At 72.7% G+C, this 56,561-nt stretch carries 50 protein-coding genes and 2 tRNA genes (2 of these 52 only partly in view); 16 read left to right on the top strand and 36 right to left on the bottom strand.

Annotated features, from left to right (window positions below; translation table 11 throughout):
* The 3 genes in view from ASD90_RS20540 to nirD are tightly spaced (at most 18 nt apart) and all read left to right on the top strand, a layout consistent with a single transcriptional unit that may run on beyond the window.
* A protein-coding gene (locus tag ASD90_RS20540; protein ID WP_056760581.1) for an FAD-dependent oxidoreductase crosses the window boundary here: on the top strand, positions 1–1,539 show its 3' portion. The gene continues 69 nt to the left of window position 1, outside the view; only the last 1,539 of its 1,608 coding nucleotides appear in the window; its start codon lies beyond the left edge, outside the window; the stop codon is at positions 1,537–1,539.
* On the top strand, positions 1,539–4,094 hold the full coding sequence (gene nirB, locus ASD90_RS20535) for a nitrite reductase large subunit NirB (RefSeq protein WP_056760578.1): 2,556 nt from the start codon (positions 1,539–1,541) through the stop codon (positions 4,092–4,094). Before ASD90_RS20540 ends, nirB begins: the two co-directional genes overlap by 1 nt.
* 18 nt (positions 4,095–4,112) lie before the next feature.
* Positions 4,113–4,547 carry a nitrite reductase small subunit NirD gene (gene nirD / locus ASD90_RS20530; protein ID WP_082588920.1) on the top strand — a complete coding sequence of 145 codons (435 nt, stop codon included), beginning with the start codon at positions 4,113–4,115 and terminating at the stop codon, positions 4,545–4,547.
* A 59-nt stretch (positions 4,548–4,606) separates the two neighbouring features.
* Here the strand turns inward: nirD and ASD90_RS20525 are convergent, their stop codons facing one another.
* Positions 4,607–5,485, bottom strand: coding sequence for an SDR family oxidoreductase (locus ASD90_RS20525; RefSeq protein WP_056760575.1), 879 nt, complete (start codon positions 5,483–5,485; stop codon positions 4,607–4,609).
* A 96-nt stretch (positions 5,486–5,581) separates the two neighbouring features.
* On the opposite strand from ASD90_RS20525, the gene ASD90_RS20520 reads away from it, so the two are divergent.
* The gene (locus tag ASD90_RS20520; protein ID WP_056760573.1) at positions 5,582–5,971 is read left to right on the top strand and encodes a helix-turn-helix domain-containing protein; all 390 of its coding nucleotides are present in this window, start codon (positions 5,582–5,584) and stop codon (positions 5,969–5,971) included.
* On the opposite strand, the gene ASD90_RS20515 is transcribed toward ASD90_RS20520, so the two are convergent.
* Positions 5,961–7,094, bottom strand: a complete 1,134-nt coding sequence (locus ASD90_RS20515) for a uroporphyrinogen-III synthase (RefSeq protein ID WP_056761133.1) — start codon at positions 7,092–7,094, stop codon at positions 5,961–5,963. The genes ASD90_RS20520 and ASD90_RS20515 overlap by 11 nt on opposite strands.
* Before the next feature lie 158 nt (positions 7,095–7,252).
* Positions 7,253–8,323: a uroporphyrinogen-III C-methyltransferase gene (gene cobA / locus ASD90_RS20510; RefSeq protein ID WP_056760571.1), complete on the bottom strand. Its 1,071-nt coding sequence runs from the start codon at positions 8,321–8,323 to the stop codon at positions 7,253–7,255.
* Positions 8,324–8,479: 156 nt separating this feature from the next.
* Between cobA and ASD90_RS20505 the strand changes: the two genes are divergently transcribed.
* On the top strand, positions 8,480–9,169 hold the full coding sequence (locus ASD90_RS20505; protein WP_056760568.1) for a sirohydrochlorin chelatase: 690 nt from the start codon (positions 8,480–8,482) through the stop codon (positions 9,167–9,169).
* Here the strand turns inward: ASD90_RS20505 and ASD90_RS20500 are convergent.
* From ASD90_RS20500 to ASD90_RS23660, 3 genes are all read right to left on the bottom strand, one after another.
* Positions 9,162–9,527: a CrcB family protein gene (locus ASD90_RS20500; protein ID WP_056760566.1), complete on the bottom strand. Its 366-nt coding sequence runs from the start codon at positions 9,525–9,527 to the stop codon at positions 9,162–9,164. The genes ASD90_RS20505 and ASD90_RS20500 overlap by 8 nt on opposite strands.
* Positions 9,524–9,889, bottom strand: a complete 366-nt coding sequence (locus tag ASD90_RS20495; protein ID WP_056760562.1) for a CrcB family protein — start codon at positions 9,887–9,889, stop codon at positions 9,524–9,526. Before ASD90_RS20495 ends, ASD90_RS20500 begins: the two co-directional genes overlap by 4 nt.
* An 84-nt stretch (positions 9,890–9,973) precedes the next feature.
* On the bottom strand, positions 9,974–10,492 hold the full coding sequence (locus ASD90_RS23660; RefSeq protein ID WP_056760559.1) for a WXG100 family type VII secretion target: 519 nt from the start codon (positions 10,490–10,492) through the stop codon (positions 9,974–9,976).
* 124 nt (positions 10,493–10,616) lie between these two features.
* On the opposite strand from ASD90_RS23660, the gene ASD90_RS20485 reads away from it, so the two are divergent.
* Positions 10,617–11,270, top strand: a complete 654-nt coding sequence (locus ASD90_RS20485) for a YigZ family protein (protein ID WP_056760556.1) — start codon at positions 10,617–10,619, stop codon at positions 11,268–11,270.
* A 31-nt stretch (positions 11,271–11,301) separates the two neighbouring features.
* Positions 11,302–11,874 (top strand): HhH-GPD-type base excision DNA repair protein, encoded by a 573-nt coding sequence (locus tag ASD90_RS20480; protein WP_056760553.1) that lies wholly within the window; start codon positions 11,302–11,304, stop codon positions 11,872–11,874.
* 93 nt (positions 11,875–11,967) lie between these two features.
* On the opposite strand, the gene ASD90_RS20475 is transcribed toward ASD90_RS20480, so the two are convergent.
* Positions 11,968–13,338 carry a cystathionine beta-synthase gene (locus ASD90_RS20475; RefSeq protein WP_056760551.1) on the bottom strand — a complete coding sequence of 457 codons (1,371 nt, stop codon included), beginning with the start codon at positions 13,336–13,338 and terminating at the stop codon, positions 11,968–11,970.
* Positions 13,339–13,484: 146 nt separating this feature from the next.
* On the opposite strand from ASD90_RS20475, the gene ASD90_RS20470 reads away from it, so the two are divergent.
* Entirely contained in the window at positions 13,485–14,669 is a 1,185-nt protein-coding gene (locus tag ASD90_RS20470; RefSeq protein WP_056760549.1) for an SGNH/GDSL hydrolase family protein, read from the top strand.
* An 83-nt stretch (positions 14,670–14,752) separates the two neighbouring features.
* Here the strand turns inward: ASD90_RS20470 and ASD90_RS20465 are convergent, their stop codons facing one another.
* The gene (locus tag ASD90_RS20465) at positions 14,753–15,514 is read right to left on the bottom strand and encodes a hypothetical protein (RefSeq protein WP_056760546.1); all 762 of its coding nucleotides are present in this window, start codon (positions 15,512–15,514) and stop codon (positions 14,753–14,755) included.
* Positions 15,515–15,738: 224 nt separating this feature from the next.
* On the opposite strand from ASD90_RS20465, the gene ASD90_RS20460 reads away from it, so the two are divergent.
* Positions 15,739–16,962 carry an acetyl-CoA C-acetyltransferase gene (locus tag ASD90_RS20460; protein WP_056760544.1) on the top strand — a complete coding sequence of 408 codons (1,224 nt, stop codon included), beginning with the start codon at positions 15,739–15,741 and terminating at the stop codon, positions 16,960–16,962.
* Positions 16,963–17,053: 91 nt separating this feature from the next.
* On the opposite strand, the gene ASD90_RS20455 is transcribed toward ASD90_RS20460, so the two are convergent.
* Both ASD90_RS20455 and ASD90_RS20450 read right to left on the bottom strand, forming a co-directional pair.
* Positions 17,054–17,338, bottom strand: a complete 285-nt coding sequence (locus ASD90_RS20455) for a hypothetical protein (RefSeq protein ID WP_056760541.1) — start codon at positions 17,336–17,338, stop codon at positions 17,054–17,056.
* Positions 17,339–17,344: 6 nt separating this feature from the next.
* Positions 17,345–18,229 (bottom strand): Bax inhibitor-1/YccA family protein, encoded by an 885-nt coding sequence (locus ASD90_RS20450; protein ID WP_056760540.1) that lies wholly within the window; start codon positions 18,227–18,229, stop codon positions 17,345–17,347.
* Positions 18,230–18,414: 185 nt separating this feature from the next.
* Here ASD90_RS20450 and ASD90_RS20445 point away from each other — a divergent pair.
* Positions 18,415–18,489: transfer RNA gene (locus ASD90_RS20445), tRNA-Leu, on the top strand.
* 196 nt (positions 18,490–18,685) lie between these two features.
* Complete coding sequence (gene mptB / locus ASD90_RS20440; protein WP_056760538.1) at positions 18,686–20,269, top strand: polyprenol phosphomannose-dependent alpha 1,6 mannosyltransferase MptB; 1,584 nt, start codon at positions 18,686–18,688, stop codon at positions 20,267–20,269.
* Positions 20,270–20,276: 7 nt separating this feature from the next.
* On the opposite strand, the gene ASD90_RS20435 is transcribed toward mptB, so the two are convergent.
* From ASD90_RS20435 to eno, 4 genes are all read right to left on the bottom strand, one after another.
* Positions 20,277–21,251 carry an exopolyphosphatase gene (locus ASD90_RS20435; RefSeq protein WP_056760536.1) on the bottom strand — a complete coding sequence of 325 codons (975 nt, stop codon included), beginning with the start codon at positions 21,249–21,251 and terminating at the stop codon, positions 20,277–20,279.
* A complete protein-coding gene (locus ASD90_RS20430) occupies positions 21,244–21,819 on the bottom strand; it encodes a DUF501 domain-containing protein (protein WP_056760533.1) in 576 nt (191 codons plus the stop codon). The genes ASD90_RS20435 and ASD90_RS20430 overlap by 8 nt, the downstream gene beginning before the upstream one ends.
* A gap of 38 nt (positions 21,820–21,857) precedes the next feature.
* Complete coding sequence (locus tag ASD90_RS20425; protein ID WP_235506833.1) at positions 21,858–22,538, bottom strand: septum formation initiator family protein; 681 nt, start codon at positions 22,536–22,538, stop codon at positions 21,858–21,860.
* Positions 22,539–22,662: 124 nt separating this feature from the next.
* Positions 22,663–23,964, bottom strand: a complete 1,302-nt coding sequence (eno, locus tag ASD90_RS20420) for a phosphopyruvate hydratase (protein ID WP_056760527.1) — start codon at positions 23,962–23,964, stop codon at positions 22,663–22,665.
* A 387-nt stretch (positions 23,965–24,351) separates the two neighbouring features.
* Here eno and ASD90_RS20415 point away from each other — a divergent pair, with 387 nt between their 5' ends.
* Positions 24,352–25,803, top strand: coding sequence for a sugar transferase (locus ASD90_RS20415; protein ID WP_235506832.1), 1,452 nt, complete (start codon positions 24,352–24,354; stop codon positions 25,801–25,803).
* 106 nt (positions 25,804–25,909) lie between these two features.
* Here the strand turns inward: ASD90_RS20415 and ASD90_RS20410 are convergent, their stop codons facing one another.
* The 7 genes from ASD90_RS20410 to ASD90_RS20380 form a co-directional block, all read right to left on the bottom strand.
* Positions 25,910–26,920, bottom strand: a complete 1,011-nt coding sequence (locus ASD90_RS20410) for a MazG family protein (RefSeq protein ID WP_056760520.1) — start codon at positions 26,918–26,920, stop codon at positions 25,910–25,912.
* Between the two features lie 19 nt (positions 26,921–26,939).
* Positions 26,940–27,503, bottom strand: coding sequence for a hypothetical protein (locus tag ASD90_RS20405; RefSeq protein ID WP_235506831.1), 564 nt, complete (start codon positions 27,501–27,503; stop codon positions 26,940–26,942).
* Positions 27,504–27,536: 33 nt separating this feature from the next.
* Positions 27,537–31,217 carry a transcription-repair coupling factor gene (mfd, locus tag ASD90_RS20400; RefSeq protein WP_056760514.1) on the bottom strand — a complete coding sequence of 1,227 codons (3,681 nt, stop codon included), beginning with the start codon at positions 31,215–31,217 and terminating at the stop codon, positions 27,537–27,539.
* Positions 31,218–31,316: 99 nt separating this feature from the next.
* Positions 31,317–31,910: an aminoacyl-tRNA hydrolase gene (gene pth, locus ASD90_RS20395; protein ID WP_056760510.1), complete on the bottom strand. Its 594-nt coding sequence runs from the start codon at positions 31,908–31,910 to the stop codon at positions 31,317–31,319.
* A 139-nt stretch (positions 31,911–32,049) separates the two neighbouring features.
* Positions 32,050–32,724, bottom strand: a complete 675-nt coding sequence (locus ASD90_RS20390; RefSeq protein ID WP_056760507.1) for a 50S ribosomal protein L25/general stress protein Ctc — start codon at positions 32,722–32,724, stop codon at positions 32,050–32,052.
* A gap of 325 nt (positions 32,725–33,049) precedes the next feature.
* Positions 33,050–34,177, bottom strand: a complete 1,128-nt coding sequence (locus ASD90_RS20385) for a metallophosphoesterase (RefSeq protein WP_235506830.1) — start codon at positions 34,175–34,177, stop codon at positions 33,050–33,052.
* A 10-nt stretch (positions 34,178–34,187) separates the two neighbouring features.
* Positions 34,188–35,315, bottom strand: coding sequence for a DMT family transporter (locus ASD90_RS20380; RefSeq protein WP_235506829.1), 1,128 nt, complete (start codon positions 35,313–35,315; stop codon positions 34,188–34,190).
* Between the two features lie 114 nt (positions 35,316–35,429).
* Here ASD90_RS20380 and ASD90_RS20375 point away from each other — a divergent pair, with 114 nt between their 5' ends.
* On the top strand, positions 35,430–35,990 hold the full coding sequence (locus ASD90_RS20375) for an ABATE domain-containing protein (RefSeq protein ID WP_056760501.1): 561 nt from the start codon (positions 35,430–35,432) through the stop codon (positions 35,988–35,990).
* Between the two features lie 76 nt (positions 35,991–36,066).
* Here ASD90_RS20375 and ASD90_RS20370 read toward each other — a convergent pair whose 3' ends face one another.
* The 4 genes from ASD90_RS20370 to ASD90_RS20355 form a co-directional block, all read right to left on the bottom strand.
* Positions 36,067–37,047 (bottom strand): ribose-phosphate diphosphokinase, encoded by a 981-nt coding sequence (locus tag ASD90_RS20370; protein WP_056760498.1) that lies wholly within the window; start codon positions 37,045–37,047, stop codon positions 36,067–36,069.
* A complete protein-coding gene (gene glmU, locus ASD90_RS20365) occupies positions 37,044–38,552 on the bottom strand; it encodes a bifunctional UDP-N-acetylglucosamine diphosphorylase/glucosamine-1-phosphate N-acetyltransferase GlmU (protein WP_056760493.1) in 1,509 nt (502 codons plus the stop codon). The genes ASD90_RS20370 and glmU overlap by 4 nt, the downstream gene beginning before the upstream one ends.
* A 393-nt stretch (positions 38,553–38,945) precedes the next feature.
* Positions 38,946–39,024 (bottom strand) — tRNA-Gln (locus ASD90_RS20360).
* Positions 39,025–39,077: 53 nt separating this feature from the next.
* Entirely contained in the window at positions 39,078–41,210 is a 2,133-nt protein-coding gene (locus tag ASD90_RS20355) for a sigma-70 family RNA polymerase sigma factor (RefSeq protein WP_056760488.1), read from the bottom strand.
* Positions 41,211–41,607: 397 nt separating this feature from the next.
* Between ASD90_RS20355 and ASD90_RS20350 the strand changes: the two genes are divergently transcribed.
* Positions 41,608–42,213, top strand: a complete 606-nt coding sequence (locus tag ASD90_RS20350) for a TetR/AcrR family transcriptional regulator (RefSeq protein ID WP_056761130.1) — start codon at positions 41,608–41,610, stop codon at positions 42,211–42,213.
* A 71-nt stretch (positions 42,214–42,284) separates the two neighbouring features.
* Here ASD90_RS20350 and ASD90_RS20345 read toward each other — a convergent pair whose 3' ends face one another.
* Both ASD90_RS20345 and ASD90_RS20340 read right to left on the bottom strand, forming a co-directional pair.
* Positions 42,285–44,051: a sigma-70 family RNA polymerase sigma factor gene (locus tag ASD90_RS20345; protein WP_056760486.1), complete on the bottom strand. Its 1,767-nt coding sequence runs from the start codon at positions 44,049–44,051 to the stop codon at positions 42,285–42,287.
* 516 nt (positions 44,052–44,567) lie between these two features.
* On the bottom strand, positions 44,568–45,470 hold the full coding sequence (locus ASD90_RS20340; protein WP_082588914.1) for a methyltransferase domain-containing protein: 903 nt from the start codon (positions 45,468–45,470) through the stop codon (positions 44,568–44,570).
* Positions 45,471–45,526: 56 nt separating this feature from the next.
* On the opposite strand from ASD90_RS20340, the gene ASD90_RS20335 reads away from it, so the two are divergent.
* Positions 45,527–46,063 (top strand): MarR family winged helix-turn-helix transcriptional regulator, encoded by a 537-nt coding sequence (locus ASD90_RS20335; RefSeq protein WP_056760482.1) that lies wholly within the window; start codon positions 45,527–45,529, stop codon positions 46,061–46,063.
* 13 nt (positions 46,064–46,076) lie between these two features.
* Here the strand turns inward: ASD90_RS20335 and ASD90_RS20330 are convergent, their stop codons facing one another.
* From ASD90_RS20330 to metG, 7 genes are all read right to left on the bottom strand, one after another.
* Positions 46,077–46,439: a VOC family protein gene (locus ASD90_RS20330; protein WP_056760477.1), complete on the bottom strand. Its 363-nt coding sequence runs from the start codon at positions 46,437–46,439 to the stop codon at positions 46,077–46,079.
* A gap of 60 nt (positions 46,440–46,499) precedes the next feature.
* Positions 46,500–48,371, bottom strand: coding sequence for an ABC-F family ATP-binding cassette domain-containing protein (locus ASD90_RS20325; protein WP_056760473.1), 1,872 nt, complete (start codon positions 48,369–48,371; stop codon positions 46,500–46,502).
* Positions 48,372–48,513: 142 nt separating this feature from the next.
* Positions 48,514–49,458 carry a 4-(cytidine 5'-diphospho)-2-C-methyl-D-erythritol kinase gene (locus ASD90_RS20320; RefSeq protein ID WP_056760469.1) on the bottom strand — a complete coding sequence of 315 codons (945 nt, stop codon included), beginning with the start codon at positions 49,456–49,458 and terminating at the stop codon, positions 48,514–48,516.
* Between the two features lie 30 nt (positions 49,459–49,488).
* Positions 49,489–50,412: a 16S rRNA (adenine(1518)-N(6)/adenine(1519)-N(6))-dimethyltransferase RsmA gene (gene rsmA, locus ASD90_RS20315; RefSeq protein WP_056760466.1), complete on the bottom strand. Its 924-nt coding sequence runs from the start codon at positions 50,410–50,412 to the stop codon at positions 49,489–49,491.
* A 197-nt stretch (positions 50,413–50,609) separates the two neighbouring features.
* Positions 50,610–51,755: a resuscitation-promoting factor gene (locus ASD90_RS24640; protein ID WP_056760463.1), complete on the bottom strand. Its 1,146-nt coding sequence runs from the start codon at positions 51,753–51,755 to the stop codon at positions 50,610–50,612.
* A 185-nt stretch (positions 51,756–51,940) separates the two neighbouring features.
* Positions 51,941–52,822, bottom strand: a complete 882-nt coding sequence (locus ASD90_RS20305; RefSeq protein WP_056760461.1) for a TatD family hydrolase — start codon at positions 52,820–52,822, stop codon at positions 51,941–51,943.
* The gene (gene metG / locus ASD90_RS20300) at positions 52,819–54,738 is read right to left on the bottom strand and encodes a methionine--tRNA ligase (protein ID WP_056760458.1); all 1,920 of its coding nucleotides are present in this window, start codon (positions 54,736–54,738) and stop codon (positions 52,819–52,821) included. The genes ASD90_RS20305 and metG overlap by 4 nt, the downstream gene beginning before the upstream one ends.
* Before the next feature lie 134 nt (positions 54,739–54,872).
* On the opposite strand from metG, the gene ASD90_RS20295 reads away from it, so the two are divergent.
* Positions 54,873–55,304 carry an SRPBCC domain-containing protein gene (locus tag ASD90_RS20295; RefSeq protein WP_056760455.1) on the top strand — a complete coding sequence of 144 codons (432 nt, stop codon included), beginning with the start codon at positions 54,873–54,875 and terminating at the stop codon, positions 55,302–55,304.
* Positions 55,305–55,392: 88 nt separating this feature from the next.
* On the opposite strand, the gene ASD90_RS20290 is transcribed toward ASD90_RS20295, so the two are convergent.
* The gene (locus ASD90_RS20290) at positions 55,393–55,818 is read right to left on the bottom strand and encodes an OsmC family protein (RefSeq protein ID WP_056760451.1); all 426 of its coding nucleotides are present in this window, start codon (positions 55,816–55,818) and stop codon (positions 55,393–55,395) included.
* A gap of 144 nt (positions 55,819–55,962) precedes the next feature.
* A protein-coding gene (rsmI, locus tag ASD90_RS20285; RefSeq protein WP_056760448.1) for a 16S rRNA (cytidine(1402)-2'-O)-methyltransferase crosses the window boundary here: on the bottom strand, positions 55,963–56,561 show its 3' portion. 232 nt of this gene lie beyond the right edge of the window; only the last 599 of its 831 coding nucleotides appear in the window; the start codon falls outside the window, past its right edge — the gene reads right to left on this strand; its stop codon occupies positions 55,963–55,965.

Raw genomic sequence — 56,561 nt, 5'->3', positions numbered from 1 at the left:
ATCCGCCAGCGCGACCCCGAGGCCGAGCGCTTCGCCGTCACGGTCGTCGGCGAGGAGCCGCACGCCGCCTACAACCGCGTGCTCCTGTCGACGGTCATCGCCGGAGGCATCACCCCGCGTGACACGCGCCTCAAGCCCGACGGCTGGTGGTCCGCCCGGCACGTCGACGTCCTCACGGGCGCCCGGGTCACGACGGTCGACGCGGCGGCCCGGACCGCGACGCTCGACACCGGCGGCGTCGAGCGCGTCATGGCCTGGGACGAGCTCGTGCTCGCCACCGGGAGCACGAGCTTCGTCCCACCGACCGAGGGGCTGTATGCCGGCACGCCGGGTCCCGGCGCCGCGCTGGCCGACGGGGTCGTCGCCTTCCGCACGGTCGACGACTGTGGCCGGATCGTCGAGGCGGCCGAGTCGGCTTCCACCGCAGTGGTGCTCGGCGGCGGGCTGCTCGGTCTCGAGGCGGCCCGCGGCCTGCTCGCCCGAGGTGTGGACGTCACCGTCGTGCACCCCCAGGACTTTCCGATGGACCGCCAGCTCGACGCCGACGGGGGCGCCGTCCTCACGCGCGTCGTGCGCGGCATCGGCGCGCGTCTGGTCCTCGGTCGCCTCGTCACCGCACGACACCCCTCCGTCGACGACGCCACGGCCCACGTCGTCCTCGACGACGGCACGACCCTGGCCGCCGACCTCGTCGTCGTCGCGACCGGCGTGCGACCGCGCACCGACCTCGCCGTCGCGACCGGCCTCGACGTCGCCCGAGGGGTCGTCGTCGATGACCGCTTGGCGACCTCGATCCCCCACGTCCACGCCATCGGCGAGTGCGCCGAGCACCGCGGCGAGGTACCGGGGCTCGTCCAGCCCGGGTGGGACCAGGCACGCGTGCTCGCCGACGTGCTCACCGGCGCCGACCCCGGCGCGACGTACGAGGGCACGAGCGTCCTGACCCGGCTCAAGGCCCACGACATCGACCTCGCCAGCATGGGCACGGTCGACGTCGACGTGCACGACCCGGGCCACGAGGTGCTCGCCTTCACCGACCCGAGCCGCGGCCGCTACGCCAAGCTCGTGCTGCGCCAGGACCGCCTCGTCGGCGCCATCCTGCTCGGCGTGGGGGATGCGGCCGGCGCCCTGACCCAGCTCTACGACACAGGCGCGATCGTCCCACGGGATCGCTTGTCGCTCATGCTCGGTCGCGCGATCACGAGGTCGGGAGCGACGGAGGGCGTCAACCTCGCCGAGATGCCCGGCACGGCCGTCATCTGCCGGTGCAACACCGTCACCAAGTCCGCCGTCGTCGGCGCCTTCCGGGCCGGTGCCGAGACCGTCGCAGCCGTCGCCGAGGCCACCCGGGCCACGACCGGCTGCGGCTCCTGCAAGGGCGCCGTCGACGGCCTCTGCTCGTGGCTGCGCTCGGCGGAGCCGGCAGCGGCGCCCACCGGTCCGAACGCGTCCCCGTCGCCCCAGCCCACCGCCTCACCCCTCTCCCCGTCCCCCGAACCGGTGCCGGCACCCGCCGCCCTGACCGAAGGAGCCGCCTGATGTCCACCACCGAGAACCGGACGGACACCGCCACCCGCGCCGTCGTCGTCGTCGGCCACGGCATGGTCGGCCACCGCTTCGTCGAGGCGCTGCGGTCGCGCGACACGGACAGCACGTGGAAGGTCGTCGTCCTCTCCGAGGAGGCGGAGGCGGCCTACGACCGAGTCGGTCTCTCCTCCTACGTCGGGGCCTGGGACCGCGCGTCGCTCGCCCTCGCCGGCAACACGTATGCCGGTGACGACCTCGTCGACCTCCGCCTCGGGACCCGGGCCGAGCACGTCGACCGCGACGCCCGCACCGTCACGACGAGCGCCGGCGAGGTCATCGCCTACGACGCGCTCGTCATCGCGACCGGGTCCCACCCGTTCGTGCCGCCGGTCCCCGGGCACGACTCGACGGGCTGCTTCGTCTACCGCACCCTCGACGACCTCGACGGCATTCGCGTCGCTGCCGAGTCCGCGATCGAGCGGGCCGCGGCCGAGGGCGGGGCGGCGAACGGTCTCGTCGTCGGCGGCGGACTGCTGGGCCTGGAGGCCGCCAACGCGCTGCGCCTGCTCGGCCTGACACCCCACGTCGTCGAGTTCGCCCCGCGCCTCATGCCGCTCCAGGTCGACGACGGCGGCGGGGCCGTGCTCGAGCGACTCATCGGGAGTCTCGGCGTCCAGGTGCACACGGGCGCCGGCACGAGCTCGATCGCGGCACAGGACGACGGCCGGCTCGCAGTCGAGCTGTCCGACGGCACGGCGCTGCTCACCGACCTCGTCGTCTTCTCCGCGGGCGTGCGGCCCTCCGACGCCGTGGCCCGCGCGGCGGGGCTCGACGTCGGCGAGCGGGGCGGCGTCGTCACCGACCTGGCCTGCCGCACGAGCGACGAGAACGTCTGGGCCGTCGGCGAGGTCGCCGCGGTGGAGGGCCGCTGCTACGGGCTCGTCGCACCCGGCTACACCATGGCCGAGGTCGTCGCCGACCGGCTGCTCGGCGGCGAGGCGACGTTCCCCGGCGCCGATCTGTCGACCAAGCTCAAGCTCCTCGGCGTCGACGTCGCCTCCTTCGGCGACGCGATGGCGACGACGCCCGGCGCCCTCGAGATCGTCCACACCGACGCGACGAAGGGCACCTACGCCAAGGTCGTCGTCAGCGACGACGCCAAGACGCTGCTCGGCGGCATCCTCGTCGGCGACGCGTCGGCGTACACCACGCTCAAGGCGTACGTCGGGCGCGAGGTGCCCGGCGACCCCGGCGCCCTCGTCTCCCCGGCGGGCACCGAGCTGGGCGCCGACGCCCTCCCCGACGACGCCGTCATCTGCTCGTGCAACAACGTCACGAAGGGCTCGATCTGCGGCGCGATCGCCGAGGGCGCGTGCGACCTCGCGGCCATCAAGGGCTGCACGAACGCCGGAACCACCTGTGGCGGTTGTCTGCCCACGGTCAAGAAGCTCCTCGTGGACTCGGGTGTGGAGCTGTCGAAGGCGCTGTGCGAGCACTTCGAGCAGAGCCGGGCCGAGCTCTTCGAGATCGTGGCGTCGACCGGCATCCGCACCTTCTCGGGGCTCATCGCCCGCTACGGCACCGGCACCGGCTGCGAGATCTGCAAGCCGACCGTCGCCTCGATCCTCGCGTCGACGAGCAGCGACCACGTGCTCGACGGCGAGCAGGCGGCGCTCCAGGACAGCAACGACCACTTCCTCGCCAACATCCAGAAGAACGGCACCTACTCGGTCGTCCCGCGGATGCCGGGTGGCGAGGTCACGGCGGAGCAGCTCATCACGATCGGCCAGGTCGCCAAGGACTTCGGGCTCTACGTCAAGGTCACCGGCGGACAGCGCATCGACCTCTTCGGTGCCCGCGTCGAGCAGCTGCCCGCGATCTGGCAGCGCCTCGTCGACGTCGGCATGGAGTCGGGGCAGGCCTACGGCAAGTCCCTGCGCACCGTGAAGTCGTGCGTCGGCTCGTCGTGGTGCCGCTACGGCGTGCAGGACTCCGTCGGGATGGCCGTCGACCTCGAGCACCGCTACCGCGGGCTGCGCTCGCCGCACAAGATCAAGTTCGGCGTCTCGGGCTGTGCCCGCGAGTGCGCCGAGGCGCGCGGCAAGGACGTCGGCGTCATCGCCACCGACAAGGGCTGGAACCTCTACGTCTGCGGCAACGGCGGCCAGACCCCGGCGCACGCCCGCCTGCTCGCGAGCGACCTCGACGACGAGACGCTGGTGCGCTACATCGACCGGTTCCTCATGTTCTACGTCCGTACGGCCGACCGGCTCCAGCGCACCGCGCCGTGGCTCGACGCGCTCGAGGGCGGCCTCGACCACCTCAAGGCCGTCGTGTGCGAGGACTCCCTCGGGATCGCCGACGACCTCGAGGCCGCGATGGGGCGTCACGTCGAGGGCTACCAGGACGAGTGGAAGGCCGTCCTCGACGACCCCGAGAAGCTCTCGCGCTTCGTGTCGTTCGTCAACGCCCCGGAGGAGGCCGATCCCACGGTCGCCTTCGACGAGTCCGGCCCGCGCAAGGTTCCGGTGCTGCTCGGGCTACCCACCGTCCGCGAGAACGCCTGAGTGCGAAGGGAACCCATCATGACCACACTCGTCACCCCTCCCGGGGCCCCGCCTGTCGACGTCGCACCGTCCGCTGGGCGCAGCGCCGTGCGGCCGGGCATCCTGCCGCCACCCGGCGCGAGGCAGTGGGTGCCGGCCTGTCCGGTCACGGCGCTCGTGCCGGGTCGCGGCGTCGCGGTGCTGCTTCCGGGGGGCGCACAGGCGGCCCTCTTCCTGCTGCCGAACGGCATGATCTACGCCGTCGACAACCTCGACCCGTACGCCCGCGCTGCGGTGCTCTCCCGGGGCCTGACCGGCGACCGGGGCGGGGAGCCGACCGTGGCGTCACCCCTGCTCAAGCAGGTCTTCTCGCTCCGTACCGGCGCCGCCCTCGACGACCCCGCGGTCGCCCTGCCGACGTATGCCGTCCGCGTCCAGGCCGGCACTGTCCGCATCGGCGTCCCCCTCCCCTGACCACCCGAGGCCACGAACCGGGGTCCGGTTCGTGGCCTCTCGACGGTTGAGGGCGGGGGTCAGGCGGGGTGCGCGACGAGGGCGGCGCGGAGGGCGTCCTCGAGGCCGGTCGTCGGGCGGCCGGTGAGACGCGACAGGTCGCCGCTGTCGGTGAACAGGGCACCTGCGGCGAGGCCGCGGTCACCGTCGGCGAGCACGGCGGCATACCCCTCCGGGAGGCCGGCCGCGACGAGAGCGGCCGTGTAGTCGGCGACCGGGAGGTCGGTGTAGACGATCTCGCGGCCGGCGACGCGACCCACCGTCTCGGCGAGCTCGCCGAGGGTGAACGCCTGGTCTCCCCCGAGCTCGTAGACGGCGCCCTCGTGCTCCACGCCACCCTGACCGGCGAGGACGACGGCGGCGGCGTCGGCGAAGTCGGCCCGGGTCGCGGCGCTGACGCGTCCCGCACCGGCTGCCCCGATGACGGCGCCGTGCTCGAGGAACGTAGGCAGCTGGCCGGTGTAGTTCTCGAGGTACCAGGAGTTGCGCAGGAGGGCGTGCGGCAACTCCGACGCGGCGAGCAGCTCCTCGGTCGCGCGGTGCTCGGCGGCGAGCACGAGGTCGGAGGTGTCGGCACGGGTGATGCTCGTGTAGGCGACGAAGCCGACTCCGGCGCGTGCAGCCGCGTCGATGACGTTGGCGTGCTGGGCGACCCGCTGACCGACCTCGCTGCCCGAGACGAGCAGGAGCCGGTCGACGCCGGAGAAGGCGGCGTCGAGCGAGGCGGGGTCGGTGTAGTCGGCCCGGCGCACCTGCACAGCGCGGTCGGCGAGGTCGGCGATCGACTCGGGCGTGCGGGCGGTGGCGACGACGTCGGCGGCGGGCGTGCCGCGCTCGAGGAGGGCTTCGACGACGAGACGGCCGAGGTGGCCGCTGGCACCGGTGACGAGAAGGGTCATGACGTTCCTTTCGGGTGGGGCTGACACCCACGAGAACGACCGCACCAGGTGCATACTTCCCAGAAGTTAGTACCCACTTTGAAGTAAGGTACTGACATGACGGTTAGTCCCACCCTGCGTCGGCACTTCCCCGACGGCGTCTTCTCGTCCGACTGCCCCAGCCGCGTCGTGCTCGACCACGTCACGAGCAAGTGGGGCACGCTCGTCATCCTCGCCCTCGCCGAGGGCGAGCCGCTGCGGTGGAGCGAGCTGCGCCGTCGCGCCGAAGGTGTGAGCGAGAAGATGCTCGCCCAGACCCTGCGCATGCTCGAGGCCGACGGGCTCGTCCACCGCGACGCCCGGCCCGTCGTCCCGCCGCACGTCGAGTACTCCCTCACCGCGCGAGGCAGCGACCTCGCCGAGCGGATGGTGCCGCTCATGGACTGGATCGCCGACCACGCCCCGGCGATCGTCGGCGACGCCGAGGCGTCGGCCGCTACACGTTGAGGCGGTAGCCCCGTCGCACGACCGTCTGGACGAGATGGCGGTCGGGCAGCGCCGAGCGCAGGCGGCTCACCGCCATGTCGAGCGCGTGCTCGTTCTCGGCCTCGGGCAGCTCGTCGAGCAGCCGCTCGCGACTCAGCACCGCGCCCGGCTCGGACATGAGGGCCGCGAGCATCGCGCGCGGCCCGCGAGCCAGGGTGACCGTCTCCCCGCCGAACGTCACGACCCGACCGTGCACGACGAGCGGCCCGAGCGCGGTCTGCACCTCGGCGACACCGTTGAGCGTCAGGTGCTCGATGACAGTGCGGATGAGCGCCCCCATCCGGAAGCGGTCGGGCACGATCGGCGTGACCCCGAGGTCGAGCAGCGGCGCAGCCGTCACGGGCCCGACAGCGGCCGCCGTGACCCCGCACCGCATGGCATCGACGAGCACGCCGTCCATGCCGAGCTGCGCTGCGGCAGAGACGAGTCCGTCGACCGCGGGCGCCGACGTGAACGTGACGACGTCGACCTCACGCGCCGCGACCGCCGCGACGAGACGTCCGAGCCGGCTCTCGTCCGTCGGCCGCACCCAGCGGTAGGGCGCCACCGTCAGCACCGTCGCCCCGGCTGAACGCAGCCGCTCGAGCTGCTCGACGTCCTCGTGGCCGTGCAGCTGCACGGCGACGCGCCGCCCGACGACGCCGCCCTCGAGGGCCAGCCCCACGGTCGACGCGGTGCGCTCGTCGTCGGCGATGCCGTCGTCGTCGTGATCCGCCGCGCGGACGGCGCCGCGCGCCTTGGGCCCGCGGACGATGATGCGCGCGTGGTCGAGCGTGCGCGCCAGGTCCTCACCGAGCCCTGCCGCGTCCGCGGCCTCGACCCAGCGGCGGAAGCCGTACGCCGTCGTGACGATGACGACGTCGGGCCGGCTCTCGATGACGGCGCGGGTGTCGCCGATGAGGATCTCGTCCTCGTCGACGGGTGCGATGCGCACGGCCGGCGCGTGGAGCACCTCGGCACCACGGCGCACGAAGGCGTCGATGAGGTCGCCGGACCGCCGGTCCGAGGTGACGGCGATCCGGAAGCCGTCGAGCACCGGCCCCGTGGAGTCCACGCGGGCGGCGTCGGTGTCGGGACCCGTCAGCTCGGCAGACCAGGCCGTACGCGGGTGGCTCCGACCCGCGACACCTGCGGCCCGCGCGGGTCCGGCGGGCGCGGCGGGCGCGGCGGGCGCGGCGGGCGCGGCGGGCGCGGCGGGCGCGGCGGGCGCGGCGGTCGGCTCGGTCGGCGCGGTGGGCTCGCTCACGCCACGACGCCCGTCGCGAGCCCGTCGAAGGACCCGGTCCCGACGCGGCGAGCCCACACGGCGGACTGGCGCACGACCTCGCCGACGACGATGACCGAGGGCGAGGCGGCGCCGGCCCGTGCCGCGAGGTCGGGCAGGGTGGCGAGGGTCCCGACGACGCTGCGCTGGTCGGGTGAGAAGCCGCGCTCCACGACCGCGGCGGGGGTGTCGGCGTCGAGCCCGGCTCGCGTCAGGGCCGTCGTCAGTGGGACGAGGTTGTGCATGCCCATGAGGAAGACGACCGTGCCCCCCAGCCCCGCGAGTGAGCGTGCCTGCTCGGGCTCGAGCGGGACGTGCCCCGAGACGACGGTGAAGACGTGGCTGACGCCGCGGTGGGTCACCGGTATGCCGGCACTCCCGGGCACGCCGACCGCAGACGAGACCCCCGGCACGACCGTCACCGGCAGCCCGGCCTCCACGGCGGCCGCGACCTCCTCGCCGCCACGTCCGAAGACGTAGGGGTCGCCACCCTTGAGCCGCACGACCGTGAGGCCGGCGAGCGCGCGCTGGACCATGAGGCGCTCGATCTCGTCCTGGGGCACGGCATGGTGTCCGGGTCGCTTGCCCACGTCGACCACCTCGGCCCCGGGCGCGAGTCGGGCGAGATCGCCCACCTCGGCGAGCCGGTCGGTGAGCACGACGTCGGCCTCCGCGAGGGCGCGGATCCCGGCGAGCGTGAGCAGCTCGAGACCCCCGGGACCCGCACCGACGAGGACGACCCGGCCCCGGGGCGCATCCGGGACCGGCTCGGTGACGACGGGGCACCGGCCCGCGAGCGAGTCGCGGACCGTGACCCACGTCGACGCCGGCCCGACGAGGACGGCGAGCCGCACGCGGGCGCACACCTGCGTCGTCACGTCACGCGGCGAGGCGGCCACCGTCACCACGGCCCCGGCTCGCTCGTGACGACGCACGACGGCGGCCGTGAGGCCCGGAGGCCCCACGACGAGCACGGGAAGTCCCGTCAGGTCGGTCTCGATCAGCACGGCGGCCTCCCGTCGCAGCTCGCGTTCCACGTCGGGTCCCACGGTAGGAAGCGCGTGTTTCGTCAGCGTTTCCGTCCCGCGATGGCCCGGTAACGACCGGCTCACCCGGTCGTACGCGTGCGGTGCGGTCGCGTGGACGCGTCCCCGCCGGGCCGGTCGGGGCGCCGGCGACCGTCGCGGACCTGACAGAGTGAGGCCATGACCAGCCCAGCGCCCGTGCTCGTGGCCGTGGCCCACGGCACGTCGTCGGCCGCCGGCCGGTCGGCGATCGGCAGCCTGGTCGCGGCGGTCGCCGCCCGGCGCCCGGATCTCACGGTCCGGGCGGCGTTCGTCGACGTGCAGCCACCGGACCCGGCCGCCGTGCTGTCCTCGTTGCAGGGCGACGCCCCCGCCCGGCTGGTGCCGCTGCTCCTCTCTGCGGGCTACCACGTCTACGTCGACCTGGCGGAGGCCGCCGACGCCGTGCCCGGCACGACCGTCGCCCCCGCTCTCGGGCCCGACGACCGACTCGCCGATCTGCTGCGCGACCGTCTCGTCGCTGCCGGCCTGCGTGACGACGACGTCGTGGTGCTCGGCGCCGCCGGGTCGTCGCAGTCCTCCGCGGTCGCCGACTGCGAACGCGTGGCCGCCGCTCTCGCGCGGATCTTCGAGCGCCCCGTCGTGGCGGGCTACCTCTCCGCCGCGCAGCCGACGCTGGCCGATGCCGTTGCGGCGCAGCGGATCCCGGGTCGGCGGGTCGTCGTCGCGACCTACCTGCTCGCCCCCGGGTTCTTCGCCGATCTCGCCGGCAGGTCCGGCGCCGACGTCGTCACTCCCCCGCTGCTGCTGCCCCACGAACCCGCACCCGACGCCCTCGTCGACGTCGTCGTCGAGCGCTACCTCAGCTGACGAACGCCCACGCGCCCCAGGCTGCGAACAAGCCGAGCGCGACGTTGGCGGCGACGTTGCCCACGGCGTCACGGCGCCGGTTCTCGAGCCACAGCTCCACGGTGTCGGCCGCCAGGGTCGACAGCGTCGACAGACCGCCGCAGAAGCCGCCGATGACGACGAGCGTCCACGTCGGGCCGAGCTCGACGCGGTCGGCGACGACGACCCCGCCGACGACCGATGCGACGACGTTCGCGGCGAGCACCCCGAAGGGCAGCGGGCGCTTCGACAGCGTGCGCACGAGCCACGTGCGCAGCAGCGCCCCGGTCGAGCCGGCCCCCACGGCGAGCACCCAGCCCCACCACGCGACCGAGCTCACGCGGTCTCCCGCTCGGCGGCGGTGAGCAGACCGCCCGACCACATGCCCAGCGCGGCCGCGGCCACCCCGAAGACGATGCTCGTCAGCAGGCCGAGCGCGACGGCATACCCCGGGGTGCCGTCGACGAAGGCGATGCTGAGCGCGGAGAAGGACGTCAGCGACCCGAGCCCGCCGGAGCCGAGCATCGAGCGCAGGCGGGGTTTCACGGGAAGGCGGACGAGCAGGCCGAGGAGGAACGCGCCGACGACGTTGATGACGCTGATGCGCGGGTCCCAACCGCCCCCGTGGTCGCCGCCCACCGTCAGGAGCAGCCGGAGCAGCGTGCCCACGGCGCCGCCGAGGGCCACTGCGAACGGGTGCATGCCGCCAGTCTCTCAGCCGGACCGCCGCGGCCCCGGGTGGCCCACGCCCGGGCGTGCCGCGGTGTCGTGCCAGCGGCGTGGCGCTCAGTGGATCGGCAGGCCCAGCCCGTGGGCGGCGGCGGCCGGCACACCCGCCGGCAGGAGCGGCCCGTAGGTGGCGTCCAGGGGCGCGACCGCCGCACCCGCACCGTCGACAGTGCCGATCCAGTGGCTCCCGCCCACCCCGTGCAGCGGCTGCGGCACGCCGGGCGTGACGAGCGGCCGCCCGCCGCCCGGTCCGCCGCCCGCCGGAGCGCCACCGCCGCCGACGTGGTGCCAACCACCCGACCCCGCGGACGTGCCGCTCGACCGGTGCTGGAGATCGGCGTTGTCGTGCAGGCGCCTGGACAGCCGGTCGAGCTCGGAGCTGATGCGGGTCAGGTCGTGCTCGACCCGGCGCCAGCGCTCGACGAGCTGTTGCAGGTCCGGGCCCTGCCACACGCGCTGCATCGCGGACACCGCACGCTGTCCGCGCGCACGGACGACGTCGACCTCGCGTCCGAACGACGCCATCCGACCCGCCGAGTCGCGCAGCGCGTCGACGTCAGCACCCTTCGAGAACACGGATCTCCCCTTCACCCCGGCAAACCGGGCCCATCCTCACCCGACGGCCGCGCCTCGTGCAACGGGGAGCCCTCCCCGGCCGCCCGGCATACTCGGAGCGTCCCACCCGCCGCCCGAGGAAGGTATGCCGCTGCGCCCGCCACGTCGCTACCTGACCCTCGCGTCGCCCGCCTCCGCCGAGCTCGAGGTCAAGCGCTCGCGCTTCGTCTGCGACCTGGCGCCCGCGGCGACGGAGGAGTCGGCGCGCGCCTTCGTCGACCAGGTGCGGGCGCGCAGCCGCGACGCCCGGCACCACTGCACGGCCTTCGTGCTCGGGCCCGACGGCGCGACCCTGCGCAGCAACGACGACGGCGAGCCCTCCGGGACGGCGGGTGCGCCGATGCTCGACGTGCTGCGCGGCCGCGGGCTCACCGACGTCGTGGCCGTCGTCACACGATGGTTCGGCGGCACCCTGCTCGGCACCGGAGGCCTCATCCGGGCCTACGGCGACGCCGTCTCCACCGCCGTCGACGCCGCCACCGTGGTGACCTACGAGCTGCGCGAAGGACTCGTCGTGACCGTCACGGGCGCCGACGGGCCACGCCTCGAGAACGCGCTGCGTGGACACCCCGGCTGCGCCGTCACGTCGACCGCCTGGGGCGCCACGGGGCTCGTCCTCGGGCTCGCCGTCGAGCCGGGCACGCAGGACTCCGTCCGTGGCCTCGTCGGAGCCCTGACGTCTGGCGCCGGCAGCCTCGCCGCCGGACCCTCGTCCTGGGTCGCGGTCCCGGCGGGCTGACCGGCCGGGACCCGCGTGAGAGCATGCCTGCATGGGCTTCCAGATCGCCAACGAACCAGCCGCTGACCAGGTCCTCGACGAGTACCCGTTCGCCGTCGTCGTCGGGATGATGCTCGACCAGCAGTACGGCATGGAGCACGCCTTCCGGGGCGGATACAAGGTGCTGAGCCGCTTCGGCACGCTCGACCCCGCGGCGATCGCGGCCGCCGATCCCGAGGCCTTCAAGGCCATGGCCAGCACGCCGCCCGCGATCCACCGCTTCCCCGGCTCCATGGCCGCGCGCCTGCAGGAGCTCGCTGCCCTCGTCGAGAGCCGCTACGACGGTGACGTCACCCGGCTGTGGACCGAGGCGACCACCGGCAAGGAGCTCTTCGCTCGTGTCCAGGAGCTGCCGGGCTTCGGCAAGCAGAAGGCCCAGATCTTCGTGGCCCTGCTCGCCAAGCAGCTCGGCGTCCGTCCGGAGGGCTGGGAGGCCGTCGCCGGCGACTACGCGCTCGACGGCTACCGCTCGGTGGCCGACGTCGTCGACGCCGACTCACTCATCAAGGTGCGGGAGTACAAGCAGGCCAAGAAGGCCAGCGCCAAGGCAGCCCAGGACGCCTGACCCACCAGGCTTTTCGCACGTATGCCGCTGGGCTCGCTTCCACGAGAAGCGAGCCCAGCGGCATACGTGCTCTCAGGCAGCGCCTGACGAGGATCAGTCGGCGAGGAAGCCGAGCAGGTCAGCGCGCGTCAGCACACCGATCGGCTTGCCGTCCTCGACGACGAGGATCGCATCGGACTCCTCGAGCTCCTTGCGGGCCGCCGACACCGGCGAGCCGGCACCGACGAGGGGAAGGCCGTTCTCCATGTGCTTCTCGACGGAGTCGGCGAGGTGGGCCTGGCCGGTGAACAGCGCTGCCAGCAGGGCCCGCTCGCTGACGGAACCGGCGACCTCACCGGACATGACGGGCGGCTCGGCCTTGACGACCGGCATCTGCGAGACGCCGTACTCGCGCAGGATCTGCACCGCGTCGCGGATCGTCTCGTTGGGGTGCGTGTGCACGAGGGCCGGCATGTCGCCCGACTTGCCGTGCAGGACCGAGCCGACCGTGGCCTCGGTGTGGTCGTTGAGGAAGCCGTAGGAGTGCATCCACTCGTCGTTGAAGATCTTGCTCATGTAGCCGCGTCCGGAGTCGGGCAGCAGCACGACCATGACGGCGTCCTCGGGCAGGTCCTTCGCGGCGCGCAGGGCGGCGACGACGGCCATGCCGCACGACCCACCGACGAGCAGCCCCTCCTCGCGGGCGAGGCGGCGGGTCATCTCGAACGAGTCCGCGTCGCTGACGGCGATGACCTCGTCGACGACCGACGGGTCGTAGGCGCCGGGCCAGAAGTCCTCACCGACGCCCTCGACGAGGTACGGGCGGCCCGTGCCGCCGGAGTAGACCGAGCCCTCCGGGTCGGCGGCGATGATGCGCACCGCGCCGTCGCTGACCTCCTTGAGGTACTTGCCGGTGCCGCTGATCGTGCCGCCCGTGCCGGCGCCCGCCACGAAGTGCGTGACGCGGCCGTCGGTGTCGCGCCAGATCTCGGGACCGGTCGTCAGGTAGTGGCTGTTGGGGCCCTCGGGGTTGTAGTACTGGTTCGGTTTCCAGGCCCCGTCGATCTCGCGCACGAGCCGGTCGGAGACGGAGTAGTAGGAGTCGGGGTGCTCGGGCTCGACCGCGGTCGGGCAGACGACGACCTCGGCGCCGTAGGCCTTGAGCACGTCGCGCTTGTCCTGGCTCACCTTGTCGGGGCAGACGAACACGCAGTGGTAGCCACGGCGCTGAGCGACGAGGGCGAGACCGACGCCGGTGTTGCCGCTCGTCGGCTCGACGATGGTGCCACCCGGCTTGAGCAGGCCGTCGCGCTCGGCGGCCTCCACCATGCGCAGGGCGATGCGGTCCTTCACCGAGCCGCCGGGGTTGAAGTACTCGACCTTGGCCAGCACCGTGCACCTCACCCCCGCGTCCGCGACGACGGAGCCGAGCTTGACCAGGGGCGTGTTGCCGACGAGGTCGGCGACGTTCTCTGCGTACTTCACGCGCCCATCCTAGGAGGGCCGTCCCACGTGCCGAGACAGGCGGTGCCGCCCAGCAGCGGCAAACGGGGCACGGACGGTCCGGGTGGGGCGTTACCGTGGTGGACCCGGTCGAGCCGGCTCGACCACGACGAGGGAGGGGCTCCGGCATGGGGCGTGCACGACGCGCGCGCAAGATCGCCCAGGCGGCCGCCTACGGCGGCGGGATGGGCGTCGCCGGTCTCGGCGCGCTCGGAGCCCTCGGCTACGGCATCCTGCGCGGCGAGGCGATGATGGCCCGACGGATCGTGGGCCAGCCCTTCGAGGGAGCCCCGTCCGACAGCGGCACCTACGGCTCGGGCTCGGGCGTGCCCCTGCAGTTCCTCGTGCTCGGCGACTCGACCGGTGTGGGGATGGGCGCCGACCATCCGCACCAGACCATCGGCGCGACGATCGCCAGCGGCGTCGCGGCCTTCAGCGGCCGGCCGGTCGAGCTGACCAACGTCGCCGTCATCGGCGCCGAGTCCACCGGTCTCGACGAGCAGGTCGAGCGCGGTCTCGCCGCCGTCCCCGCGCCCGACGTCGCCGTCATCATGGTCGGTGCCAACGACGTGACCCACCGCATCGACAAGTCCATCGCCGTGCGCCACCTCGAGATGGCCGTCCACTGCCTCCGCGAGGCCGGGGCCGAGGTCGTCGTCGGCACCTGCCCCGACCTCGGCGCCATCCAGCCCCTGCCCCAGCCCCTGCGCCTGCTCGCGCGCCGCTGGTCCCGCGACCTCGCCGCGGCACAGACGGTCGCCGTCGTCGAGGCCGGCGGCCGTGCCGTGTCGATCGGCGACCTGCTCAGCGAGGCCTTCTCGGCCGAGCCGCACGTGATGTTCAGCAAGGACCGCTTCCACCCGAGCCCGGCCGGCTACGCGCGCGTCGCGGCAGCCCTGCTCCCGACCGTCAGCGCGGCGCTCGACCTCTTCGGCGAGGGGCGCACCCCGATCCAGCCCAACCTCCGCCGCGGCGAGAGCGTCGGCCCGCTGGCGGTCGCGGCGACCCGCGCCGTCACGCAGCCGGGCACGGAGGTGGCCCCCGCCGAGGTCGGCGGGCAGGCCCGGGGCGCCCACGGGCGCTGGGCCGTGCTGCTGCACCGCATTCGTCCGGCCGTGCCCCTGCCGGCGTCGGGAGGAACGCGTGAGGTGCCCGCCGACGCGCCCGGGTCGGGTCCGGGGACGACCGGGACGGCCTACGCCCTCGGTGAGGCGGACCCGCTGCGGGCGGGCGACTCCGGCGACTACGGCAGCTCCGGCGACTCGGACGGGCGGCCCTCGGACGGACGCGCCGAGGACCCCGTCCTGCGCTGACCCCGGCACCCGGGGACCGGGGACCGGGGACGGCGAAGGGGCCGCCCGCTCGTGCGGACGGCCCCTTCGTGCTGCTTACGGAATCAGCTGATCTTCATGATCTGGCTCGCCTCGGGCGCCTTGATCCCCAGGTCGGCGTTCCACTGGGAGAAGTCGAGCTGGCCGGGGCTGTCCGTGGAGCCGGTGAAGCGCACGACCTCGTTCTTGTCCTTGGAGACGTAGAGCGCCCCCTCGGCCTTGCCCTTCTTGTCGGTGAGCACCCAGCAGTCCACGCCGCCGACGTTCTCGCTCGCGACGTCGGTGGCCAGCTGCTCCGGCGTGACCGCACCGAAGGCCTTCTGGAGGAAGCTCTTGAGGCTGAGGCTCTCGGTCATCGAACCGGCCGAGGACGGCGCCTTGATGAACTTGTCGCCGGCCTTCTGCACGGACGCCGGGGCGCCCTGCTTCTTCCAGAAGGTCTCGTCGCCCTGGATGTAGACGGCGTCGCCGACGGAGATGACGCGAGCCTTGCCGTCGCCCTCCATCTCGATGGCGATGTCGGCGGTCTTGCCGTCGCTCGTGCCCTTGAAGTCGATCTTGATCGTCTTGCCGCTCTGGTCGACCTGGCCGACGAAGGCGCCCGACGTGGCGGCCAGCGCGTTGGTCTTGGCCTTGTCGAGGATGTCGGAGGCCTCGGGGGCGTCGCCGGCGGGGGTCGACGTCGAGCTCGTCGAGGCGGCGGGCGTGGACGAGCTGGAACCGGTGGAGCCGCTGGTGGGCGTCTCGGACTTCGAGCACGCGGCTGCGCCGAGGCTGATCGCGATCGCGCCGGACACGGCGACGACGCGGGTCGTGAAGGTCTTCATGGTGGGCGTGCCCCCTGATCGTCGGAGGGTCCGGTGTGGGTGTCCGGACCGGGTCGGCGCGGACGGCGCCGACAACTGCCCCACCCTATCGGCGAGACGCAGGTCATGGCCGACGGCCTGTCCAACCGGTGCGAGGACGTCCTACCATCGTGGGGACTGAGCAAGCGCTTAGTCGCCCGTCGCACCGCCGCGCGGGCTGTCGATGCTGCACCAGGAGATCCCCCGTGACCGAAGCCGTCATCGTCTCGACCGCCCGCTCGCCGTTCGGCCGGGCCTTCAAGGGCTCGCTCAAGGAGGTCCGTCCCGACGACCTCGCCGCCACGGTCATCCAGGCCGCGCTCGACAAGGTGCCCGCGCTCGACAAGCGCCTCGTCGAGGACCTCTACCTCGGCTGCGCCGAGCCCTCGGGCCGGCACGGCTCCAACATGGCCAAGGTCGTCGCCACGTTGCTCGACCTCGACGCGACACCCGCTGCCACGATCAACCGCTTCTGCGCCTCCTCGGCCCAGACGACCCGGATGGCCTTCCACGCGATCAAGGCCGGCGAGGGCGACATCTTCGTGTCGGCCGGCGTCGAGTGCGTCTCGCAGTACACCGACTGGGCCGGTGCCGGCGGCGCCAAGGAGGACCAGCAGAACGGCCGCTTCACCGAGGCCCAGGCCCGCACCAAGCGGATCGCCGAGACCAACGAGACGTGGACCGACCCGCGCGAGGAGGGCCTGCTCCCCGACATCTACATCGCGATGGGCCAGACGGCCGAGAACGTCGCGACGGCCTACGGCATCTCCCGTGAGCGTCAGGACGAGTGGGGTGTCACCTCGCAGAACCGCGCCGAGGCCGCCATCGGCCGGGGCTTCTTCGACTGGGAGATCACGCCGGTCACGACCCCCGACGGCACCGTCGTCACCAAGGACGACGGCCCCCGCGCCGGCGTGACGCTCGAGGCCGTGCAGGGCCTGAACCCCGTCTTCCGCCAGCAGGGCACCGTGACCGCCGGCAACTGCTGCCCCCTCAACGACGGCGCCGCGGCGCTCGTCATCATGAGCGACACCAAGGCCAGGGAGCTCGGGCTCGAGCCGCTGGCGCGCGTCGTCTCGACGGCCGCGACCGGCCTCTCCCCCGAGATCATGGGCCTCGGCCCGGTCGACGCGACCAACCTCGCCCTCAAGCGTGCGGGCCTGTCGATCGGCGACATCGACCTCTACGAGATCAACGAGGCCTTCGCCGCCCAGGTCATCGGCTCGGCCGACCAGATCGGGATGGACTACGACAAGCTCAACGTCAACGGCGGCGCCATCGCCATCGGCCACCCGTTCGGTGCGACCGGCGCGCGCATCACCGGCACCCTGGTCAACGCGCTGCGCGAGCGCGACGGCCAGTTCGGCCTCGAGACGATGTGCGTCGGCGGCGGCCAGGGTATGGCCGTCATCTTCGAGCGCCTCAGCTGAGGCTCCTCCCCCAGCACCACGTCGAGTGGGCACCGTCCCCGCGGGACGGTGCCCACTCGGTGTTCGGGGCCGGGGGAAGGAGCCCACTCGCCTAGAGGGAGCGGCGTATGCCGGCCAGCTCGTCCGCGACTGAGGTGGGGTCGGTGCCGGGCCGGGCCCGATAGAGGTCGAGGACCATGACGGCCAGCTGGTCCATGACGACGGCCGGGCCGAGGTCGGGCACCGGCTGCGATTCGCCGCCACGGGACCCGGCCACGCGGTCGGCGAGCGACTGGACGACGTGGTCGAGCGGCAGCTGGTGCCACCGCTCGACCACGCGCCGGAGCTCGTCGGACACCTCCTGCGGGGTCGGCGAACCCGCGCCTGAAGGTGTCATCGGACGTCAGTCGCGCAGACGCGCGAAGAGACGGACGAACTCGATGTAGAGCCAGACGATCGAGACGATGAGGCCGTGGGCGAGCAGCCACGAGTACTTCTTCGGGGCGCCCATCTGGACCGCACGGTCGATCGAGTCGAAGTCGATGGCCAGGGAGTACGACGCGAGGCCGACGCCGAGGATCGACAGCCCGATGCCGAGCGGGCCGCTGGCCCCGAAGCCCCAGCCGTCGATGACGCCGGTCATGAGCAGCACGACCTGCAGCAGCGAGAAGAGGCCGTAGCCGACGATCGCGAAGAAGAACATCCGGCGCGTCTTGTCGTTGACCTTGACGAAGCCGGTCGCGTAGCCGACGTACATGGCCACGAAGACGCAGAGCGTCGCGAGCACGGCCATCTGCACGACGCCGTCGTAGTCCGGGATCGCCGCGATGTACTGGCTGAAGGCACCGAGGAAGGCGCCCTGCAGCACGGCGTAGACCATGAGCAGCGGCACCGAGACCTTCTTCATGAAGGCGATGACGAAGCCGAGGATCAGCGTGCCGAACATGCCGCCGAGCCAGAACGGCAGCGTCATGTCGGTGTTGGCCTCGGTCCAGAACCACGACACGAAGGCCACGGCGATCGTGACGACGAAGAGCGCGATGCTCTTGACGACGACGTCGTCGACCGTGACGCGACCGGTGTCGGCCGGACCGGCCGGCGGCTGCGCGTACATCTCGTTGAGCTGCTGCGCGGTCATCGCATCCTGGCCCGCGTAGCCGGCCGTGGCGGCCTGCGTGCCCTGCTGCGCCGGCTGCTGCGGACTGCCCTGGGGCGCGTCGAAGCCGGCGTAGCGCTCCTTCTCGATCTGCTTGTTGAGCCGGTCGAAGACCGGGTTTCCACCTGCCATGTGAGTGCGCTCCTCGAAGCACTGGGTGCCACGACCCGCGAATGGGCGTGGCGACTGTCCCCAAGAGTAAGCGAACGCACCCCTCCGGAAGGTTCCCGCGCGCGAGAAGCACACGCCCGAAACGTGATCGTGACGCGGCCCGGTCGACCGTCCCGGCACGGCTCGACGGGCATACTGGGGACCCCGCCCCCGTGGCCCAATCGGCAGAGGCAGGCGACTTAAAATCGCCAACGGTGAGGGTTCGAGTCCCTCCGGGGGTACGTGACGGAAGTCAGCCGTCCCAGAGCGGCAAGGTAACAGTCCGGCCCACGCCTTGGGCGTGGCACGGCACGCACCCTCCCGCTCCGCCTAGACTGACCCTCGAGATCGAGGTCCAGGGGCCAGTTCACCGCGCTCCTGCACGACCTGTGCCGCATCGAGAGTGCGAACCCCTCAGACCACACGAAGGAGCAGCGGGTGCTGGAGCACCGTGTCGCCGGCGCGACGACGACGGCTCCCGTCCGCACGCCCTGGGTCGTCGACCCCCGCGTCGTCGAGTTCGGGGAGCGTCTCGCCGCGGCCATGCGTCGCAGCTGGGCCGACCCCATGGTCCGCCGCGGCACGCTCGGCATGTCGCTGGTGGCGGCCGGCTCGATCAGCCCCGCCTTCCTGCCCGCCGACACCTTCGAGCTGCCGGCGTCGCCGCTCATCGAGCGCTTCGGCCTCGAGTGGCTCGGCACCGGAGCCGGACGGGTCCTGACGACGATCCTGCTCGCGGTCGGCATGGCGCTGCTCGTCGACGCGTGGCTGCGGATGCGCCCGGTCCACGGCCGCAAGGCGCCCTCGCTCGCCTGGCTCCTCTGGAGCCTGCCCATCATGCTCGCGCCGCCGCTCTTCAGCCGCGACGCCTACAGCTACGCCGCCCAGGGCAAGATCGTCTCCCGCGGGATGGACCCGTATGCCGTGGGCCCGTTCTGGGTGCCGGGGCCGTTCGCCGACCAGGTCGACCCGATGTGGGTCGACACCCCTGCGCCGTACGGCCCGCTCGCGCTCCAGGTCCAGCACGTCGTCGTCGGGATCTTCCCCGACAACGCGTACGTCTCGGCCGTCGCCATGCGCGTGCCGGCGCTGCTCGCGGTGGGGCTGCTCGCGTACGCCCTCCCCCGCCTCGCCGAGCGCTACGGCGTCAGCGGCCGGCACGCCCTCTGGCTCGGGGTGCTCAACCCGCTCGTCATGATGCACTTCATCGGCGGTGGGCACGGCGACGCCGTCATGGTCGCCCTCGTCGTCTTCGCCCTGCTCCTCGCCAGCCGCGGCCAGTTCATCCTGGCGGCCATGACGATCGCGGCGGCCGCCGCCTACAAGCAGACGGCCGTCCTGGCCCTCATCGGCGTCGTCGGCATGGCCCTGCAGGCCCAGACCGACCTCGAGCCCGGCGCCCCGGCGCGCCTCAAGGCGATGGTCCGCCACGGACTCGTCTACGGCGGCATCACCGCGTCGACGTTCACGGGCATCACGGCGCTGACCGGCCTGGGCTGGGGCTGGATCCCGAACCTCTCCGTGCCGGTCTCACTGCGCTCGATGCTCTCGCCCCCGACCTTCGTCGGCAGCGTCGTCGAGTGGCTCCTGAGGCTGGCCGGCATGCCCGAGAGCGTGGCCTCGGCGCCCGTCCCCATCGCGCAGACGATCGGCCTGCTCGTGAGCCTCGCCGGCATCGCGTGGATCACGTGGCGCGTCGCCCCGCGCAACCCGGTGCTCGCCACCGCGTGCGCCCTGCTCGTGCTCTGCGCCTCCGGCCCGGTCCTCCACCCGTGGTACCTCCTCTGGGGCGGGCTGCTCCTCGCCGCCGTGCGCCTCTCAGCCAAGCACGTGCGAGCCGTCGTCTTCGTGACGCTCTTCTTCGTGACCTATGGCGTCGTCGACGCGACGGTCTCCAACGGCACGTGGGCGCTCGGCGTCTCGGCAGCCCTGTGGATGGCGGCCCGGCTGCGGGCCAACCGCCGTCGCGTGCACGAGCAGGCCGGCGAGCCCGTGCTCGCCGCCGCGCTCCCCCGCGGCTGACGCCCGGTCAGGCGCCGCGGGCTGCGCTGAGCGCGATGCCGTCGAGGATGTCGTGCTCGGACGTGACGACCTCGGTGACGCCCGCGCGGTCGACGACCCGCTCGACGACCCGTCTCCACACCAGTGCGCCCGCGCCGATGACGTCGACGCGCCCCGGGTGCATGTAGGGCAGCTCGGCGCGCTGCGCGCGCGACATGGCCAGCAGGTCGTCGCACGCGGCGACCATGTCGGCCGGCGCGGAGCGCGCCAGGTGGGTGCGCTCGGCGTCGTATGCCGTCAGGCGCAGCAGGTGCGCCGTGATCGTCGTGACGCTGCCGGCGAGTCCGACGAGCGTCGCGACGCCCTCGAGGGGGACCACGGACTCGGCCACGTCGAGTGCCGCGTCGACGTCGCGCACGGCCGCCGCGATCTCGGCGTCGGTGGGCGGGTCGCTGACGAGGTGTCGCTCGGTCATCCGCACGCAGCCGATGTCGACCGAACGGGCGACCTCGACGTGATCGGTGCCGCGGACGAGCTCCGTCGAGCCGCCACCGAGGTCGACGACGAGGTAGGGCCCGGAGACCCCCTGTGCCGCAAGGTCTCCCGTGGCGCCCGCGAACGACAGCGCCGCCTCCTCGTCACCGGAGACGACCTCGGGCGACACCTCGGTGCCGTAGTGCTCGACGAACGCGGCACGCACGCCCTCGATGAAGTCGGCGGCGTTGCGAGCGTCGCGAGAGGCCGACGTGGCGACGAAGCGCACGTGCACCGCGCCCAGCTCACGGCACGCCGCGGCATACTCCCGGGTGACCGCGAGCGTGCGCTCCATCGACTCGGGGGCGATGACACCCGTGCGGTCGACGCCGTGACCCAGGCGGACGATCTCCATGCGACGCCGGACGTCGGTGAGGGCACCCGTGGCGGGGTCGACGTCGGCGACGAGGAGGCGGATGGAGTTGGTGCCGCAGTCGATAGCGCCGACGCGGAGGGTCGTGTCACTCACCGGCGGCCACCTCGGCGGCGGCGTCCTCGGCCGCGTGCACGGCGGCGCACGACGTCGGGAGCCACCAGTCGTCGAGCATCGCGAGGGCCTCGTCACCGAGCGGGTTGACGCCCGGACCTGCAGCGAGCGAGTGGGCGACGAGGACGTGCAGGCACTTGACGCGGGTCGGCATGCCGCCGGCGGAGATGCCGTCGATCTCGGGCACGTCACCGAGCTCGGCACGCTGCGCGAGGTAGTGCTCGTGCGCCCTGGCGTAGGCCGCGGCGAGCTCCTCGTCGTGGGTGAGCCGCTCGGTCATCTCCTTCATCAGACCGCCGGTCTCGAGCGTGCTCACGGCGCCGGTCAGGCGCGGGCACGTCGCGTAGTAGGTCGTCGGGAACGGGGTGCCGTCGGGCAGGCGGGGCTCCGTGCGCAGGACGTCGGGCTCGCCGCACGGGCAGCGGTGCGCCACCTCGGCCACGCCGCGCGGGGGGCGGCCGAGCTGGCGCTCGACGGCGTCGAGGTCGGCGACCTCGACCTGGTGGGTGCCCGCCTCGGGCTGCGGGGACGGACGGGAGGGGACGCTCACGCGGAACTCACTTCTCGGGCTTCAGGGGTGACCACGGGTCACCTGGTGCGGGTGACACCCGCGGTGGGTCGGTCGGCGATCTGGATCGACTGCCACACCTTGCCGTACCAGGGCGACGCGGCGTTGGCCATGGGCGCGGCGACGACGGGGCGCTCCGAGGCCGGAGCGCTCGCGTCGTCGGTGGACGGGTCGATGACGGTGTAGGCGCGGTCGCCGACCCGCACGAACTTGAGGCGCTCGCGCGCCTGGACCTCGATGTAGGCGGGGTCCTTCCACAGCGCGGCCTCGCGCTCGAGCTGCTGCACGGTCTCGCGCTGCTCGGCGACCTTGTCGTGCATGGCCGAGGCGTCGCCCCGCTGCTGCACGAGCGAGCGGAGGGTCGGCACGATCGTCACGGCGAGCATGACGAGGATGCCGAGCAGGATGGCGCCGCGCACCCACGCCGTCGAGGCCGACGGCGGGGCCGTCTGGGGCGAGCGAGGGCGGGCCGCGAGAGCCGGGCGCTCCTTGCCCGCACCGGGGCGGCTCGCGCGCGAGGCCCCGGGTCGGGACTGGCCGGGCCGCGTGGCCGACGAGCGGCCGGCACCGGCACGACCCGTCGACCGTGCGGAGGAGGCCCGGCCGGCGGACGTCGAACCCGACGCTCCCCCGGCCGAGGTGCCGGGCTTCGAGGCTGCCTTCGGCCCCGGCTTGGGTCCGGGCTTCACGCCGGGCTTCACGCCGGGTTTCTCGCCCGCCTTCGTGCCGGGTGCGTGGCGGGCCGGGGACGGCCGCGCGCCGCCGCCCGGGCGACCCGTCGACGACGGGCGGCCCGGGCGGGATGGCGTGCGGTCGGCCACGAGGTCAGCCCTCGGCGCCGAAGCGGCTCGCGTCGAAGCGCGGGAAGGCGCCCGTGCCGGCGTAGACGGCGGCGTCGTCGAGCTCCTCCTCGATGCGCAGCAGCTGGTTGTACTTCGCGACGCGCTCGGAGCGGGCCGGGGCGCCGGTCTTGATCTGGCCGCAGTTGGTGGCGACGGCGAGGTCGGCGATACTGACGTCCTCGGTCTCGCCCGAGCGGTGGCTCATCATGCAGCGGTAGCCGTTGCTCTGCGCGAGCGTCACGGCGTCGAGCGTCTCGGTGAGCGTGCCGATCTGGTTGACCTTGACGAGCAGCGCGTTGGCGGTGCCGGTCGAGATGCCGCGGCCGAGGCGCTCGGGGTTGGTGACGAAGAGGTCGTCGCCGACGATCTGCACCTTGGAGCCGAGCAGGTCGGTCATCGACTTCCAGCCGTCCCAGTCCTCCTCGTTGAGGGGGTCCTCGATGGACACGAGCGGGTAGGCCTCGACGAGCTCGGCGTAGTAGGCGACCATCTCGTCGGCCGACTTGCTCGCGCCCTCGAAGGCGTAGGAGCCGTCCTCGAAGAACTCGGACGCCGCGACGTCGAGGGCCAGGGCGATGTCGCGGCCCGGCTCGTAGCCGGCCGCCCTGATCGCCTCGAGGATGAGGTCGAGCGCCGCACGGTTGGACTCGAGGTCGGGGGCGAAGCCGCCCTCGTCGCCCAGGCCGGTCGCGAGACCGCGCTCGTGCAGGACCTTCTTGAGCGCGTGGTAGACCTCGGCGCCCCAGCGCACGGCCTCACGGAAGGTCGGCGCACCGATCGGCGCGATCATGAACTCCTGGATGTCGACGTTGGAGTCGGCGTGCGACCCACCGTTGAGGATGTTCATCATCGGGACCGGGAGCACGTGGGCGTTCGGGCCGCCGACGTAGCGGAAGAGCGGGAGGCCCGCCGACTCGGCCGCGGCGTGCGCGACGGCGAGCGAGACCCCGAGGATCGCGTTGGCGCCGAGGTTCTCCTTGTTGGACGAGCCGTCGAGCGCCATCATCTCGGCGTCGATGAGGCGCTGCTCGCTCGCGTCGAAGCCGACGAGGCGCGGGTTGATCTCCTCGATGACCGCGTCGACGGCCTGCTCGACGCCCTTGCCGAGATAGCGGCCCTTGTCGCCGTCGCGTCGCTCGGACGCCTCGAAGGCGCCGGTCGAGGCACCCGACGGGACGGCCGCGCGAGCGAACGTGCCGTCGTCGAGACGGATCTCGACCTCGACGGTGGGGTTGCCGCGCGAGTCCAGGATCTCGCGGGCGCCAATCTCCTCAATGCTGGCCACTTGGCTCTCCTGTGCTGGTGCTGCTCATGGGTGCTCTTGGGTGCTCGGCGCGGGCGGGACGCGGTGGTACCGACCCCCGGACACCGGGCACAGTGCTGGGACGAGCCTAGCCCGTGGGGTCCGCGGCCCGGTGGAGCGACCCGGCATACGGGCAGGACGAACGGCAGGTGGGGCAGACCCGGACGTATCGGACACGGGGACAAACGGGGCCCTTCCACCCATACTTTTTTTACCTCTTCCTTACCAAGGACTGACCGGGAGCAGGCATACTCACAACTAGCCATCCGGGGGGGTGGAGCTGGTCGTGAATAGGGCACCAGTGGGTGCCGGGGGTGGGGTGTGGACATGGGTCAGCCCATGCGCGAGTCGGGGGTTGTTCTGCTGAACGTGAGCGCGCGTCCTGTGACGCAGCCGCTCAGTGAGAGGAGTCGGGGGCAGCGGCTGCTGCAGCTCGGCATCGCCGGTGGAGACCTCGTCATCATCACGGCGGCGACCGCCCTGGCGGCCGTCGGACGCACGAGTCTCGACGTCTTCGACGTCGCGAACGACGTCAACCAGGTCGCCCAGTCGGTCGGCCTGTGGATCGTGGCTGCCTGGATGGTCGCGAACCTCGCGCTCGGGACGTACACGAGCAGCCACCTGGGCGTCGGGACCATCGAGTACGCGCGGGTCTGCAGTGCGGCCGGGCTCACGGCCGGGGCGATCGGCATCCTCAGCTACCTGACGAAGTTCAACCTCTCCCGAGGGTTCTTCGTGCTGATCTTCGCCATCGGGCTGCCCCTCGTGCTGCTCTGGCGCTGGTACGCCCGGCGCCTCGTGCACCGGGCCCACGCCCACGGCCACCTGCTGACCCGGGTGCTCATCTCGGGCTCGGCCGGTCACGTCGACGACGTCGCCGCGGTCCTGGAGCGAGAGACCTGGCTCGGCTACCGCATCGTCGGCGCCCTGACGCCGGAGTCGCAGCCCACACCGTCCACCCCGCAAGGGGTCCCGGTCGTCGGGACCACCGGGCAGACCGCGGAGTCGGTGATCGCCGAGAAGGCCGACATGGTCGTCTTCACCGAGGGCGCGTTCCCGTCGGCCGTCGACTTCCGCCGGATCGCCTGGGACCTCGAGGGCCACCACGTGCAGATGGCGGTCGTGCCGAGCCTCAGCGACATCAGCTCTGGCCGCATGGCGATGCGCCCGGTCGGCGGTCTGCCCCTCGTGCACGTCGAGCAGCCCCAGAGCCTGGGCGCCTCCCGCGGCCTCAAGCGCGCGTTCGACTTCATGGGCGCGACGCTGCTGCTGCTGGTCGCCGCGCCCGTCATGATCGTCGTCGCGGTCGCCACCAAGCTCCAGGACGGCGGCCCGATCCTCTTCCGCCAGACCCGCGTGGGGCGCGACGGCGAGCTCTTCGAGTGCCTCAAGTTCCGCAGCATGGTCGTCGACGCCGAGGCCAGGCTGTCGGGCATCACGCACCTGAACCAGAACGCCGACGGCGTCCTCTTCAAGGCCCAGAGCGACCCCCGGATCACCCGCGTCGGCGCGTTCATCCGCCGCTACTCCATCGACGAGCTGCCTCAGCTGATCAACGTCGTCAACGGCGACATGAGCCTTGTCGGCCCGCGGCCCGCCCTGCCGGCCGAGGTGCGTCGCTACGTCCCCGACGTCCAGCGCCGTCTCCACGTCCGGCCCGGCATGACCGGTCTGTGGCAGGTGTCCGGACGCAGCGACCTCTCGTGGGAGGACACGGTGCGCCTCGACCTCTACTACGTCGACAACTGGTCCATCGTCCAGGACCTCTCGATCATGGCCAAGACCATCCACGCGGTCTTCGCCTCGCGCGGCGCCTACTGACGCCGCTCCGCCAGCCCCGTGAGGGCCGCGACACCGCACCCGGTGACGCGGCCCTCACCGTCTGGTGCCGGCTCACGAACCCGAGGGCCTATGGCGTCCGGCCGGCTCAGGCGTCCGGGTGGGCCGGCGCGCCGGTTGCGCCGGCCGCGCCGGTTGCGCACGCCGCGCTCGCGGCCTCGAGCCCACGCAGGGTCTCGCGCAGGGCGGCCTCGGCGTCGACGCCCTCGGCTCGTGCGCGGCGGACGAGGTCGAGCAGCTGGGCGCCGAGGTCACCGGTCGCGACCGCGTCGTCGACGAGGTCGTCGCGGCCTGCACGGCGCAGGCGGGAGACGTACTTCTCGGCGCGGGCCAGGGCCGGCAGCGAGCTCGGGACACCCTCGACGGGATGGGTCCGGTGCTGCTTCTCGTCGGCCTTGATCGTCTCCCAGTTGGCCTCGACCGCGTCGGCCGTGTCGGCCTCGACGTCGGAGAAGACGTGCGGGTGACGCCGGACGAGCTTGTCGACGAGCCCTCCGGCGACGTCGTCGATGCCGAACGGCTCGGTCGAGTGATCCTCCGCCACGCGGGACTGGAACGCGATCTGCAGCAGCAGGTCGCCGAGCTCCTCCTGCATGTGGGCCGGGTCGCCGCTCTCGATGGCCTCGATGGCCTCGTGCGCCTCCTCCAGGAGGTAGGGCACCAGCGACTCGTGGGTCTGCTTCGCGTCCCAGGGGCAGCCGCCCGGCGACCGGAGGCGGTCCATGACGGCGACGACGTCGAGCAGCCGCGCGCCGGGCACGTCGAACGAGCCGATGAGCAGCTCCACCTCGGGCGGCTCGGGCAGCCGTGTCACCTCGACGGCGATCGCGTCGCTGAGGCCCGGGTCGCCGTCGGACGAGCCGACCCACACGACATCGCCGAGAGCGGAGGCGGTGACGAGGTCACGTGCGAGGTCGGCCGGGTGCCCGTCCTCGCGGGGCAGCACCTCGATGCCGGCCTCGACCACGGCGGCGACCTGCGGCTCGTCGGGACGGCCCCACACGGCATACGCCTGCTCGAGACCCTGCCACGCCTCTCGGGTCAGCAGACCCGGGGCGATGCGCGGGGTCGTGACGAGCAGGACGACGCGGGCGGTCACGACGGCGAGGGGCGCAGGACTACTGCGCGGTGGTCGGCGCCGGGGCGGGGGCCGCGTTGGCGCTCGGCTTGACCCAGTTGGGCGTCTGCTGGCCGATGGTGAAGTAGACCGGCCCCTCCTCGGACTGCACGACCGAGCCGTACTTCGGGTTGACCGTGATGTCGGCCTTCTTGAGGTCGGCGCGGTAGGCGGCGACGTCGGCGGGCGTCATCTTCTGCGACTGGATGAGGGCGACCGCCGCGACGAACTCCTTCGTCGTGTCGGTGGCGTCGGGGATCGAGGAGATGACCGAGGCATAGGTCTCGTCGGGCTTCCAGCTGCCGGACTTCGCGACGACGTCCTTGAGCAGGGGCGCGGCGACGAGCGCCGTGACGACGATGTTCTCGGCGAAGTCGAGCTTGGCCGCCTTGAGCTGGTCGTACGTCTCGCGCACGTCGGACTCGTGGATGACGTCGCCGTTGACGACGGCGGCGGCCTGCTGGCGCGTCTCGAAGCCGCACCCGCCGAGCAGCGACACGGCGCCGAGCGCGGCGATGCCGACGACGGCCACGCGCTTCGCGGGTTGAGCAGACCAAGCCTTCACTGATTTCCTCCTCTGGCGGATGCGTCTGACATCCTACGGGGCTCCTACCCTGGTTTTCGCCGCGCCCGACGATGCGCCGGCCGACGCCCCCGTCGCGGCGGACGACGCGGCCGCGATGTCGTCGAGCAGGACGGCCGTGATCAGCTGTCGGGCCCACGTCAGGACCTCGACGTCACGCAACGGCTTGCCGCCGACACGGGCCGTCATCGGGGCCGGGACGAGGATGGTGCCGAGGGCGTCCTTGACGAGCGTGCCCGGGTAGAGGCGCATCAGCCGCAGCTGCTGGCTCTCGCGGAGGTCCTTGACCGGGCCGAAGCGCACGACCTTGCCCTGCACCCCGATGTCGCCGATGCGGGCGGCCCGGGCCACGACGCGCAGACGAGCGACCTCGAGGAGGTTCTCGACCGGCTTGGGCGGCGCGCCGTAGCGGTCGCGCAGCTCGGCCTCGATCTCGTCGACGGCCTCGAACGTCTCGACGGTCGCGAGCTTCTTGTAGGCCTCGAGGCGCAGCCGCTCCCCCGGCACGTAGTCGTGGGGCAGGTGGGCGTCGACGGGCAGCTCGATCTTGATCTCGGCGGGCAGGTCGACGGCGTCGCCGCGGAAGTCGGCCACGGCCTCGCCGATGAGACGCACGTAGAGGTCGAAGCCGACGCCCTGGATGTGGCCGGACTGCTCGCCGCCGAGGAGGTTGCCGGCGCCGCGGATCTCGAGGTCCTTCATGGCCACGGCCATGCCCGACCCGAGGTCGGTGTTGCTCGCGATGGTGCGCAGGCGGTCGTGCGCCGTCTCGGTCATCGGCTTCTCGGGCGGGTAGAGGAAGTAGGCGTAGGCCCGCTCGCGGCCACGCCCGACGCGACCGCGCAGCTGGTGCAGCTGGCTGAGACCGAGCATGTCGGAGCGCTCGACGATGAGGGTGTTGGCGTTGGAGATGTCGAGGCCGGTCTCGACGATCGTCGTGCAGACGAGCACGTCGAAACGCTTCTCCCAGAAGTCCTCGACGACCTGCTCGAGCTTGTGCTCGCCCATCTGGCCGTGCGCGGTGGCGATGCGCGCCTCGGGCACGAGCTCGCGCAGCCGCGCCGCCGCCTTCTCGATGCTGCTCACCTTGTTGTGCACGAAGAAGACCTGGCCCTCGCGCAGCAGCTCGCGGCGGACGGCCGCGGTGATCTGCTTCTCGTCGTAGGCGCCGACGAAGGTCAGCACCGGGTGGCGCTCCTCGGGCGGCGTTGCGAGCGTGGACATCTCGCGGATGCCGGTGACCGCCATCTCGAGCGTGCGCGGGATGGGGGTGGCCGACATCGACAGGACGTCGACGGCCGTGCGCATCGTCTTGAGCAGCTCCTTGTGCTCGACGCCGAAGCGCTGCTCCTCGTCGATGATGACGAGGCCGAGGTCCTTGAACGCCACGTCCTTGGCCAGCAGGCGGTGCGTGCCGATGACGAGGTCGATGGTGCCGTCGGACATCCCGGCCATGACGTCCTTGGCCTGCTTGTCGCTCTGGAAGCGCGAGAGCGAGGAGACCTTGACGGGGAACTGCGAGTAGCGCTCGGCGAAGGTCTGCTGGTGCTGGCTGACGAGCAGGGTGGTCGGCACGAGGACCGCAACCTGCTTGCCGTCCTGGATCGCCTTGAACGCCGCGCGCACCGCGATCTCGGTCTTGCCGTAGCCGACGTCGCCGCAGATGAGGCGGTCCATCGGGACCTGCTTCTCCATGTCGGCCTTGACCTCGTCGATGCTGACGAGCTGGTCGGGAGTCTCGACGTAGCCGAAGGCGTCCTCGAGCTCGCGCTGCCACGGGGTGTCGGGTGCGAAGGCGTGGCCCTTGGTGGCCTGGCGCGCGCTGTAGAGGCGGATGAGGTCGGCCGCGATCTGCTTGACGTAGCGCTTGGCCCGCGACTTCGTCTTGGTCCAGTCGGAGCCGCCCATCTTGTTGAGCGTGGGCTCCTCGCCGCCGACGTACTTCGTCACCTGGTCGAGCTGGTCGGTCGGGACGAAGAGGCGGTCACCCGGTTGGCCGCGCTTGCCCGGGGCATACTCGATGACGAGGTACTCGCGCGTCGCACCGGCCACGGTGCGCTGCATCATCTCGACGAAGCGCCCGACGCCGTGCTGCTCGTGGACGACGTGGTCGCCGGGACGCAGCTGGAGCGGGTCGACCTGGTTGCGCCGGCGTGACGGCATGCGTCGCATGTCCTTGGTGGACGTGCCGCTGCCGGGCTGACCGGTCAGGTCGGTCTCGGTGAGGACCTCGACGCGCGCGCCCTCGTGGACGAAGCCGCGGCCGAGGGTGGCCGTGGTGACGTGGACCCACCCCGGCTCGAGCATGTCGTCGCCGGTGGTGTCGAGGGGGCGCACCGCGACCTCGTGCTCACCCAGCACCTCGGCCACGCGCTTGGCCAGACCGGGACCCTCGGTGACGACGGCGACGGCCCAGCCGTCGCGGACCCGCTCGCGCAGGTGCTCGACGGCGCGGTCGGTGTCGCCCCGGAAGGCCTCGGGATCGGTCGTGCGCACGGCCAGGCGCTCGTCGACGTCGTCGTCCTCGATGACGAGGTCGGCGTCGGCGGCGAAGGGCGTGAGGGTCCACCAGGCGCGCCCGGTGCGCTCGGCGAGGGCCCGCACGTCGGCGAGCGACCAGTACGACGCGCTGCCGAGCAGCGACTGGAGGTCGACGGGCACGTGGTTGCCGGCTGCGGCGTTGGCCCAGCTCGCCTCGAGGAACTCCTCGCTCGTCGCGACGAGGTCGTGGGCACGGCGTCGGACCCGCTCCGGGTCGGCGAGGAGCAGGATCGATCGCTGCGGCAGGATGTCGAGGACCGACTCCATGCCGTCGACGAGGGCCGGCGCGAGGGACTCCATGCCCTCGACGGCGATGCCCTCGGCGACCTTGGAGAGCATCTCGGCGACGCCCGGCAGCTGGTCGGCGAGCGCACGTGCCCGAGCGCGTACGTCGTCGGTGAGCAGCAGCTCGCGGCACGGCGGCGCCCAGAGCCCGTGGTCGGCGATCTCGAGGGAGCGCTGGTCGGCGACCTTGAACCACCGCACCTCCTCGACGGTGTCGCCCCAGAACTCGATGCGCACCGGGTGCTCCTCGGTGGGCGGGAAGACGTCGAGGATCCCGCCGCGCACGGCGAACTCGCCGCGCCGCTCGACGAGATCGGTGCGGGTGTAGGCGGCGGCGACGAGCGCGTCGACGACGTCCTCGAGCGGACGCTCGTCGCCGGCGCGCAGCGCCACGGGCACGAGCTCGCCGAGACCCTTGGTCAGCGGCTGGAGGATGGCGCGCACGGGCGCGACCACCACCGAGAGCGGGCCGTATGCCGGGTCGTCCGGGTCGGGGTGGGCGATGCGTCGCAGCACGGCCAGCCGCCGACCGACGGTGTCGCTGCGGGGCGAGAGGCGCTCGTGCGGCAGGGTCTCCCACGACGGGAAGACGGCGATCCGGTCGGCGGAGAGGAAGAGACCGAGCGCGCTCGCGAGGTCCTCGGCCTCGCGCGTCGTCGCCGTGACGACGACGACGGGCGCGGGGTCGGTGGCGGCCGGAGCGGCCGCGGCCGCTCCGGACCCGTCGGCCTGCTGGGCGAGCGCGGCGACGAGGAACGGGCGCGTGCCGTCGCTCGCGGAGACGTCGACGAGACGTGCCCGCCCGACCTGGTCGAGGACGTGGCGGACATCGGGAAGCGCCCTGAAGGCGGACAGCAGTGGGTGCGGCATCAGGTCCTCCAGTCTAGGTCGGTGCGGCGACAGCCGTGACGCCGGTGCTGGCACGGACTGTGGAGGCCCAGCGCGCGGGGGGCCGCCGGGGAGCTCAGGTCAGCGCGGCGCGTGGAAGCGCTGCTGGGCGTCGAGCAGCCCGACCTCGATGAGCGCCTCGACGGCGTCGGCGCCCTCGTCGACCAGGAAGGGCAGGACCTCGGTGCGCTCGGCCTTGGAGAAGTCCTTGAGGACGAAGTCGGCGGGATCCTGACGACCGGGCGGTCGGCCGATGCCCAGTCGGACGCGGAGGTAGTCGCGGGTGCCGAGCGAGCGCGAGATGGAGCGCAAGCCGTTGTGGCCGCCCTCGCCGCCGCCCTGCTTGAGCCGCACGAGACCGGCCTCGATGTCGAGCTCGTCGTGGAGCACGACGACACGGTCGACGGGCACGTCGTAGTACTTCGAGAGGCCGGCGACGGCCGAGCCCGACTCGTTCATGAACATCGACGGGACGGCGAGCACCACCTTGGGGCCGCCGACGCGCAGGCGCACCTCGGCGACGCGGGCCCGCGCGGCCTTGTGCGCCTTGAACGTGGCCCGACCGCCCACCGCACGGCCGGCGACCTCGTCGACCGTCATGGCCCCGACGTTGTGCCGGTTGCCGGCATAACCGGGCCCGGGGTTGCCGAGTCCGACGACGAGCCAGGTGTCCATGCGGTCCTCGATCGGTGGTCGGTGGTGATGGGCTCACGGTCGGGTGCTGCTGGTGCGGGCACGGGCCCCGCCGAGCCGGAGCTCGGGCGGGACCCGTGGACGCGTGGTGTGGCGCGCGGCGCCACGGAAGGACGGAGGCTCAGGCCTCGTCGCCCTCGCCCTCGGCGGACTCGCCCTCGGCGGACTCGCCCTCGGCGGCCTCCTCGTCGGACTCCTCGCGCTCGATGCCGGCCTCGGCCTCGGCCTCGGCGAGCTCGGCCTCGAGGGCCTCGGCGGAGATCGCCTGCGTCACGTTGACGACGAGGGCGTCCTCGTCGGTGACGAGCGTCGCGCCCTCGGGCAGCTCGATCGCGCCGGCGAGGATCTGCGTGCCGGCCTCGAGGCCCTCGACGGAGACGACGACGTTCTCGGGGATGTTCGTGGCGAGCGCCTCGACCTGCAGGGTGTTGTGGTCGAGCGTGACGACGGTCTCGGGAGCGGCCTCGCCCTCGAGGTGCACGGCGACGTCGACGGTGACCTTCTCGCCCTTGCGGACCACGACGAGGTCGACGTGGTCGATGACCGGCTTGATGGCGTCGCGCTGGACGTCCTTGGCGAGCGCGAGCTGCTCCTTGCCGTCGACGACGATCGTGAGCAGGGCGTTGGCCTGCTTGAGGGCCATCATCGTGTCGTGGCCGGGCAGCGAGATGTGCACGGGGTCGGTGCCGTGGCCGTACATGACGGCGGGGATGTTGCCGGCGCGGCGGATCTTGCGGGCCGCGCCCTTGCCGAAGTCGGTGCGCTTCTCGGCGACGAGCTTGGTGTTGTCGGACACGGGGGTCTCCTGGGGGTCTCGGATGAGGCGGTCTGTTGTGGTCGGCCTCGACGCGGGACGACGCGCGGTGATCGGCAGTGACGGAGCGGGAAGGTCGTGTGGTCCGCACGCAGAGGCGAACCCGACCGTGGAGTGCTCCACGTCAGGCCACCGCGTCGATCACGGACCTCGTCACGCCCTGCCGTGGCAGCCGTGCACCGTCCCTCGCCGAGGCAACTGCTCGATCTTACGGGACGGACGCCCGGGCGGCGAAATCCGCCGTCGGCGCCAGGTGGCCGGACCGGTCGTGGGCCCGACGACGGTCACAGCGATGTCACAGCGGAGGTCACAGCGAGGGCGTACGCCGGAGCACCCAGGAGTCCGTGAAGCCGCCTCCGGCTCCCCGCACGAACGAGTAGCGCAGCTCGTCGGAGGTGACGCGCAGGTCGGCGAAGCCGTAGGTGGGTTTGCTGCCGGTCCCGGACGCCGCGGCGAAGTAGCCACGCTCCGGGTCGGCCGTCGCGACCTGCCGCAGTGCCACGCCGCCGGTCCCGACCGTGGCGAAGACCGTGCCCGCCCCGGCGACCATGGAGGTGTCGGCGTCGGCCACGCACGCCGGCGAGTAGGACCCGACGGTGACCCTGGCGCAGCCCGCGCCCTCGCGCAGCTGCTTCGTGCGCTGGTAGAGGTGCTCGTGCCCGGAGAGCACGAGGTCGACCCGCTTGGACACGAGAAGGTGCTGCAGGTCGGGCCCGCTCGAACAGCCGTAGCGGCCCATCGAGAGGCACGGCTCGTGCATGGCCACGACGACCCACCGGATGCCGGCGCGTCGGGCACCGTCGATGGCGTCCGCGGTCCACGCGTAGCGCGCCGACCCCTCCGCATAGCTCCACGTGCCGTCGGGGAAGGTCAGGCCCGGCGAGACGAGCACCACGCGTACGAGAGGTGTCGAGCGCGGCAGGTCGACGTAGTACTGGTGGGCGTACTGCCCCACGGCCCCGCCGAGCCGGTTGGGCAGGCAGGCGGCGAAGCGGTCGATCGAGCCGTTGCTGCCGTCGCTCTCGTGGTTGCCGGCGAGCAGCTCGAACGGGAATCCCACGCCGAGGCGCGAGGTCACGAAGGAGCACCACGAGGCCTCGCCGCCCGGCGAGCCGTAGGAGAGGTCGCCGAGGGCGAAGTGGGCGTCGGAGCCGCTGGCCCCCAGGGCCCGCAGCACGCCACCGGTCGCCGCGGTGGCGCCGTAGTCACCGGCCGCGGTCAGGTGGACGCGGGCCGACGGGGTGGGTGCCCCGGCGGTGGCCGGTGGACGGATGAGCCCCGGCAGCGCCGACGTCGTGGCAGGTGCCGGGTCGGGGCCTGTCGTCAGCGCCGCAGCAGACGGCGGCTGCGTCGGGGATGGCGGCGTGGTGCAGGCGGCGGCTCCGGCCAGGGTGAGCATCCCCAGCACGCACACCACGGCCCGACGCCACTGCATGCCGGCAAGCCTAGGGCGCGCCGGCCGACTCGGCTCGTCGGGCGGCAGCGGGGTCGGCGGCCCGGTCACCCGAGCCCGTGGCCAGCTCGTCGGCCACGCCGGCCACGCCGGCCACGTCGGCCACGTCGGCCGCGCCGTCCCGGGGCGCGGGCCCACGGGACTCGTCGGCGCGGACGGCCGCGAGGCCGGCGACGATGAGGAGCCCCCCGACGAGCTGGACGGGCGTCGGCAGCTCGGCGAGGACGAGCCAGGCGAAGAGCACGGCGAAGAGCACCTCGGTCAGGGCCACGAAGGAGGCGACCTTGGGGCCGAGCATGCGCACCGCCGCGATCCCCGTGACGTAGGCGAAGGCGGCAGCGACGATGGCGATGACGAGCACCGGCACCCACCAGTCCACGACGACCCCGCCGAGCGGCACCCGTGCTGCGCCTCTGGACATGTCGAGCACGCCGACGAGGCCCGCGAGCCCGAGGGACACCGCGCCGACGACGAGGCCACCACCGGCGAGCGCGAGGGGCGGCACGTCGTCGTCGACGTGGTCGGCGAGCAGGAAGTAGAGCACGAGGCAGACGGCCGCGCCCAGGCCCCAGAGGACTCCGACGACGCTGATGCTGGCGCCGCCGATGACGTCGAGGACGAGGAGCAGCCCGGACACCGCGAGGGCCACGCCGACGAGCGTGAGTCGGCGCGGGGCCTGCCGGTGGCGCAGCCAGAGCCAGCCGACGATGAGGACCGGCGCGAGGTACTCGAGCAGCAGGGCCACGCCGACGGAGAGGTGCGTCACGGCGTTGAAGTAGGCCAGCTGGCAGCCGGCGACGCCGGTGAGGCCGTAGCCGACGACGACCCAGGCGTTGCGCCGAAGCGCCGGCCACCGGCCGCGGAGCGACCACAGGGCGGGCACCAGCAGCACGACGGCGGCCAGCGTGATGCGCATCGTCACGACGGCTCCGGGTGACCAGCCGCCGACGAGCAGCGACTTGCCGAAGGCTCCCGACGTGGCGAACGCCGCGGCCGACGCGAGGGCGACGCCGAGTCCGACGAGCGGGTGGCGCGGCCTGGACGGTGTCACCTCGGCCGCGACCGCACCGGCGACGGCACCGACCACTGCTGGCTCCCCGATCGCAACCCGCTCCGCCATGACTGTCCCTCGTCGTTCCCGCTGACTGGCCGGCACCGTGTCGCGCCCGCGTCATGTCAGCACCGAAAGTGATTACACTCGTGACAGTAGCGATCGCGCCCGTCAGGAGTCAACATGCTTTTCACCCATGACACCGACGTCGCCCTCGCCGGAGCGGCAGCCCTCGTCAACACGATGCCGGGCTCGGTGCCCGGAGACGGCGACCCCGACCGGCTGACGACCCTCGACGAGCTCGAGACCCTCTACCGGGCTCAGGGGTGGACGGGCCGGTTCGACCGCGACGCCGCGGAGCTCGCGGCCGTCCGCGCGCTACGCCCCCGGCTGCGCGGCTTCTGGGACGAGGACGAGGCAGGCGTCGTCGCCCTCGTCAACGAGCTGCTCGCCGAGGCCCGCGCCGTCCCCCAGCTCGTCGACCACGACGGCGTCGGCTGGCACGTCCACGCCACCCCCGCCGACGCCCCGCTCGCCCGGCGGATGGCGGTCGAGGCGGCGATCGCGGTCATCGACGTCGTGCGCGCCGGCGAGCTCGCCCGCCTGCGCGTCTGCGAGGCCGCCGACTGCGACGACGTCGTCGTCGACCTCTCCCGCAACCGCTCGCGACGCTTCTGCGAGGGCGGCTGCGCGGCCCGGGCGCACACCGCCGCCTACCGCGCCCGCCGCGCCGCCCACGCCTGAGGACCCCACCACGCACGGAGGGCGTATGCCGCCGGGACCCGCCCGGCGGCATACACCCTCGTCGTGTGGTGGCCGCTCAGGCCTTGCCGTCGAAGAGGCTCGTGACGGAGCCGTCCTCGAAGACCTCCCGGATCGCCATCGAGACGAGCGGGGCGATCGAGAGCACCGCGAGCTTGTCGAAGCGGCGGTCGTCGGGGATCGGGAGCGTGTTGGTGACGATGACCTCCTCGACCTTGCAGGCCTTGAGGCGGTCGACGGCCGGACCGGAGAGGATCGCGTGCGTCGCGGCGATGATGACACCCGCGGCGCCCTGGTCCATGAGCGCGTCGGCAGCCTTGGTGATGGTGCCCGCCGTGTCGATCATGTCGTCGACGAGGACGCAGACGCGACCCTTGATCTCACCGACGACGCGGTTGGCGACGACCTCGTTGGGCCGGTTGATGTCGCGGGTCTTGTGGATGAAGGCCAGCGGCGCGCCGCCGAGCCGCGAGCTCCAGTCCTCGGCGACCTTGATGCGGCCGGCGTCGGGAGAGACGACGGCGAGGTCGAGGTGGCCGTACTTCTTGCCGACGTAGTCGGCGAGGATCGGCATCGCCATGAGGTGGTCGACCGGCCCGTCGAAGAAGCCCTGGATCTGCGCGGTGTGCAGGTCGATCGCCATGAGCCGGTCGGCGCCGGCCGTCTTGAAGAGGTCGGCCATGAGCCGCGCGGAGATCGGCTCGCGGCCGCGGTGCTTCTTGTCCTGGCGGGCGTAGCCGTAGAACGGCAGGACCACGGTGATGCTGTTGGCCGACGCACGCTTGAGCGCGTCGATCATGATGAGCTGCTCCATGATCCACTCGTTGATCGGAGCGGTGTGGCTCTGGATGACGAACGCGTCGGAGCCACGGACGGACTCCTCGTAGCGCACGTAGATCTCGCCGTTGGCGAAGTCGTAGGCGCTGGTGGGGACGAGGTCGGTGCCGAGCGCCGCGGCGACCTCCTGCGCGAGCTGCGGGTGGGCCCGGCCGGAGAAGACCATGAGGTGCTTCTCGGTCGTCTTGTTGATGCCGCTCATCGCTGGGCGCCCTTCGTCTCGGTGGTCGGGTCGGCCATCGGCTCGCTCGTCGGCTCGCTGGTGGGCTCGGTGGTCGCCTGCGCCTGCGCGGCTCGGGCGGCCTCGTCGGTCCTCGTGCCGGCGCGGCGGCGGGCGACCCAGCCGTCGACGTTGCGCTGCTGCGCGCGCGTCACCGCCAGCTGCCCGGCGGCGACGTCGCTGACGACGGCCGAGCCGGCTGCGACGTAGGCACCGTCGGCGATCGTCCGTGGCGCGACGATGACCGAGTTGCTGCCGACGAAGCTGTGGGCGCCGACGTTCGTGTGGCCCTTCGTGACGCCGTCGTAGTTGGCGAAGATCGTGCCCGCACCGATGTTGGCGCCTTCGCCGATGGTCGCGTCGCCGCAGTAGCTCAGGTGGGGCACCTTGGCGCCGGCGCCGATGTCGGCGTTCTTCGTCTCGACGAAGCCGCCGATCTTGCCCTTGGCCCCGAGTCGGGTGCCCGGGCGGAGGTAGGAGAAGGGCCCGACGCTGGCGCCGGGCCCGATCTCGGCGAGCTCGGCCTGGGTGCGCACGACGCTCGCACCGTCGCCGACCTCGACGTCGGTCAGGGTCGTGTCGGGACCGATGACGCAGTCGCGACCGATCGAGCTGGCCCCGAGGATCTGGGTGCCGGGACGCACGACCGTGTCAGGGCCGATCGTCACGTCCGCGTCGAGCCAGGTCGTCGCCGGGTCGATGACGATCGCCCCGTCGCGCATGGCCTGCTCGACGGTGCGGCGGTTGAGCTCGGCGCCGAGGCGGGCCAGCTGCACCTTGTCGTTGACGCCCTCGGTCTGCCAGAGGTCGGCGACGAGGTGCGCGCGGACCCCGAGGCCGCGGCGCCGGGCGATCGCGATGACGTCGGTGAGGTACTTCTCGCCCTGGGCGTTGTCGGTGCCCACCTCGTCGAGCGCCTCGCGCAGGACCGCCGCGTCGAACGCGTACAACCCGCTGTTGACCTCGCGGATCGCGCGCTGCTGCTCGTCGGCGTCCTTCTGCTCGACGATCGCGACGACCGAGCCCTCGGCGTCACGGATGACGCGGCCGTAGCCCGTGGGGTCCTCGAGCGTCGCCGTGATGACGGTGACGGCGCTGCCGGCCGCGTGGTGTGCTGCGACGAGACCCTCGAGCGTCTCGCTCGTCAGCAACGGCACGTCGCCGTACGTGACGACGACCGTGCCGGTCAGGTCGCCGGGGAGGGCGTCGAGGGCGCACTCGACGGCGCGGCCGGTGCCCTTGACGTCGTCCTGGTCGGCGACGACGGCCTCCGGGTCGACCTGCGCCACGTGCTCGGCGACGCGGTCGCGCTCGTGGCGCACGACGACGGCGAGGTGGTGCGGACTCGTGCCCCGGGCCGCCCGGATCGCGTGGGCCACGAGAGTGCGGCCCCCGATCGTGTGGAGGACCTTGGGGGTCGTGGACTTCATGCGTGTGCCCTCACCGGCGGCGAGGACGATCACGGCGGTCGGCCGTAGATCGCTCACAGGGCGCAGCTCCTTTTTGGATCGGGGTGCACTCGGGTGCGTACGACCCCGGCCCACGAGGGCGCCGGGGTGCGCCTCGGCCATGCTACTCGTGGGGAGCGAGGGTGCCGCCCCGGCCACGAGCGCGCCGTGACCCCACTCACACCGGGCGCTGTCGCGCGACGGCGTATGCCGTGTGGCCGACGACGCAGGCCACGCGCCGATCACCGTCCGTCGCCGATCTTGCAAGCCGTGCGACCATGGGAGGACGGGCCCGCCATTCCCCCTAAGTCGGCGGACCCCGGGCTGGCTCTGGCACCTACTCCCTGCCGAGCGGCCAAGGCGTCGCTCGACCGCGAACCCCCCCGCACGTCGGGCGACGCCGCTCGTCCGAGCACCCGTCACCGTCTCCTGCTCCCCGGGCAGGAGTCGAACCTGCGTCGCTTGTCCTGATTCAAAGTCAGGCGGGCCCTGCCGGCAGACCAACCGGGGATCGTCGTGGACGTGGACAGGGTAGTGCAGACCCGACGTCGCTCCGTCGCGGACTCACGCACCTGCCGGGTGGGCGTCGCCGGTCGGCGACTCCGGCGGCCGGCCCGCGATGGCAGGACCATCGGCGGCCTGCGCCGGGGCGGCAGCACCGGATGGCGCATCGGCCGGAGGGCCGGCTGGAGGGTCGGCTGGAGGGTCGGCCGCGGGGCCGGCCGATCGCAGGTGCCCGTTCTCGGCCGCAGAGCTGGACTCCGCGTTCGTCGGGGCGCGGCCGGCCGCCGGGTCGGACGGTGCCGGGTCCACGGACGTCGAGTCGGACGGCGTCTGGTCGGACGGTACCGGGTCCACGGACGTGGAGTCGGACGGCGTCTGGTCGGACGGTACCGGGTCCACGGACGTAGAGTCGGACAGCGACGGGTCCACGGACGTGGAGTCGGACGGCGCCGGGTCGGACGGTGCCGAGTCCACAGACGTCGCGTCGGACAGCGCAGGGTCGGACGGTGCCGAGTCCACAGACGTCGCGTCGGACGGTGCCGGGTCGGACGGTGCCGAGTCCACAGACGTCGCGTCGGACAGCGCAGGGTCGGACGGTGCCGAGTCCACGGACGTCGCGTCGGACGGTGCCGGGTCGGACGGTGCCGAGTCCACGGACGTCGCGTCGGACGGTGCCGGGTCGGACGGCGCCGGGTCCACAGACGTGGCGTCGGACGGTGCCGGGTCGGACGGCGCGGGGAGGAGGTCGAGATGGAGCAGGTCGACCGGGGTGGTGGCCGCCTCGGGCGCGACCTCCGAGCCTGCGCTGAGCACCTGCGTGACGCCGTCGACCGGCGAGACGACCGACGTCGTCGTGGTGCCCAGGTCGTGCGCCGCGGCCGGTGCCACCGAGAGTCCGAGCCCCACGACGAGGCCCGCCATCGCCGTGGCGAGTGGTGGGCCGATCGCGGTCCCAGCCAGGATCGACCCGCCCGTCCACGCAGCGACGGGAGTGACGATGGCTGCGCTCGACACGAGAGCGGTGGTTGCGGCCACGCCCGCCGGGGCCGTGAGGGCGGCGCCGCCCCCACCTCCCACGCAGGCGGCCGTGGTGGTGGCGGACACTGAGGTCGCGCCCGCGGTGAGGCCCGCTCCTGCTGTCGCGGTGCCGGATGCCGTCGCGCCGGCACCGCTCACGGTGAGGGTGCCGCCCAGACCGGTGCTGCCGGCCGCCGCGCCGCCGAGGGCGGAGCCGGCGCTCGTGCCCGCGGCACCCGCACCGGCCGTCCCACCCGCAGCGCCGGCACCTGCCGTCACACCCGTCGTGGCGCCGGTCGTCGCACCCGTCGTGGCGCCGGTCGTCGCACCGGTCGTGCTCGACCCGACGAGAGCCGCCGAAGCGCCCCCGGGGAGACTGCCGAACATCGCGGCTCCGACCGCGAGGACGATCGGCCCGGTGAGTGCACCGAACCCGTCGTAGACGCGTTGCAGCTCCACCGCGAGTCCGGCCTCGCGAGGACAGCGGGCCAGGTGGGCCTCGACGCGCGCGCCCTGCCTCTCGGTCAGTCGGCCTCGCACGTGGCCGCTGAGATGGTCGAGGGTCCAGCGGCAGTCGCGCGCGTCACAGACCGGCACACGGCGCCGCACCCAGGAGTCGAGATAGCGGTCCCGGAGCTCGTCACGGGCTCGTCTCGCGCGCGCACTCGCGACGTTGGCCGAGACCCCGAGCTCGGGGGCGACCACCCGAGGCGGGTGGCCCTCGACCATCGTCTGCCAGAGCAGCAGTCGGTCGGCCTCGCTCAGCCGGAGAAAGGCCTCGCGGACCAGGTCCGTGTCGACGCCCTGTGCGCCGAGGGCCGACAGTCCGTCGTCGGGTCCGGGCAGCAGGTCGAGGTCCGTCGTCGACGTCGTCACGACGGACATCTCGCGACGGACCGCGTCGACGCCGACGGTGCGTACCGTCGAGACGAAGTACGCCCGGAAGTTCGACGATGGCCCGCGCCCCTCGCTCAGGAGGCGGAACAGACGAGCGGAGGCCTCGGCCACGAGGTCCTCGGCCGACACGCGACCGCGGAACGACGTCGCGGCGGCGTGCGCGGCGGCCAGATGCCTGCGCCAGAGGGCAGCGAAAGCCTCCTCGTCACCCGACCGCGCCCGCGCGAGCAGCACGACATCGGACTCCTCGACCCCAGCCGTCGCGGGTGCGCCGGTCATGGGGTCGGACCGTGGTCCCATCGTGTGTGCTGACAATTGCGGCACCTTCCACCAGACGTGCCTCACCAGTGTGCGCCACCGGGGCCGTCTGTTTGTGGCATTTGCCAAAGCGCCGTCGGGCATGGCGGTGAGGTCGATCCGCGTCCGCCTCCCATTGCGTCGAGATCGACCTCACCGGCGACGTCGCCCGGACCGTGTCCCCACACGGACGCCGGGCGCGAGCCGCCTCCTCCCTACCAATGACATAGACGTGTTCACGAGCCGTTTCATGACGGGATTCGGCAAGAAAGTCAGGTGCGGCCTCGTCCGTCGCGGCCGACGACACCGGGACAGGCACAATGGCGGCGTGACCGCCGACCGCCCAGACCGCGCCGACCGCTCCCGCCCGCGCGCCAGGATGACGGGTCCGGAGCGGCGCGAGCAGCTCATCGCCGTCGGCCGCAAGCTCTTCGCCGACAAGGGGTTCGAGGCGACGACCGTCGAGGAGGTGGCCTCGCGGGCCAACGTCTCCAAGCCGGTCGTCTACGAGCACTTCGGCGGCAAGGAAGGTTTGTACGCCGTCGTCGTCGACCGCGAGATCCAGGCCCTCATGGGCGGCATCAGCGCCGCCCTCGAGGAGCCGGAGGGAGCCAGGGTCCTGCTCGAGCGGGCCACGCTCGCCCTGCTCGACTACATCGAGAGCGACCCGTCGGGCTTCCGGATCCTCGTTCGCGACTCGCCGCCCGGGCAGTCGACGGGTTCGTTCGCGAGCGTCCTCGGGGACGTGGCGGTCCAGGTCGAGCACCTGCTCGCCGCCGAGTTCAAGCAGCGCGGGCTCGACCCGAAGTCGGCGCCGATCCACGCGCAGATGCTGGTCGGGATGGTGGCTCTCACCGGTCAGTGGTGGCTCGACCGGCGCAAGTTCAAGAAGGACCAGGTCGCCGCGCACCTCGTCAACCTCGCCTGGAACGGCCTCTCGGGCCTCGACCGCAGCCCACGGCTGGTCACGGTCCCCCACCGCTGACCCCTCCCCCTCGAGTGAGCGCCCCGCCCCACCCGGGTGAGCGCTCACTCGACGAGGTGCCGCCTGGCCGGTCAGCCGGGGCGGAGGGTCTCGGTCCAGGTCCCGCCGTCGGCGTCGGTGACGCTCACGACGACGGGCCGGACCCCGCCCGACTGCTGCAGCAGCGCCTGCCCCTGGGCGCCCGTGCACCTCACCGCCGAGGCCGCAGGCTGGGTGCACGACCAGCTGGAGTTGCGCACCGTGAGGGTCCCCGTGCCCGACAGGTTGCTGACGCGCACCGTCATCGGGCCCTCGACCTGGGACCGCACCCGCACGGAGATCCTGGCGGGGTCGCGTCCGGACACGAGGCGCACCGTGACGGCGGGGGCCACGCCTCCCGGCTGGGGTGCCGGGGTCGTCGTCGGTGTCGGTGGGGTCGTGCTCGGGGTCGGCGGCTTCGTCGTGAACGAGGAGGTCGCGGGCTGGCCCGGCGGCGTGCTCGTCGGCTCCGACTCGGACGTGGGGTCGGTCCCGCTGCTGCCGGCCGGGGTCTCACCCTGCGGCACGGGGGTGCCGCCGAGAGTCGCGGACGGCGCACCCGGGTCGGCGACCGGTCCCGCGGACGGGGCGCCGGAGCGATCAGGGACGGACGGGACGGCGGAGGCACTCAGGGTCCGGGCCGCCACGTCGGTCGGCGAGACCGGGAGGGACGTGACGACGGGACGCGACGACGCACCCGGAAGGGCCCCGCGCGCGGCGCCGGGGGCCGCGCTGGAGGTGAGCTGCGTCGCGGTGGACGGGGTCGTCGCGGTGGAGGCTGCCAGCGAGGCGCCTGGGAGCGCCAGGGCTCCCACGACTCCTGCGGAGACGGCGAGCCCGGCCACGAGACCGGTGACGCGGCTGGCCACCTGGGCGACGGCGTCGACCCCCGACCCCGATGATGACGACGTGGAGGACGGCGCCGGGTGTCCCGCTGCCGGCGACCCCGTGACTCCCCCGGCCGTGACTCCCCCGACGCCGGCCGTGGCCTCGGCGATCCCGGCGGAGCCGGCCGCCGCAACGCCACCCGAGAGACCGGCGACGGCAGCGACGCTGACGAAGCCCGGTGTCCCGAGACCCGCCAGGAGCACGAGCGGGACGACGAGGGCGGGGAAGCCGTCGTGGATGACGCGGAGGTCCGCGGCGATGGCAGCCGCGTGCGGGCACGTGGCGACGTGCGCCTCTGCCCGCTCGGTCTGTCGCTTGGGCAGACGGCCACGGACGAGTGCGCCGAGGTGGCTCACCGTCCACCGGCACTCGTCGTCGTCGGCCCCGGCGAGCCCGCGCTCGGCCCGCGCGTCGAGGTAGAGCGCCCGGAGCGACTCCCGCGCACGCATGGCGCGGACGCTGACGGCGTTGGCCGTCATGCCGAGAGCGGGCGCGATCGCCCGCGGGGCCGCACCCTCGACGGTCGTGTGCCAGAGCACCCGCTGGTCGCGCTCGGAGAGCCCGGCGAAGGCCTCGCGCACGAGAGCGAGACCCTCGTCGTCGGTCGCCAGGCCCTCGAAGGGGTCGTCGGCCGGGTCGGCGAGGTCCTCGAGGTCGTCGGCCTCGGTGGGCACGACCCGCAGGTCGCGGCGACCCTGGTCGATGGCGACGGACCGCACTGCGGAGAGGAAGTAGGCGCGGAAGTGCTCGTCGGGGCCCTTGCCCGCGCGGATCAGCGCGAGGACGCGCGCGGCGGCCTCTGCGACGATGTCCTCCGGGGCCGAGCGGCCGCGGTGACGCCCGGCGACGGCATACGCAGCGGGCAGGTGGCGACGCCACAGCTCACCGAACGCCTCCGCGGAGCCTTCGCGTGTCCGGGCGAGGAGGTACACGTCAGGGGCCGAGGCCCATGCCTCGCTCGACCACAAGGTCGCGTCTGCAGACAACCCTTCGCCCTTCTACTGCCCCGGTGCGGGCCAGTCTGCCAAGCAGCGGGGCGTGCGTCGAGTCGGGACGCGGGCATCACGTGAATCCGGACGAACCGGGCCGCGTCGGGCGGTGCGTCGGGCACGCGGTGGGCAGGTTTCGTCCTTCCGAATGATCCCCTCCACGAAACCACGCGGAAGGACGAAACCTGACGGCACCACCGAGACAACCCGTAGGGGTCACTCCCTCCCCTGACCAAGCGGGAGACCCCTGCGGTGCCGTCATCTGTATGACGTGCCGGGACCCATTTCATGACATGGTTTTCCGAAATGGGCGGAAATGCCGGAAATTGACGGAGATTTTCTTACGGAGCGGGACGCCGGAGGCGACCGAGACCCTCGCCTTACCGGCACGAGACCCGCGGCATACCTGCCCAACGAGCCACTCCCGCCCGTCGGCGGCCGCTGGCGGGGCCGGCCCGGTCAGCGCGCGGTGCGGGCGACCGCGAACGTGCGGGTGAAGGGGAAGAGCACGCCGAACGAGCGCCGGGGGTATGCCGTCTCGAGCTCACGCTCGTAGTCCGCGACGAACGCGTCCCGCTCGTCGCCGTCGAGGACGCCGAGCACGGGCCGCAGGCCGGTGCCTCGCACCCACTCGAGCACCGGGTGTGGACCACCGGCCTCGGCGGTGAGCACGTGCTGGTAGGTCGTCTGCCACACGTCGACGTCGGCGGTGCGGTCGAGGAGGAGGGCGGCATACGTCGCAGGTCGGGCCACGGCCTGGGCTCGGTCGAGGCCCGGCCGCAGGTCGTCGGCCCGCGAGTGGCGAGCGGCGACCTCGCGCATGAGCCGGTGCGAGGGTGCGTCGAAGTTCGCGGGCACCTGCATCGCGAACGTGCCTCCGGGTGAGAGGCTCGCGAGCCAGGCAGGGATGAGGCGCAGGTGGCTGGGGACCCACTGGAGCGTGGCGTTCGTGACGAGGACGTCGACCGCGCCCCCGGACTCGGTGGGGTCCCAGTCCTCGGCCGTGGACTCGACCCACTCGACGCGGCCGTCGGTGTCGAGCGCGCGGGCGCGCTCGAGCATCTCGGGTGAGCTGTCGACCCCGACGATCGTGGCCTCGGGCCAGCGCTGGGCGAGCCCGAGCGTCAGCTCACCGGGGCCGCAGCCGAGGTCGACGACGAGCCGGGGGGCCTCGGTGTCGACGCGGGCCAGCAGGTCGGCGAAGGGACGGCCGCGGTGACCGGCGAAGACGGCGTACTGCCGCGGGTCCCAGGCCGCGTCGGCCGTGCGAGCGGCCGTGCCGGGCGCGACCGGCCCGTCGGGCACGGCCGGGTCGTCGGGTGCGACCCCTGCGGTCGTGGGCGGCGTGGTGGGTTCGGTCATGTCATCGTTCCGTTTCTTTCGATGTCAAGAGTCTTGACGGCGATTACAGTTGGGGTATGAGCGCCGACCGCAGGCCCGCCGACGACGTCGACGAGATCGTCGCTGCCTGGCGTCGGGAGCGCCCCGACCTCGACGTGTCGCCGCTCGAGGTCCTCTCGCGGGTCTCGCGCCTCGCTCGCCGTCTCGACCTCGCCCGCGGGTCGGCCTTCTCCGAGCACCTGCTCGACGGCTGGGCGTTCGACGTGCTGTCGGCTCTGCGCCGCGCGGGTGAGCCCTACGAGCTGTCCCCGGGCCAGCTCGTGCAGCAGACGCTCGTCACGTCGGGCACGATGACCAACCGCGTCGACCGCCTCGAGCGCAGCGGCTTCGTCGAGCGCCGCCCCGACCCGGGCGACCGACGCGGGGTGCTCGTGCGCCTGACCCCGGCGGGCCGCGACGTCGTCGACTCGGCGATGGCCGACCTCATCGAGCAGGAGAAGTCGTTGCTCTCGGAGCTGTCGGCGAGCGACCGCACGCAGCTCGCCGGACTGCTGCGGCGCATGCTGGCCCCGCTCGAGACGCGCGAGACGCGACGCGGCGACGGCCACGGCTGACGGCCTCACGCGCTCACCGCTCGGCCTGCTGGAACTCCAGCCGGTTGCCCACGGGGTCGGCGGTGTGGAAGCGGCGCAGCCCGGGGATGTTGTCGTCCCAGGTGACGGGTGCACCCGCCGCCCCGACGACCGCCGCGAGCGCCTCGACGTCGCCGACGGCGATCCCGGGGTGGGCCTTGCGCGCCGGGACGAAGCCGTCCTCGATGCCGACGTGCACCTCTGCCGACCCCGCCCGGAACCACGCACCGCCACGGGCGCGGAGCCGTTCGGGCTTGGCCACCTCGGTCATCCCGAGGACGCCGACGTAGAAGGCCCGCATGGCGTCCTCACACCCCGCGGGACCGGACACCTGGACGTGGTGCAGGAGCATCTCCATGCCCCAAAAGTATCTTGATATCAAGATACTTTCAAGGGTCTCGATGACGACGTTCCCAGGTCAGCCGACGACCTCGGCGGCCTCGAGCCACTCGAGCTCGAGGTCCTCGCGCTCGGCCACGACCGCCTGCAGCTTCGCGTTGAGGTCGGCGAGCGCCGCGGGATCCGTGGCCTTCTCGGCCATGTCACCGTGCAGGCGCTCCTCGCGGTCCTGGAGGCGCGAGAGCTGCTTCTCGATGCGCGCCATCACCTTGCGCGCCTCGCGCACCTCGGCCGGGCTGGCGCTCGTCGCCGGATCCGGGCGTATGCCGTCCGGCCGGCTCGTCGCCGCAGCCGAGCCGCCGCCGGGGGCCGGGGCCGCAGCAGCCCGCGCCACCCGGGCCGCGATGTCCGCCGTGCGCAGCCGGAGGTACTCCTCGACACCGCCGGGCAGCTCGCGCACCTTGCCGTCACCGAGCAGCGCCAGCTGCTTGTCGGCCACCCGCTCGAGCAGGTAGCGGTCGTGGGAGACGACGACGAGGGTGCCGGCCCAGCCGTCGAGGACGTCCTCGAGGGAGGTGAGCGTCTCGATGTCGAGGTCGTTGGTCGGCTCGTCGAGAATGAGGACGTTCGGCTCGGTGAGCAGCAGCCGGGTCAGCTGGAGCCGGCGACGCTCGCCACCGCTGAGGTCACCGACGCGTGCCTGCTGGCGCCCGCCGGGGAAGCCGAGGCGCGTCGCGAGCTGGCTGGCGCTGATCTCCTTGTCGCCGAGGGTCGTCCACTGCTTGACGTCCTCGATGGCCTCGATGACGCGCCACTGCTCGAAGCGCTCGAGCTCGCGCACCTCCTGGGTCAGGTGGGCGATGGCGACGGTCTTGCCGATCTTGCGGCGACCGGCGTCCAGCGGGATCTCGCCCGTCAGGGCGCGCAACAGGGTCGACTTGCCGGCGCCGTTGACCCCGACGATGCCGATGCGCTGACCGGGTGCCAGTCGCCACGTCACGTGGTCGAGCAGCCGGCGCTCGTGCGGTGGCTCGCCGACGGACACGGTGGCGTCTTCGAGGTCGAGCACGTCCTTGCCGAGGCGGCGGCTCGCGAACGACGCGAGCTCGACGCTGTTGCGCGGGGCGGGCTCGTCGGCGATGAGGGCGTTCGCGGCGTCGATGCGGAACTTCGGCTTGCTCGTGCGAGCCGGTGCGCCGCGGCGCAGCCAGGCCAGCTCCTTGCGCATGAGGTTGGAGCGCCGGTCGGCGACGACCCCGGCGAGACGGTCCCGCTCGGCCTTCGCGAGGACGTAGGCGGCATACCCTCCCTCGAAGGCGCTGACCTTGCCGCCCTCGACCTCCCACGTGTACGTCGCGTAGGCGTCGAGGAACCAGCGGTCGTGCGTGATCGCGACGGTCGCGTTGCCGGGGCGCGGTCGCTTCGTCGCGAGGTGGTCGGCGAGCCAGGCGACCCCCTCGACGTCGAGGTGGTTGGTCGGCTCGTCGAGCAGGAGCAGCTCGGGGTCCGAGACGAGCAGCCGGGCGAGCGCGAGCCGCCGGCGCTCTCCACCGGACTTGGGGCCGACGCGGCTGTCGAGACCGCCGACGTTCTCGGCCTCGATGCCGCCGAGCAGCCCGGTCAGGACGTCGCGGATGCGGGGGTCGCCCGCCCACACGTGCTCGGGCAGGTCGCCGAGCACGGCCTCGCGGATCGTCCACTCGGGGTCGAGCGCGTCCTCCTGGGCGAGCATGCCGATGCGGATGCCGTCGGCGCCGCCCTGCTTGGTCGTGCGTCCGGAGTCGGCCTCCTGCAGGCCGGCCATGACACGCAGCAGCGTCGACTTGCCGCCGCCGTTGACGCCGACGACGCCGATGCGGTCGCCCGTGAGGACGCCGAGGCTCACGTCGTCGAGGACGTGGGACGTGCCGAAGACGAGGGAGACCCGTTCGAGGGAGATGAGGTTGGCCATCGCTGACTGACCCTATGTGCTCCAGCCCCTTGCGCCGAACGCGGCGTTCGGTGGCGAACTCGGTGCTCGAGCAGCGCGTTCGCGATCGAACGCCGCGTTCGGCGGGGAGGAGGCGGGGTGCCTGCGGCGTGGGACGGAGTGCTCACTCGAGGTGGCGCGGGGTGGCGACGACGTGCGCGCCGTGGACCGGGCCCTTGGCGCGACGCAGGTCGCGGCACAGGTCGGAGGCGGCGAGCGACACCGACAGGTCGAGGCTGGCCTCGTGGCTCTCGGTGAGGAAGGCGACCGTGGGCCCGGAGCCCGACACGATCCCGCCGAGCGCGCCGAACTCGACGCCCGCGTCGCGCAGCTCGCGCAGCTGCGGTCGCAGCGAGAAGGCGGCCGGCTCGAGGTCGTTGTGCAGGGCGGCGCCGAGCGCCCCGGGGTCGCCGGAGCGCAGCGCCGCCATCAGCGCGGCGCTGACCTGGGGCTCGGGCACGTCGACGCCGTCACGTTCGCGCAGACGGTCGCACTCGGCATACACCTCCGGGGTCGACAGACCCGTGTCGCTGATGGCGAAGACCCAGTGGAAGGTGCCGCGCGCCAGGACGGGGGCGAGCTGCTCGCCGCGGCCCGAACCCATGGCGTTGCCGCCGGAGAGGATGAACGGGACGTCGCTGCCGAGGGTCGCAGCCAGCTCGGCCAGCTCGTCGCGGTCGAGACCGAGGCCCCACAGCTGGTCGCAGGCGACGAGGGCCGCGGCGGCGTCGGCCGAGCCGCCGGCCATCCCACCCGCGACCGGGATGTCCTTGTCGATGCGGATCGAGAGGCACTCGTCGACGTCCCAGCGGTCGGCGACGAGGCGGGCGGCGCGGACGGCGAGGTTGTCGCCGTCCGTGGGGATGCGGTCGGCGTACGAGCCGGCCGCGACGACCTGCCACTCGTCCCAGCGCGCGACCGAGACCTCGTCGTGCAGCGAGACCGCCTGGTAGACGGTCGCGAGCGCGTGGTAGCCGTCAGGCCGCCGAGGACCGACGCGCAGCTCGAGGTTGACCTTGGCCGGGACGCGCACGGTCACGGCGCCGGGCAGGGTCGGAGCGACAGTCATGCGCCCACCCTATGGTCCGACCGGCCGGCGTCAGGACGTATGGCCCCGACGGCGTCCGCGCGGCTCCGGCGGACCCACATCGGCCGGACGGGCCTCGGCGATCCGGGCGAAGGTCGTGATGTCGAGCTGCTCGCCGCGCGTGCGGGGGTCGACCCCTGCGGTGACGAGGGCCTGCTCCGCGGCGTCCGGCGAGCCCGCCCACGACGCGAGGGCGCCACGCAGGGACTTGCGTCGCTGGAGGAACGCCGCGTCGATGCAGCGGAAGACGTCCTCACGGCTCGCCGTCGTCTTCGGCGGCTTGCGACGGCGCAGCGCGACGAGGCCGGAGTCGACGTTGGGGGCCGGCCAGAAGACGTTGCGCCCGACGCGCCCGGCCAGCTCGACGTCGGCGTACCACGCCGCCTTGAGGCTCGGGACGCCGTAGATCTTGCTGCCCGGCTTGGCCGCGAGCCGTTCGGCGACCTCGAGCTGCACCATGACGAGGACGCGCTCGATCGTCGGGAAGTACTGGAGGAAGGAGAGCACGACCGGCACCGAGATGTTGTAGGGCAGGTTGGCGACGAGGGCCGTGGGGTCGGGACCGGGGAGCCTGGTGACCGTCAGCGCGTCGGCGGCGACGAGGCGCAGCTTGTCGGCGTTCTCCGGCTGGAGCGAGCGGACCGTCTCCTCCAGGGCGCCCGCGAGCCGCGGGTCCACCTCGACGGCCGTGACGTGCTTGACGACGGGCAGGAGCGCGAGGGTGAGCGAGCCGAGCCCGGGGCCGACCTCGACGACGACGTCGTGCGGACCGACGCCCGCGACCCGGACGATCTTGCGCACCGTGTTGGCGTCGACGACGAAGTTCTGGCCCCACTGCTTCGTCGGTCGCACCTCGAGGCGCTCGGCGAGCTCGCGCACCTGCGCCGCGCCGAGGAGCGCGGCATCGGCGACGTCCGGCGCGTCCTTCTTGCTCATGCGCTCACCCTATGGCGCCCCGGCGGATGGCGTATGCCGCGTGGCCCGGTGTCGCGCGTCCGCCCCCGGGCGCCCGGTCCCCGGGCACTCGCGTGCCCCGGCTTGCTCGTGTGACCGCGGGGCCACCCGACGGGACGAGGCCCCCGACCGTGATGGTCGGGGGCCTCGTCGAAACGTGCTGGTGCTGTGCGGCTGGGTCAGCCACAGCCCCACTGCGACGTGCCGTTGTCGGCGTAGACGCGGTTGGCCACGGTGATCTGCTGCTCACGCGAGGCGAGGTCGGCGCGCGACGCGAAGTCGCCGCCACCGTAGGCGAGCCACGTGGAGGTGAGGAACTGCAGGCCTCCGTAGTAGCCGTTGCCGGTGTTGATGTGCCAGTTACCGGTGGACTCGCACTGGGCGATGCTGTCCCACATGGCGGCGTGGGCCAGGTTGATGCCCCCGCCGGAGCTGGAGCCGCCGGTGCTGCCGGTGCTGCCGGTGCTCGTCGTGCTGGGAGCGGCGGCCGGGCGGGCCTTGGTGCCGACCAGCAGGATGCGGTCGACCGGGGCCTTGGTGACCTTCGACGAGAGCTTCTTGGTGGAGACGACCTTGCCGTCGACGACCGTGGTGCGGACCGTCACGGTGCGCACACCGGCGACGCCGGCACGCGAGACCTTGGTCTGGTCGGTGTAGAGGTCGCTCGTCTTCTTCTTCGTCGTGCCGAAGGCGATGGCCTCGTTGACCTTCTTGTCCTTGGTCTGCACGCGCTGGACCGCGACCTTGGCACCTGACGTGAGGCGGGTCGTGACCGGCGGGTTGACCTTGTCGGCCTTGCCGAGGCGGACACCGAGCTGGGTCAGCGCCTCGCCGACGGTGGCCGCGGCGATGGTCTTCGTCGTCGTCTTGCCGTCGACGGTGACCGTCACGGCCTTGGGGGTGACGACGCTGACGGCGAGCCCCTGGCGACCGATGGTCTGCGAACGGGACACGGACAGGCGGGCACCCTCGCCGCGGAGGCCGAGCGCGAGGAGCGCCCCGTCGACCGTGGTCTCGGTGGTGCGCACCTGACGGGTCTTGCCGTCGACCGTGAGGGTCAGCAGGCGGGCGTACTTCACGGTGATGGTGTCGCCGTCGCTGACGGGGGCGTCTGCGGCGGGGACGACGACGTCGCCCGGCTTCACGGCGATCCCCTGGTCGTCGAGGACGTCACCGACGGTGCTGCCGAAGACGTGGGCCGAGCTCGTCGTGCCGTCCACCGAGAGGTTGACGGCCTTGTCGAGCTGGGTCGCGCCGACGGCGCCACCGGTGAGGACGACGGCCGCGCCAGCGGCGGCCAGGATCTTGGCGTTGCGAGAAATCAAAACACTCCGAACGTCGAACGACCCGGGTGCAACGCGCTCTCGATCCGTCCTCCTCACGTCGTCGGGAAGAGGTCGATGCGGGGTGGCAACCGGCCAACAGTCCACCAATGTGGCCGACACTCCATGGAAAGGTCAAATTTCGGTAACGGAGGCCGGTGTCGGTGGACGGGGCGTTCTGTGGTGCGCTAGGAGCTTTGCCCGGTTCGCTCCGCACCCCAGGGACCGTAGACCCGCTCGCTGTTGTCGGACACCGCGCGGCACAGTGCCGGGACGTCGATGTTGAGCACCGCGGCCATCGCCCGGACGGTCACCGGCACGAGGAACGAGGCGTTGGTCGCACCCCGGTGCGGCGCGGGCGCGAGGTAGGGGGCGTCGGTCTCGACGAGGATGCGGTCGAGCGGGACGGCGGTCAGCGCGTCGCGCAGGCCGCGCGCGTTCTTGAAGGTGAGGGTGCCGGCGAAGCTGAGGTGGTAGCCGCGGTCGACGCACTCGCGAGCCATGGCCAGGTCGCCCGAGAAGCAGTGCAGGACCGTGTGCTCGGGCGCGCCCTCCTCCTCGAGGATCCGCAGCACGTCGTCGTGGGCGTCGCGGTCATGGATCTGCAGCGCCTTGCCGAGACGCTTGGCGAGGTCGATGTGCCAGCGGAAGCCGTCCTGCTGGACGGGGATCCCCTCGGGACCGGTGCGGAAGTAGTCGAGCCCGGTCTCGCCGATGACGCGGATGCGCTCGTGGGCCGCGCAGCGCTCGACCTCGGCATAGGCCTCCTCGAGACGCCCAGCCGCGGCGAGCCGAGGAATCTCGTTGGGGTGCAAGGCGATTCCACCGACCAGCTCGTCGTGCGCGTCGATGGCGTCCATGGTGAAGCGGATCCCGTCCAGGTCGCAGCCGACCTGGACGAGCCGGGTCACGCCGACGGCGCGGGCCGCCTTGATCGCGTCGGCGACGTCGAACGGCTCGTCCCCCTCACGCGTGATGTCGAGGTGGACGTGGTTGTCGACGACGTCGATGGGCAGCGGGTCCGGCGGGGTGTCCGGCAGGCCACGCTGCCCCGACGCCTGCGGGCTCATGCGGTCGGTGCCTCGTCGGCGCGCGCACCGGCCACGGCGGCCGCAGCACCGCCCTTCGGCTTGCCCATCTTCGGTGCCGCGAGGGGGTCGGTGTGGTGGCGGGTGCCGCCCGGCCCCGAGTCGCCCAGCCGCGCCCGCTCGTCCTCGATGACCTGCTCGGGGTCGAGCTTGACGAAGACGCCCGTGGGCTTGGCCATCGGCGTCCCGACGACGACGGGCCGCGACTCCCAGCGCGGCGTCGAGGTGTACTCGCCCGTGATGATCGGGTAGCTCCGGGCGTCGTCGTCGAGGTCCGGGACGACCTCCAGACGAGGCATCGGCATCAGCTCGCCGTCACCCCCGAGGACCGCGTGGACGCGGTTCGCCGCATGGGGCAGGAACGGTGAGATGAGCGTATTGATATCTGAGACGGCCTGCGCCAGCGTGTGCAGCACCGTCGACAGCCGCTCGCGCTGGTCGTCGCCCTTGAGCTTGAACGGCTCGGTCCTCGAGACGTACGCGTTGGCCTCGCCGACGACGCGCATGACCTCGGCCAGGGCGGCCTTCTGCCGGTGCCGCTCGAGCGAGGCACCGACGGTCGCGAACGCACCCCGCACGGTGGCCAGCAGCTCCTCGTCGACGGGCTCGACGGCATACGCCCTCGGGATCTCGCCGAAGTTCTTGGCGATCATCGCGGCCGTGCGGTTGACGAGGTTGCCCCAGCCGGCCACGAGCTCGCTGTTGTTGCGCTGCACGAACTCGGCCCACGAGAAGTCGGCGTCCTGGTTCTCCGGGCCGGCCGCGCAGATGAAGTAGCGGATCGGGTCCGGGCCGTAGCGGGCGATGATGTCCTGGACGTAGATGACGTGCTTGCGGCTCGTCGAGAACTGCTTGCCCTCGAGGGTCAGGAACTCGGAGGCCACGACCTCGGTGGGCAGGTTGAGGTCGCCGTACTCGCCGGGCTCGCCGCCCTTGTCGCCGCGCCCGGCGTAGCCGAGGAGCTCCGCCGGCCAGATCTGGCTGTGGAAGGTGATGTTGTCCTTGCCCTGGAAGTAGTACGACACGGCCGACGGGTCGTTCCACCACTCGCGCCAGCGCTCCGGGGCACCGATCCGGCGGGCCCACTCGATGGACGCCGAGAGGTAGCCGATGACGGCGTCGAACCAGACGTAGAGACGCTTGCTCGGGTTGTCCTCCCAGCCCTCGAGCGGGATCGGGATCCCCCAGTCGATGTCGCGGGTCATCGCGCGCGGGCGGACGTCCTTGAGGAGGTTCTTGGAGAACTTGATGACGTTGGGGCGCCACGTGCCCGACGCCTCGCGTCCGTCGAGCCACTCGCCCAGGGCGCCGGCGAGGGCGGGCAGGTCGAGGAAGAAGTGCTGCGTCTCGATGAACTCGGGCGTCTCGCCGTTGATCTTGCTGCGCGGGTCGATCAGCTCGTCGGCGTCGAGCTGGTTGCCGCAGTTGTCGCACTGGTCGCCCCGCGCCTCGGCGTAGCCGCAGATCGGGCAGGTGCCCTCGATGTAGCGGTCGGGCAAGGTGCGGCCGGTCGACGGGCTGATGGCGCCGTGCGTCGTCTGCTCGATCATGTAGCCGTTGGCGTGGACCTGGCGGAACATCTCCTGCACGACGGCGTAGTGGTTGCGCGTCGTCGTGCGGGTGAAGAGGTCGTAGGACAGGCCGAGGTCGGCGAGGTCCTGGGCGATGACCGCGTTGTACTTGTCGACGAGCTCCTGCGGCGTCAGGCCCTCCTCCTCGGCGAGGACGAGGATCGGCGTGCCGTGCTCGTCGGTGCCGGACACCATGAGGACGTCGTGCCCGGCCATCCGCATGTACCTGCTGAAGACGTCGGAGGGCACACCGAAACCGGCCACGTGGCCGATGTGGCGCGGGCCGTTGGTGTACGGCCAGGCGACGGCAGACAGGACATGGCTCATGGCGAGCAATCCTAGGCGGGCACGCGGCGCCGCCGCGCACGAGTATGCCGCCGCCCCGGCCACCGGGCTCCGGCCGTGGGCGGCTGTCGGCTTCCTTCTAGCGCGAGGTGGCCTCGTGCGGGTACGACAGAGGTATGACTGGACACATCGCAGAGGCAGAGGTCATCGTCGCCGCGTCGCCGCGTGCCGTCTGGGGCGCCCTGACGGACCCGGAGCAGGTGAGGTCGTGGATGGCCGGCACCACCCTGACCACCGACTGGGAGGTCGGCAGCCCGATCACGTGGCAGGGCGAGATGGACGGGAAGTCCTACGAGGACAAGGGAGAGGTGCTCGAGGTCGAGGAGGGCCACCGCCTCTCGATGACCCACTACAGCCCGCTCATGGGTCAGGAGGACCGGCCCGAGAACTACCACACGGTGACCTACACGCTGACTCCGACGAGGGACGGTCGCACGACCCTGGCCCTCGAGCAGGACGGCAACGACTCGCAGGAGCAGGCCGACCAGTTCTCCCAGAGCTGGCAGGGCATGCTCGAGTCCCTGAAGTCCACCGTCGAGTCGGCCTGACACCCCGGGCCTCACGGGCGGCGGTGCGCCACCACGAGATCGGCGCCGACCCGAACGGGTCGGCGCCGATGGCGTCCGGTGGTGCAGATCAGCCGAGACGAGCCTCGAGCGAGATCGGCACGGCCTTGAGGGCCTGGCTCACGGGGCAGTTGGCCTTGGCGTCCTCGGCGGCGGCCTGGAAGTCCTCGGCCGAGATGCCGGGCACGTCGGCGACGACGCTCAGCGCGATCTCCGTGATGCCCGTGCCCGGGACGAACGTGACGTTCGCCGTGGTGTCGAGCGTGGTCGGGGGCGTTCCGGCCTTGGCGAGGCCGTTCGACAGCGCCATCGAGTAGCACGAGGAGTGCGCTGCGGCGATGAGCTCCTCGGGGCTCGTCCTGCCGTTCGCCGCCTCCGCCCGCGAGGGCCAGTTGACGTCGTAGGTGCCGATGCCCGAGCTCTCGAGGCTGACCTGGCCGGAGCCCTCGAAGAGGGAGCCCTCCCAGTGCGTGCTGGCGGTGCGAGTGGTGCCCATGCCTTGCTCCTTCGCTGTGCTGTCGACTCGGCCGGACCGTCGCCGGCCTCCGGAGGGGGAACGACAGCAGCCTTGCCCGCTGTTCCCCGCTGGGCAAGGGGTTCGCCTGTCGAGACGCGCCGCAGGAGGCGCGGCCGCGGCGGTTCAGCGCGCGGCGAGCGACGCGTCGTAGAGCGCCTTCTTGGACAGGCCGGTGCGCGACGCGACGTCGGCCGCGACGTCCTTGAGCCGCTCCCCCGCCTCCACCCGCGTGCGTATGCCGGCGACGGCCTCCTCGAGGGACGGCACCACCCGCTCGGCACCGGCCACGACGACCGTGATCTCGCCCTTGACGCCGCCCTCGGCCCAGGCGACGAGCTCGTCGAGCGTGCCGCGCCGGACCTCCTCGTAGGTCTTCGTCAGCTCGCGGCACACGGCCGCCCTGCGGTCGGCGCCGAACGCGTCCCGCATCGCCGCGAGGGTCTCGGCCAGCCGGTGGGGCGCCTCGAAGAACACGATGGTGCGGCGCTCGTCCGCGACCTCGGCGAGGACCTTGGCCTTCTCACCCGGCTTGCGCGGTAGGAAGCCGTCGAAGCAGAACCGGTCGACGGGCAGCCCCGAGACCGCCAGCGCCATGAGGACCGCGCTCGGCCCGGGAACGCACGTCACGCGTACGCCCGCCTCCACCGCGGCGGCGACGAGGCGGTAGCCGGGGTCGGAGACGGACGGCATACCGGCGTCGGTGACGACGACGACGCGCTCCC

It is taken from the genome of Terrabacter sp. Root181, assembly GCF_001428505.1.
Lineage (GTDB): Bacteria > Actinomycetota > Actinomycetes > Actinomycetales > Dermatophilaceae > Terrabacter.
This window is presented reverse-complemented; position numbering and strand designations above follow the sequence as displayed.

Excerpts from the sequence above, each read along its gene's own strand:
- ASD90_RS20465 (WP_056760546.1), bottom strand. The coding sequence starts at position 15,514 with ATGAAGACCTTCACGACCCGCGTCGTCGCCGTGTCCGGCGCGATCGCG.
- mfd (WP_056760514.1), bottom strand. The coding sequence starts at position 31,217 with ATGCCGCACCCACTGCTGTCCGCCTTCAGGGCGCTTCCCGATGTCCGC.
- ASD90_RS20495 (WP_056760562.1), bottom strand. The coding sequence starts at position 9,889 with ATGCACCCGTTCGCAGTGGCCCTCGGCGGCGCCGTGGGCACGCTGCTC.
- ASD90_RS20350 (WP_056761130.1), top strand. The coding sequence starts at position 41,608 with ATGACGGGTCCGGAGCGGCGCGAGCAGCTCATCGCCGTCGGCCGCAAG.
- ASD90_RS20320 (WP_056760469.1), bottom strand. The coding sequence starts at position 49,458 with ATGACTGTCGCTCCGACCCTGCCCGGCGCCGTGACCGTGCGCGTCCCG.
- rsmA (WP_056760466.1), bottom strand. The coding sequence starts at position 50,412 with ATGAGCAAGAAGGACGCGCCGGACGTCGCCGATGCCGCGCTCCTCGGC.
- metG (WP_056760458.1), bottom strand. The coding sequence starts at position 54,738 with ATGAGCCATGTCCTGTCTGCCGTCGCCTGGCCGTACACCAACGGCCCG.
- ASD90_RS20480 (WP_056760553.1), top strand. The coding sequence starts at position 11,302 with ATGGGCTTCCAGATCGCCAACGAACCAGCCGCTGACCAGGTCCTCGAC.
- nirB (WP_056760578.1), top strand. The coding sequence starts at position 1,539 with ATGTCCACCACCGAGAACCGGACGGACACCGCCACCCGCGCCGTCGTC.
- nirD (WP_082588920.1), top strand. The coding sequence starts at position 4,113 with ATGACCACACTCGTCACCCCTCCCGGGGCCCCGCCTGTCGACGTCGCA.
- ASD90_RS20505 (WP_056760568.1), top strand. The coding sequence starts at position 8,480 with ATGACCAGCCCAGCGCCCGTGCTCGTGGCCGTGGCCCACGGCACGTCG.
- ASD90_RS20290 (WP_056760451.1), bottom strand. The coding sequence starts at position 55,818 with ATGGGCACCACTCGCACCGCCAGCACGCACTGGGAGGGCTCCCTCTTC.
- ASD90_RS20525 (WP_056760575.1), bottom strand. The coding sequence starts at position 5,485 with ATGACCCTTCTCGTCACCGGTGCCAGCGGCCACCTCGGCCGTCTCGTC.
- ASD90_RS20385 (WP_235506830.1), bottom strand. The coding sequence starts at position 34,177 with ATGCAGTGGCGTCGGGCCGTGGTGTGCGTGCTGGGGATGCTCACCCTG.
- ASD90_RS20375 (WP_056760501.1), top strand. The coding sequence starts at position 35,430 with ATGCTTTTCACCCATGACACCGACGTCGCCCTCGCCGGAGCGGCAGCC.
- ASD90_RS20450 (WP_056760540.1), bottom strand. The coding sequence starts at position 18,229 with ATGGCAGGTGGAAACCCGGTCTTCGACCGGCTCAACAAGCAGATCGAG.
- ASD90_RS20295 (WP_056760455.1), top strand. The coding sequence starts at position 54,873 with ATGACTGGACACATCGCAGAGGCAGAGGTCATCGTCGCCGCGTCGCCG.
- ASD90_RS20380 (WP_235506829.1), bottom strand. The coding sequence starts at position 35,315 with ATGGCGGAGCGGGTTGCGATCGGGGAGCCAGCAGTGGTCGGTGCCGTC.
- ASD90_RS20340 (WP_082588914.1), bottom strand. The coding sequence starts at position 45,470 with ATGACCGAACCCACCACGCCGCCCACGACCGCAGGGGTCGCACCCGAC.
- ASD90_RS20305 (WP_056760461.1), bottom strand. The coding sequence starts at position 52,822 with ATGAGCCCGCAGGCGTCGGGGCAGCGTGGCCTGCCGGACACCCCGCCG.
- pth (WP_056760510.1), bottom strand. The coding sequence starts at position 31,910 with ATGGACACCTGGCTCGTCGTCGGACTCGGCAACCCCGGGCCCGGTTAT.
- ASD90_RS20485 (WP_056760556.1), top strand. The coding sequence starts at position 10,617 with ATGCCGCTGCGCCCGCCACGTCGCTACCTGACCCTCGCGTCGCCCGCC.
- ASD90_RS20335 (WP_056760482.1), top strand. The coding sequence starts at position 45,527 with ATGAGCGCCGACCGCAGGCCCGCCGACGACGTCGACGAGATCGTCGCT.
- ASD90_RS20370 (WP_056760498.1), bottom strand. The coding sequence starts at position 37,047 with ATGAGCGGCATCAACAAGACGACCGAGAAGCACCTCATGGTCTTCTCC.
- ASD90_RS20520 (WP_056760573.1), top strand. The coding sequence starts at position 5,582 with ATGACGGTTAGTCCCACCCTGCGTCGGCACTTCCCCGACGGCGTCTTC.
- ASD90_RS20325 (WP_056760473.1), bottom strand. The coding sequence starts at position 48,371 with ATGGCCAACCTCATCTCCCTCGAACGGGTCTCCCTCGTCTTCGGCACG.
- ASD90_RS20470 (WP_056760549.1), top strand. The coding sequence starts at position 13,485 with ATGGGGCGTGCACGACGCGCGCGCAAGATCGCCCAGGCGGCCGCCTAC.
- ASD90_RS20330 (WP_056760477.1), bottom strand. The coding sequence starts at position 46,439 with ATGGAGATGCTCCTGCACCACGTCCAGGTGTCCGGTCCCGCGGGGTGT.
- ASD90_RS20455 (WP_056760541.1), bottom strand. The coding sequence starts at position 17,338 with ATGACACCTTCAGGCGCGGGTTCGCCGACCCCGCAGGAGGTGTCCGAC.
- ASD90_RS20355 (WP_056760488.1), bottom strand. The coding sequence starts at position 41,210 with ATGACCGGCGCACCCGCGACGGCTGGGGTCGAGGAGTCCGATGTCGTG.